At 64.2% G+C, this 54,339-nt stretch carries 64 protein-coding genes (2 of these 64 only partly in view); 30 read left to right on the forward strand and 34 right to left on the reverse strand.

Annotated features, from left to right (window positions below; genetic code table 11):
* Positions 1–102: the 3' portion of a peptide MFS transporter gene (locus IQ25_RS07705; RefSeq protein ID WP_246415704.1), read on the forward strand. The gene continues 1,884 nt to the left of window position 1, outside the view; only the last 102 of its 1,986 coding nucleotides appear in the window; its start codon lies beyond the left edge, outside the window; it ends in the stop codon at positions 100–102.
* A 137-nt stretch (positions 103–239) separates the two neighbouring features.
* Complete coding sequence (locus IQ25_RS07710; RefSeq protein WP_144904471.1) at positions 240–920, forward strand: NnrU family protein; 681 nt, start codon at positions 240–242, stop codon at positions 918–920.
* Between the two features lie 12 nt (positions 921–932).
* Here the strand turns inward: IQ25_RS07710 and IQ25_RS07715 are convergent, their stop codons facing one another.
* From IQ25_RS07715 to IQ25_RS07750, 9 genes are all read right to left on the reverse strand, one after another.
* The gene (locus tag IQ25_RS07715) at positions 933–1,352 is read right to left on the reverse strand and encodes a hypothetical protein (protein WP_144904473.1); all 420 of its coding nucleotides are present in this window, start codon (positions 1,350–1,352) and stop codon (positions 933–935) included.
* A 4-nt stretch (positions 1,353–1,356) separates the two neighbouring features.
* The gene (gene dxs / locus IQ25_RS07720) at positions 1,357–3,294 is read right to left on the reverse strand and encodes a 1-deoxy-D-xylulose-5-phosphate synthase (protein WP_144904475.1); all 1,938 of its coding nucleotides are present in this window, start codon (positions 3,292–3,294) and stop codon (positions 1,357–1,359) included.
* A gap of 42 nt (positions 3,295–3,336) precedes the next feature.
* Complete coding sequence (locus IQ25_RS07725; protein ID WP_144904477.1) at positions 3,337–4,614, reverse strand: MFS transporter; 1,278 nt, start codon at positions 4,612–4,614, stop codon at positions 3,337–3,339.
* A gap of 45 nt (positions 4,615–4,659) precedes the next feature.
* On the reverse strand, positions 4,660–5,133 hold the full coding sequence (locus tag IQ25_RS07730; RefSeq protein WP_144904479.1) for a Fur family transcriptional regulator: 474 nt from the start codon (positions 5,131–5,133) through the stop codon (positions 4,660–4,662).
* A gap of 36 nt (positions 5,134–5,169) precedes the next feature.
* Positions 5,170–5,847, reverse strand: a complete 678-nt coding sequence (gene msrA, locus IQ25_RS07735; RefSeq protein WP_144904481.1) for a peptide-methionine (S)-S-oxide reductase MsrA — start codon at positions 5,845–5,847, stop codon at positions 5,170–5,172.
* 1 nt (position 5,848) lies between these two features.
* Positions 5,849–5,977: a hypothetical protein gene (locus IQ25_RS21340; RefSeq protein ID WP_258536982.1), complete on the reverse strand. Its 129-nt coding sequence runs from the start codon at positions 5,975–5,977 to the stop codon at positions 5,849–5,851.
* A 133-nt stretch (positions 5,978–6,110) separates the two neighbouring features.
* Positions 6,111–6,887, reverse strand: coding sequence for an exodeoxyribonuclease III (xth, locus tag IQ25_RS07740; RefSeq protein ID WP_144904483.1), 777 nt, complete (start codon positions 6,885–6,887; stop codon positions 6,111–6,113).
* Positions 6,884–7,216, reverse strand: coding sequence for a HesB/IscA family protein (locus IQ25_RS07745; protein ID WP_144904485.1), 333 nt, complete (start codon positions 7,214–7,216; stop codon positions 6,884–6,886). The genes xth and IQ25_RS07745 overlap by 4 nt, the downstream gene beginning before the upstream one ends.
* A gap of 45 nt (positions 7,217–7,261) precedes the next feature.
* The gene (locus IQ25_RS07750; RefSeq protein WP_144904486.1) at positions 7,262–7,555 is read right to left on the reverse strand and encodes a hypothetical protein; all 294 of its coding nucleotides are present in this window, start codon (positions 7,553–7,555) and stop codon (positions 7,262–7,264) included.
* A gap of 142 nt (positions 7,556–7,697) precedes the next feature.
* Here IQ25_RS07750 and IQ25_RS07755 point away from each other — a divergent pair, with 142 nt between their 5' ends.
* The 4 genes from IQ25_RS07755 to IQ25_RS07770 all read left to right on the forward strand — a co-directional run bounded on the left by IQ25_RS07755 (position 7,698) and on the right by IQ25_RS07770 (position 12,036).
* On the forward strand, positions 7,698–8,126 hold the full coding sequence (locus IQ25_RS07755; protein WP_144904488.1) for a CBS domain-containing protein: 429 nt from the start codon (positions 7,698–7,700) through the stop codon (positions 8,124–8,126).
* A 163-nt stretch (positions 8,127–8,289) separates the two neighbouring features.
* Entirely contained in the window at positions 8,290–9,618 is a 1,329-nt protein-coding gene (locus tag IQ25_RS07760) for an aminopeptidase P family protein (RefSeq protein ID WP_144904490.1), read from the forward strand.
* 102 nt (positions 9,619–9,720) lie between these two features.
* Positions 9,721–10,335, forward strand: coding sequence for an OB-fold-containig protein (locus tag IQ25_RS07765; RefSeq protein WP_144904492.1), 615 nt, complete (start codon positions 9,721–9,723; stop codon positions 10,333–10,335).
* Positions 10,336–10,371: 36 nt separating this feature from the next.
* A complete protein-coding gene (locus tag IQ25_RS07770) occupies positions 10,372–12,036 on the forward strand; it encodes a flotillin family protein (protein ID WP_144904494.1) in 1,665 nt (554 codons plus the stop codon).
* Between the two features lie 149 nt (positions 12,037–12,185).
* Here IQ25_RS07770 and IQ25_RS07775 read toward each other — a convergent pair whose 3' ends face one another.
* A complete protein-coding gene (locus IQ25_RS07775; RefSeq protein WP_144904496.1) occupies positions 12,186–13,181 on the reverse strand; it encodes an adenosine kinase in 996 nt (331 codons plus the stop codon).
* 152 nt (positions 13,182–13,333) lie between these two features.
* On the opposite strand from IQ25_RS07775, the gene IQ25_RS07780 reads away from it, so the two are divergent.
* Positions 13,334–13,765 (forward strand): hypothetical protein, encoded by a 432-nt coding sequence (locus IQ25_RS07780; protein WP_181447202.1) that lies wholly within the window; start codon positions 13,334–13,336, stop codon positions 13,763–13,765.
* On the opposite strand, the gene IQ25_RS07785 is transcribed toward IQ25_RS07780, so the two are convergent.
* Positions 13,749–14,201, reverse strand: coding sequence for an RrF2 family transcriptional regulator (locus IQ25_RS07785; protein ID WP_144904498.1), 453 nt, complete (start codon positions 14,199–14,201; stop codon positions 13,749–13,751). The genes IQ25_RS07780 and IQ25_RS07785 overlap by 17 nt on opposite strands.
* 80 nt (positions 14,202–14,281) lie before the next feature.
* Between IQ25_RS07785 and IQ25_RS07790 the strand changes: the two genes are divergently transcribed.
* Entirely contained in the window at positions 14,282–14,725 is a 444-nt protein-coding gene (locus IQ25_RS07790; protein ID WP_144904500.1) for a globin domain-containing protein, read from the forward strand.
* An 89-nt stretch (positions 14,726–14,814) separates the two neighbouring features.
* On the opposite strand, the gene IQ25_RS07795 is transcribed toward IQ25_RS07790, so the two are convergent.
* The 5 genes from IQ25_RS07795 to IQ25_RS07815 form a co-directional block, all read right to left on the reverse strand.
* Entirely contained in the window at positions 14,815–15,984 is a 1,170-nt protein-coding gene (locus tag IQ25_RS07795) for a saccharopine dehydrogenase family protein (protein WP_144904502.1), read from the reverse strand.
* A gap of 246 nt (positions 15,985–16,230) precedes the next feature.
* On the reverse strand, positions 16,231–16,785 hold the full coding sequence (gene dcd / locus IQ25_RS07800; protein WP_144904504.1) for a dCTP deaminase: 555 nt from the start codon (positions 16,783–16,785) through the stop codon (positions 16,231–16,233).
* Between the two features lie 20 nt (positions 16,786–16,805).
* Positions 16,806–17,240 (reverse strand): cytidine deaminase, encoded by a 435-nt coding sequence (locus IQ25_RS07805; RefSeq protein WP_144904506.1) that lies wholly within the window; start codon positions 17,238–17,240, stop codon positions 16,806–16,808.
* Complete coding sequence (locus IQ25_RS07810; RefSeq protein ID WP_144904508.1) at positions 17,237–17,947, reverse strand: glycoside hydrolase family 25 protein; 711 nt, start codon at positions 17,945–17,947, stop codon at positions 17,237–17,239. Before IQ25_RS07810 ends, IQ25_RS07805 begins: the two co-directional genes overlap by 4 nt.
* 30 nt (positions 17,948–17,977) lie before the next feature.
* The gene (locus IQ25_RS07815) at positions 17,978–18,460 is read right to left on the reverse strand and encodes a UPF0262 family protein (protein ID WP_144904510.1); all 483 of its coding nucleotides are present in this window, start codon (positions 18,458–18,460) and stop codon (positions 17,978–17,980) included.
* Positions 18,461–18,578: 118 nt separating this feature from the next.
* Between IQ25_RS07815 and IQ25_RS07820 the strand changes: the two genes are divergently transcribed.
* Both IQ25_RS07820 and rpoZ read left to right on the forward strand, forming a co-directional pair.
* A complete protein-coding gene (locus tag IQ25_RS07820) occupies positions 18,579–20,096 on the forward strand; it encodes a replicative DNA helicase (protein ID WP_144904512.1) in 1,518 nt (505 codons plus the stop codon).
* A 92-nt stretch (positions 20,097–20,188) separates the two neighbouring features.
* Positions 20,189–20,533 carry a DNA-directed RNA polymerase subunit omega gene (rpoZ, locus tag IQ25_RS07825; protein ID WP_039333165.1) on the forward strand — a complete coding sequence of 115 codons (345 nt, stop codon included), beginning with the start codon at positions 20,189–20,191 and terminating at the stop codon, positions 20,531–20,533.
* Positions 20,534–20,608: 75 nt separating this feature from the next.
* Here the strand turns inward: rpoZ and IQ25_RS07830 are convergent, their stop codons facing one another.
* Both IQ25_RS07830 and IQ25_RS07835 read right to left on the reverse strand, forming a co-directional pair.
* On the reverse strand, positions 20,609–20,992 hold the full coding sequence (locus IQ25_RS07830) for a nuclear transport factor 2 family protein (protein ID WP_144904514.1): 384 nt from the start codon (positions 20,990–20,992) through the stop codon (positions 20,609–20,611).
* 76 nt (positions 20,993–21,068) lie between these two features.
* Positions 21,069–21,767 carry a dienelactone hydrolase family protein gene (locus tag IQ25_RS07835; RefSeq protein ID WP_144904516.1) on the reverse strand — a complete coding sequence of 233 codons (699 nt, stop codon included), beginning with the start codon at positions 21,765–21,767 and terminating at the stop codon, positions 21,069–21,071.
* Between the two features lie 116 nt (positions 21,768–21,883).
* Here IQ25_RS07835 and IQ25_RS07840 point away from each other — a divergent pair, with 116 nt between their 5' ends.
* From IQ25_RS07840 to IQ25_RS07870, 7 genes are all read left to right on the forward strand, one after another.
* Complete coding sequence (locus IQ25_RS07840; protein WP_144904518.1) at positions 21,884–22,147, forward strand: DUF6489 family protein; 264 nt, start codon at positions 21,884–21,886, stop codon at positions 22,145–22,147.
* Between the two features lie 46 nt (positions 22,148–22,193).
* Entirely contained in the window at positions 22,194–23,492 is a 1,299-nt protein-coding gene (gene mnmE, locus IQ25_RS07845; protein WP_144904520.1) for a tRNA uridine-5-carboxymethylaminomethyl(34) synthesis GTPase MnmE, read from the forward strand.
* 137 nt (positions 23,493–23,629) lie between these two features.
* Complete coding sequence (gene mnmG / locus IQ25_RS07850; protein ID WP_144904522.1) at positions 23,630–25,477, forward strand: tRNA uridine-5-carboxymethylaminomethyl(34) synthesis enzyme MnmG; 1,848 nt, start codon at positions 23,630–23,632, stop codon at positions 25,475–25,477.
* A gap of 2 nt (positions 25,478–25,479) precedes the next feature.
* Entirely contained in the window at positions 25,480–26,151 is a 672-nt protein-coding gene (rsmG, locus tag IQ25_RS07855; protein WP_181447216.1) for a 16S rRNA (guanine(527)-N(7))-methyltransferase RsmG, read from the forward strand.
* Entirely contained in the window at positions 26,148–26,924 is a 777-nt protein-coding gene (locus IQ25_RS07860; RefSeq protein ID WP_144904526.1) for a ParA family protein, read from the forward strand. Before rsmG ends, IQ25_RS07860 begins: the two co-directional genes overlap by 4 nt.
* Positions 26,921–27,862: a ParB/RepB/Spo0J family partition protein gene (locus tag IQ25_RS07865; RefSeq protein WP_144904528.1), complete on the forward strand. Its 942-nt coding sequence runs from the start codon at positions 26,921–26,923 to the stop codon at positions 27,860–27,862. The genes IQ25_RS07860 and IQ25_RS07865 overlap by 4 nt, the downstream gene beginning before the upstream one ends.
* Positions 27,863–28,012: 150 nt before the next feature.
* Positions 28,013–29,167, forward strand: coding sequence for an acyl-CoA dehydrogenase family protein (locus tag IQ25_RS07870; protein ID WP_144904529.1), 1,155 nt, complete (start codon positions 28,013–28,015; stop codon positions 29,165–29,167).
* Positions 29,168–29,286: 119 nt separating this feature from the next.
* Here the strand turns inward: IQ25_RS07870 and IQ25_RS21430 are convergent, their stop codons facing one another.
* Both IQ25_RS21430 and IQ25_RS07880 read right to left on the reverse strand, forming a co-directional pair.
* Positions 29,287–30,018 carry a glycine zipper 2TM domain-containing protein gene (locus IQ25_RS21430; RefSeq protein WP_276509814.1) on the reverse strand — a complete coding sequence of 244 codons (732 nt, stop codon included), beginning with the start codon at positions 30,016–30,018 and terminating at the stop codon, positions 29,287–29,289.
* Positions 30,019–30,128: 110 nt separating this feature from the next.
* A complete protein-coding gene (locus IQ25_RS07880; protein ID WP_144904531.1) occupies positions 30,129–30,611 on the reverse strand; it encodes a GAF domain-containing protein in 483 nt (160 codons plus the stop codon).
* 98 nt (positions 30,612–30,709) lie between these two features.
* Here IQ25_RS07880 and IQ25_RS07885 point away from each other — a divergent pair, with 98 nt between their 5' ends.
* Positions 30,710–32,170, forward strand: coding sequence for a PQQ-dependent sugar dehydrogenase (locus tag IQ25_RS07885; protein ID WP_144904533.1), 1,461 nt, complete (start codon positions 30,710–30,712; stop codon positions 32,168–32,170).
* Between the two features lie 90 nt (positions 32,171–32,260).
* Here the strand turns inward: IQ25_RS07885 and IQ25_RS07890 are convergent, their stop codons facing one another.
* Together IQ25_RS07890 and IQ25_RS07895 are read right to left on the reverse strand one after the other, a co-directional pair.
* The gene (locus tag IQ25_RS07890; protein ID WP_144904535.1) at positions 32,261–33,079 is read right to left on the reverse strand and encodes a DUF815 domain-containing protein; all 819 of its coding nucleotides are present in this window, start codon (positions 33,077–33,079) and stop codon (positions 32,261–32,263) included.
* 11 nt (positions 33,080–33,090) lie between these two features.
* Positions 33,091–34,809, reverse strand: a complete 1,719-nt coding sequence (locus tag IQ25_RS07895) for an acyl-CoA dehydrogenase (protein ID WP_144904537.1) — start codon at positions 34,807–34,809, stop codon at positions 33,091–33,093.
* A gap of 81 nt (positions 34,810–34,890) precedes the next feature.
* Between IQ25_RS07895 and IQ25_RS07900 the strand changes: the two genes are divergently transcribed.
* Positions 34,891–35,838, forward strand: a complete 948-nt coding sequence (locus tag IQ25_RS07900) for an L-threonylcarbamoyladenylate synthase (RefSeq protein WP_144904540.1) — start codon at positions 34,891–34,893, stop codon at positions 35,836–35,838.
* On the opposite strand, the gene IQ25_RS07905 is transcribed toward IQ25_RS07900, so the two are convergent.
* The 8 genes from IQ25_RS07905 to rho all read right to left on the reverse strand — a co-directional run bounded on the left by IQ25_RS07905 (position 35,839) and on the right by rho (position 43,373).
* Positions 35,839–36,186 carry a hypothetical protein gene (locus tag IQ25_RS07905; RefSeq protein ID WP_144904542.1) on the reverse strand — a complete coding sequence of 116 codons (348 nt, stop codon included), beginning with the start codon at positions 36,184–36,186 and terminating at the stop codon, positions 35,839–35,841.
* 92 nt (positions 36,187–36,278) lie between these two features.
* The gene (locus tag IQ25_RS07910; RefSeq protein ID WP_246415723.1) at positions 36,279–37,067 is read right to left on the reverse strand and encodes a head GIN domain-containing protein; all 789 of its coding nucleotides are present in this window, start codon (positions 37,065–37,067) and stop codon (positions 36,279–36,281) included.
* Between the two features lie 118 nt (positions 37,068–37,185).
* Positions 37,186–37,761, reverse strand: a complete 576-nt coding sequence (locus IQ25_RS07915) for a hypothetical protein (RefSeq protein WP_144904544.1) — start codon at positions 37,759–37,761, stop codon at positions 37,186–37,188.
* A 155-nt stretch (positions 37,762–37,916) separates the two neighbouring features.
* Positions 37,917–38,441 carry a CarD family transcriptional regulator gene (locus IQ25_RS07920; RefSeq protein WP_144904546.1) on the reverse strand — a complete coding sequence of 175 codons (525 nt, stop codon included), beginning with the start codon at positions 38,439–38,441 and terminating at the stop codon, positions 37,917–37,919.
* A 357-nt stretch (positions 38,442–38,798) separates the two neighbouring features.
* Entirely contained in the window at positions 38,799–39,137 is a 339-nt protein-coding gene (gene fdxA, locus IQ25_RS07925; protein ID WP_144904548.1) for a ferredoxin FdxA, read from the reverse strand.
* 14 nt (positions 39,138–39,151) lie between these two features.
* A complete protein-coding gene (locus IQ25_RS07930; RefSeq protein ID WP_144904550.1) occupies positions 39,152–39,442 on the reverse strand; it encodes an RNA-binding S4 domain-containing protein in 291 nt (96 codons plus the stop codon).
* A gap of 18 nt (positions 39,443–39,460) precedes the next feature.
* On the reverse strand, positions 39,461–42,007 hold the full coding sequence (locus tag IQ25_RS07935) for a helicase-related protein (RefSeq protein ID WP_181447203.1): 2,547 nt from the start codon (positions 42,005–42,007) through the stop codon (positions 39,461–39,463).
* A gap of 109 nt (positions 42,008–42,116) precedes the next feature.
* The gene (gene rho, locus IQ25_RS07940) at positions 42,117–43,373 is read right to left on the reverse strand and encodes a transcription termination factor Rho (RefSeq protein ID WP_144904554.1); all 1,257 of its coding nucleotides are present in this window, start codon (positions 43,371–43,373) and stop codon (positions 42,117–42,119) included.
* 213 nt (positions 43,374–43,586) lie between these two features.
* Between rho and IQ25_RS20995 the strand changes: the two genes are divergently transcribed.
* Complete coding sequence (locus IQ25_RS20995) at positions 43,587–43,745, forward strand: hypothetical protein (RefSeq protein ID WP_158637709.1); 159 nt, start codon at positions 43,587–43,589, stop codon at positions 43,743–43,745.
* Between the two features lie 40 nt (positions 43,746–43,785).
* Here IQ25_RS20995 and IQ25_RS07945 read toward each other — a convergent pair whose 3' ends face one another.
* Together IQ25_RS07945 and hemE are read right to left on the reverse strand one after the other, a co-directional pair.
* Positions 43,786–44,229, reverse strand: coding sequence for a CopD family protein (locus IQ25_RS07945; protein ID WP_144904555.1), 444 nt, complete (start codon positions 44,227–44,229; stop codon positions 43,786–43,788).
* Positions 44,230–44,323: 94 nt separating this feature from the next.
* Entirely contained in the window at positions 44,324–45,364 is a 1,041-nt protein-coding gene (gene hemE, locus IQ25_RS07950; protein WP_144904557.1) for a uroporphyrinogen decarboxylase, read from the reverse strand.
* Positions 45,365–45,710: 346 nt separating this feature from the next.
* Here hemE and IQ25_RS07955 point away from each other — a divergent pair, with 346 nt between their 5' ends.
* From IQ25_RS07955 to IQ25_RS08000, 10 genes are all read left to right on the forward strand, one after another.
* Entirely contained in the window at positions 45,711–46,550 is an 840-nt protein-coding gene (locus tag IQ25_RS07955) for a pyruvate, water dikinase regulatory protein (RefSeq protein WP_144904559.1), read from the forward strand.
* Complete coding sequence (locus IQ25_RS07960) at positions 46,547–47,134, forward strand: nucleoside triphosphate pyrophosphatase (protein WP_144904561.1); 588 nt, start codon at positions 46,547–46,549, stop codon at positions 47,132–47,134. The genes IQ25_RS07955 and IQ25_RS07960 overlap by 4 nt, the downstream gene beginning before the upstream one ends.
* A complete protein-coding gene (aroE, locus tag IQ25_RS07965) occupies positions 47,131–47,988 on the forward strand; it encodes a shikimate dehydrogenase (RefSeq protein ID WP_144904563.1) in 858 nt (285 codons plus the stop codon). The genes IQ25_RS07960 and aroE overlap by 4 nt, the downstream gene beginning before the upstream one ends.
* A complete protein-coding gene (coaE, locus tag IQ25_RS07970) occupies positions 47,985–48,590 on the forward strand; it encodes a dephospho-CoA kinase (protein ID WP_144904565.1) in 606 nt (201 codons plus the stop codon). The genes aroE and coaE overlap by 4 nt, the downstream gene beginning before the upstream one ends.
* A gap of 48 nt (positions 48,591–48,638) precedes the next feature.
* Complete coding sequence (gene dnaQ / locus IQ25_RS07975; RefSeq protein ID WP_144904567.1) at positions 48,639–49,343, forward strand: DNA polymerase III subunit epsilon; 705 nt, start codon at positions 48,639–48,641, stop codon at positions 49,341–49,343.
* A gap of 58 nt (positions 49,344–49,401) precedes the next feature.
* Positions 49,402–49,986 (forward strand): ribosome hibernation-promoting factor, HPF/YfiA family, encoded by a 585-nt coding sequence (hpf, locus tag IQ25_RS07980; RefSeq protein ID WP_144904569.1) that lies wholly within the window; start codon positions 49,402–49,404, stop codon positions 49,984–49,986.
* A gap of 176 nt (positions 49,987–50,162) precedes the next feature.
* Positions 50,163–50,624, forward strand: a complete 462-nt coding sequence (locus IQ25_RS07985; protein WP_144904571.1) for a PTS sugar transporter subunit IIA — start codon at positions 50,163–50,165, stop codon at positions 50,622–50,624.
* Positions 50,614–51,096, forward strand: coding sequence for a PaaI family thioesterase (locus IQ25_RS07990; protein WP_144904573.1), 483 nt, complete (start codon positions 50,614–50,616; stop codon positions 51,094–51,096). Before IQ25_RS07985 ends, IQ25_RS07990 begins: the two co-directional genes overlap by 11 nt.
* Positions 51,096–51,437, forward strand: coding sequence for a DUF1491 family protein (locus tag IQ25_RS07995; protein ID WP_144904575.1), 342 nt, complete (start codon positions 51,096–51,098; stop codon positions 51,435–51,437). Before IQ25_RS07990 ends, IQ25_RS07995 begins: the two co-directional genes overlap by 1 nt.
* 211 nt (positions 51,438–51,648) lie before the next feature.
* Positions 51,649–52,266 carry a cell wall hydrolase gene (locus tag IQ25_RS08000; RefSeq protein ID WP_144904577.1) on the forward strand — a complete coding sequence of 206 codons (618 nt, stop codon included), beginning with the start codon at positions 51,649–51,651 and terminating at the stop codon, positions 52,264–52,266.
* A gap of 173 nt (positions 52,267–52,439) precedes the next feature.
* Here IQ25_RS08000 and purH read toward each other — a convergent pair whose 3' ends face one another.
* A complete protein-coding gene (purH, locus tag IQ25_RS08005; RefSeq protein WP_144904580.1) occupies positions 52,440–54,029 on the reverse strand; it encodes a bifunctional phosphoribosylaminoimidazolecarboxamide formyltransferase/IMP cyclohydrolase in 1,590 nt (529 codons plus the stop codon).
* 14 nt (positions 54,030–54,043) lie between these two features.
* Positions 54,044–54,339: the 3' portion of a heparinase II/III family protein gene (locus IQ25_RS08010; protein ID WP_181447204.1), read on the reverse strand. Its footprint extends 1,603 nt past the window's final position; the window shows 296 of its 1,899 coding nt (coding positions 1,604–1,899); its start codon lies off the right edge, out of view — the gene reads right to left on this strand; it ends in the stop codon at positions 54,044–54,046.

Here is a 54,339-nt window from a genome sequence, read left to right on the forward strand (position 1 = left end):
GTCGGCGTGTTCACTACCATTGGATGGATTTCGGTCGGTATAGGTGCTGTGCTTCTGGTCACTGCGCTTCCGCTTAAAAAGCTCATGCACGGAGTTACCTGAATACTTTTGGGAACCGCGACCGGTAGTCAAGCGTTTCGGCCGACTGGCAGTAATTTTCATTACAAATTTGTAATAAAGTCTGTTACGATCGCGCTGAAACATGCCGCATCAAGACAGGAAAACGCTTGGGGGGGCTGATGAGCGCAGGACTGATTCACCTTATTCTTGCAACGGTGGCTTTCGTCGTCACGCACTTCCTGATGTCCGGACCGCTAAGGCGTCCGCTTGTCAGAATGCTGGGAGAACAGGGTTTCCTTCTCGCTTATTCGCTGGTCTCTATTTCGACGCTGGCCTGGGTCATCGTCGTGTTTGACCGAACCGATTCCGACTGGGCAGCATGGAACGGCACGGCTCCACTGACTTGGGCGATCGCAAGCTTGCTGACATTGATTGGCCTTGCTCTGCTGATCCCGTCGTTCGTGCACAATCCGGCCCTTCCCGGCAAGAAGACAGCCGGTCTCGGCACCGTCGCCCCCGTGGGCGTGTTCAAGGTGACGCGGCACCCGATGATGTGGGGCATCGCACTGTGGGCATTGGGCCACATGATCGCGGCACCCACCGCCCGCGTCCTGATCCTGATGACCGGCCTGATCGTTCTCGCACTGGTCGGATCGCACTTCCAGGACAAGCGCAAGCTTGCCGGCAACAAGCGTGAAGTCGGACCATGGCAGCGCCGGACGACGTTCTGGCCGAATCTCGGTGAACTGCTGCGCCTGCGCTCGATCCTGCTGCTCGGTCTCCTCGTGTGGTTCATCATCACCTGGGTGCATTACCACCTGTTCGGCATTCCCGCCGGCCTGTGGCTGTGGGTGGCCTGAGCCGCTTCGGCCTTACTCTGTCAGGCGCGACCGCTCCTTCTCCAGCCAGCCGAGCAGATTGCGCGGGGTGACGGCGAGAGCCTCCGGCCACTGTGCCAGGTCGTGCACTTTCAGTCCGTGCAATCGGCAATAGTCCCGCACCCAGTCGTCTGGCTCATCCGGGTCTATCGGTAGATCTCCGGTCAGATCGTCATCAGGGTGTGGTGAAAGACGGGGTCGGTAATAGACCTGCAATTCCTTCCAGAACCACAGCGCAGTCGCGGAACCGACTTCAGGTGCCAGCATCGCGACGAAATCGTCTCGGCTCGGATTCGCGCGGCGGTCGCGCAACAGCGACACCGCGCGCTCCCATTTGCGCTTGCAGATCAGGTAGCTCGCGCCAAACCATGTCACCAGCGCGCCGCCCGCAAGGAGCCACGCGCCGCCGCTCACCGGTTCAGGCCCGCGCCTCGCTTACACCCGCCGAATTGTGCCGCAGCGCTTTCAGCACCGTATCGACGATGTGCGGCGCGTTGAGCCCGGCTGCATCGTACTGCTTGTCCGGCGCGTCGTGGTCCTGGAAAAGGTCGGGCAGGCGCATGGTGCGGATCTTGAGGCCTCCATGTGCGCTATCAGGGTCGGTCAGCCCTTCGTCGCTCGCCATGGTCAGCACATGCGCGCCCAGCCCGCCGATCGCGCCTTCCTCGATCGTCACGACAACCTCGTGGGTCGCCATCAGCTGGCGGATCAGATCGGTGTCCAGCGGCTTGGCAAAGCGCAGGTCGGCAACCGTGGTCGACAGGCCCTTGGCCTCCAGCTGGTCCGCAGCCTTGAGCGCCTCGGCCAGACGCGTGCCGAGCGACAGCAGCGCAACCTTGCTGCCCGAACGCACGATGCGGCCCTTGCCGATCTCCAGCAATTCCGGCTCGTCCGGAAGCGCAACGCCGGTGCCATTGCCGCGCGGGTAGCGGAACGCGATCGGGCCGCTGTCATGCTTTGCAGCGGTATAGGTCATGTGGACCAGTTCCGCCTCGTCGGCGGCTGCCATCACCACCATGTTCGGCAGTGTGGCCAGGTACGTCACGTCGAACGAGCCCGCATGCGTCGCGCCGTCGGCGCCAACCAGCCCGGCACGGTCGATCGCAAAGCGCACCGGCAGGTTCTGGATCGCCACGTCATGCACGACCTGGTCGAACGCGCGCTGCAGGAACGTCGAATAGATCGCGCAGAACGGGCGCATGCCCTCTGCGGCAAGCCCAGCCGCAAAGGTCACCGCGTGCTGCTCGGCAATGCCGACATCGAACGTGCGGTCCGGATGCGCCTTGGCGAACTTGTCGACGCCTGTGCCGCTCGGCATCGCCGCCGTGATCGCGCAGATCGTCGGGTCGCTGTCCGCCAGCTTGGCCAGCGTCTCGCCGAACACGTTCTGGTAGGCGGGCGCTCCGGGCGCGGCCTTGACCTGCTCGCCGGTCACCACATCGAACTTCTGCACGCCGTGGTACTTGTCCGCAGCCTGCTCGGCCGGGCCATAGCCCTTGCCCTTCTGCGTCACCACGTGGACGAGGCACGGCCCTTCGGCTGCATCGCGCACGTTCTCCAGCACCGGGATCAGCTGGTCGATGTTGTGCCCATCGAGCGGCCCGACGTAATAGAAGCCCAGCTCCTCGAACAGGGTGCCGCCCATCGCCATGCCGCGCGCGAACTCGTCGGTCTTGCGCGCGGCGGTATGCAGCGGGCGCGGCAGCTTGCGCGAGAGCTTGCGCGCGATCTCGCGAAGCCCGAGGAACTGGCGCGAGGACACCAGCCGCGCAAGATAGGCTGAAAGCCCGCCCACTGGCGGCGCGATCGACATGTCGTTGTCGTTGAGGATCACCACGAGCCGGTTGCCCGCAGCGCCGGCATTGTTCATCGCCTCGTAGGCCATGCCCGCGCTCATCGCGCCGTCGCCGATCACCGCGATGCCCTTGCCCGGCCGGTCGCTCAGCTTGTTGGCAATGGCAAAGCCCAGTGCGGCCGAGATCGACGTGCTCGAATGCGCGGTGCCGAACGGGTCGTACTCGCTCTCGCTGCGCTTGGTGAATCCCGAAAGCCCCCCGCCCTGTCGCAATGTACGGATACGGTCGCGCCTGCCGGTGATGATCTTGTGCGGATAGGCCTGATGGCCCACGTCCCACACCAGCTTGTCGTCTGGCGTGTTGAACACATAGTGGATCGCCACGGTCAGCTCGACCACGCCAAGCCCCGAGCCAAGATGCCCGCCCGTCGATCCGACGGCGGAAATCATCTCGGAGCGCAGCTCATCGGAAAGCTGGCGAAGCTGCGAAGGCGCGAGCTTGCGAAGATCCTCAGGGGTATCGACCGTGTCTAGCAGCGGCGTTGCCGGTTCTGAACTCATCCCACCGCCCTTACACCGATGCTTGTGTGCTGTCGAACATGATCATGCAAACTGGCCCTTCCCCATGGTCGGTGCCGCGCGACCCCGCGTCAGCAAGGCCGAAACCACAAGCAACAACGCTGCAACCACGAAAGCATATCCCGGCGCGGCAAGATCACCCGTCGCCGCGATATGCCGCGTCAGCATCACCGGCGTGAAGCCGAACGTCAGCGCCACGATCACGCCATAGCCGATTCCGACCAGCCCCGCGCGATGGCGCTTGGGCGTGATCTCAACGAACGAGGCATAGGCCACCGCCGCCGAAACCGTCGCCATCAACAGCAGCAGCGCCGCCGCCGGAGCAAGCTGCGCCAGCGAAGCTTCGGCAATGCCCCAGCGGAACAGCGGCAGGGAAACCAGTGCGGCCAGCACCGCCGTGCCGAGCATGACCTGCCGCCGCCCGATCCGGTCCCCCAGCCAGCCACCCAGCAGCAGGCCGACGATCTGCGTCCCCGCCGCCGCCATCTGCAGCAGGTAACCGTTGGTCACGGGAATCTTCAGGAACGTGGTCGCAAAGACGAACAGGTAATCCCCCACAGCGCCCGCCAGCAGGAATCCGGTCACCCCGATCAGCGCCACCACATAGGCCCGCACGTCGAGCTCGGTCACCACGTTGGGCCCGGTCTCGGGCAGATGCAGGGTCTCGTCCAGCCGCCGCCGCAGCGCGAAGGCGAGCGGCACGATCGCCGCGCCGATGCCGAAGGCAATGCGCCAGCCGAAAGCGTCAAGCTGTTCGGGCGTGAGCAGGCTCGCCAGCACCAGCCCCACCATGCCGCTCGCCAGAACGCCGATGCGCATGGCAACCAGTTGCAGCGCGATCAGCATCCCTCGCTTTTCCGGCGGCGCGCTTTCGGCAAGGAAAGCCGTGGTCGGCCCGACATCACCCCCGGCGGCAAGCCCCTGCAACAGGCGGAAAGCAACCACGCAGATCGGTGCCCACACGCCGATGGTCGCGTAACTCGGCGTCAGCGCTAGTCCGACAGCACTGAGCCCCATCAGGGCAAAGGTTGCCAGCATGGTCGGTCGGCGGCCCAGCTTGTCGCCCAGCAGCCCGAACAGGATCGCACCCAGCGGTCTAGCGCCGAACCCAGCGCCTGCGGTCATCAGCGTCAGCAGCAGGGCACTGCCCGGAACACCTGCCGGAAACATCACCCGCGAAACGTTGACCGCAAAGAAGCTGAAGCTCAGGAAATCGTAGAATTCCAGCGCATTGCCGGAAATGACTGCCGCGAACTGGCGCCTGGTCGGCAGATGGCGCGGCTCGTGTCCTGTCTCGTGCATGCTGCTTCCCCCCAAAAGCCACCAGCGTCTCGTGTCTGCGCTGTTCTACTCTCCGCTGGCGCACTCCGCGCAGTGGCCGCGAATTTCCACCACCGGGCGCACTTCGGCAAAGCCCGCATCCTGCGCCGCCTTGCGCAGCGCTCCGGTAAGGCTGTCATCGTCGATATGCACGGCGGTGCCGCACAAGTCGCAGATCAGGAAGATGCAGTCGTGGCGGCAACCGGGATGGCTGTTGGCCACATAGGCGTTGGCGCTCTCCACCCGGCGCGCAAGATTGGTCCGCACGAACAGGTCGAGGATGCGATAGACCGAATTGGCCGCAACGCGCTTGCCGCGCCGCGTGCCCACGCTTTCGGCAATGTCATAGGCCGATGCCGGCTTCTCGCGCTCGGCCAGCGCCTCGAACACGTCGGCACGCATCTCGGTCCACTGTTCGCCAGATGCGGTGAGTGCATCGCGAGCGGCCGCAACCAGACTGTCGCCTGCAAAGTCGTGATGGTGATGATGGTGCCCGGACATCAGCCCTAGATAGGCATGCCTTGGCCCCGGCGCAAATCAGTTCCGCGTGAACGTCGGCTTGTAGAGATCGGGGAACAGCTTCTTGAGCGCTGCAACCTTTGGCGCATCCCACCGGCGGATATAGCCGTGATCGGGATTCCTCTCGGCAAAGTCCTGATGATAGGCTTCGGCGGGGTAAAACGCCTTGTAGGGCTCAACCGTGGTCACGATCGGCTGCTTCCACAGGCCCGATTTCTTCAGCTGGCCAAGATAGGCGCCCGCCACCCGCGCCTGCTCCTTGTCCATCGGCACCAGCGCGTTACGGTACTGCGTGCCGTGGTCCGGACCCTGATAGTTAAGCTGCGTGGGGTTTGCGCCGACGGCAAAGAACACTCGCAGCAGCTGGTCGTAGCGGATCTTGGCCGGATCGTACGTCACCCGCACGGCCTCGGCGTGTCCGGTATTGCCAGAACCCACGACGTCATAGATCGCGGTCTTCTGCGCCCCGCCGTGATAACCCGAAACGACGCTGCTCACGCCCTTCAGGTGGCTGAACACCGCCTCGATGCCCCAGAAGCAGCCGCCAGCGAACACGGCCACTTTCTTGCCCGCCGCTTCATTGGCTTGCACAGCAGCAGCGGGCGTCGCCACCGCGCCTTCGGCCTGCGCCGGTTGCTGGCACGATGCGGTCAGGACTCCCGCCGCCATGAGTGCGGTCAGGATCGGGCGACGCATCTTAGTGCGACGCCTGTTCGGTATCGGGCGTGGCGAGTGCGGTCGTGCCCGAGGTGATGCCCATGACGGCAGCCCCCATCAGGAACCCGAAGGCAAGGGCACGGAAGAAGTCAGGCTTGAACAGGCCCATGGATTTTGGCTTTCACGATCTTGTCTGGCTTCGGCCTTGCACCGAGTCGCCTGAATGTTCGGTGACGCCCTGCACAGGGTTACACGCAAGCCACGAAAGTTTCTGCGAGACGTTCGGGGCGTGCGACGAACGGTTAGGCCCGAAGCTGCACCCAGATCGGCGCATGGTCGCTGGCCTTCTCGCGGCCGCGATATTCCTTGTCGACACCCGCCGCCGCCAGCCGGTCGGCCAGTTCGGGCGAAAGCAGGGCGTGGTCGATGCGGAAGCCATGGTCGCGCTGCCAGGCACCCGCCTGATAGTCCCAGAACGTCCACACCCCGCCTTGCGGATTTAAGGTGTCGATGGCGTCGGTCCAGCCATCGTTGAGAAGGCGGCGATAGGCATCGCGCGATTCCGGCTGCATCAGCGCGTCGTCAGCCATCGCCTTGACCGAGAAAGTGTCCTTGTCCTCGGGGATCACGTTGTAGTCGCCGATCACCACGGCGGGCACGTCCTCTGCCGTGATCTGGGCCATGCGCGTGCGCAGGCGCTCCATCCAGCGCAGCTTGTAGTCGAACTTCGGCCCCGGCTGCGGATTGCCGTTGGGCAAATAGATGCACACCACGCGGATGCCAAAGACATCGGCTTCGAGATAGCGCGAATGCTCGTCCTCTGGCTCGCCTGCCAGCCCGCGCTGGACTTCCACCGGCGCCTGCCCATCAGCAAGGATCGCCACGCCATTGAAGCCCTTCTGACCGTGCCAGATCGCGTGATAGCCGATCTTCTCGAACTCGGCGGCGGGAAAGCCCTCGTCCTGCGTCTTGATCTCTTGCAGGCAAGCGACGGAAGGCCGCGTCTCTTCCAGCCATTCGAGCAGGCGGGGAAGGCGCGCCTTGATCCCGTTGATGTTGAACGATGCTACCTTGATCATATGGCGAAGCTGGCGCCGCAACCACATCCCGAGGCCGCCTGCGGGTTGCTCACCCGGAAGGCCGCGCCGCCCAGCGATTCGACATATTCGACCACGCTGCCTTCCAGCAGGCCGAGGCTGACTTCGTCGACCACCAGGCGCACGCCGTCAGTCTCGGCAATCAGGTCGCCTTCCTCGGGCGCGTCGGCCAGGCCGAACTTGTACTGGAAGCCCGAACAGCCGCCGCCTTCGACCGAAAGCCGCAGGATCGCGGGCTTGGACTGCTTGGCGGCAATCGCGGCAACGCGCGCGGCAGCGCTTGGGGCGAGGGTGACCTGTGTTTCGCTCATGCCCTCAAGATAGGAGCGCGAAGCCGAAACCTCAACGTCCGATGATCAGCGGTTCCGCTCATCTTCCAGCCGGTCTTCGATCGATTCATCATGACCGGTCCCGCTGGAAAGGAACACCAGCCCCATCAGCGCCGCCATCAGCATGATCGTCAGCCAGACGCCCAGCGCCGAGGCGATGAACAGGTGGATCGAGACAAGGCCGATCTGCAGATAGAGAACATAGAGAACCACGCCGACAACGGCAGTGCTGAACAGCGCCATCCAGCGCATGATCTGCCAATAGCGTGCCCAGGCAAAGCGTGCGTTTTCAGGATCATCGAGCGGGGAATATCCGGCCATGGCTAAGTCCTTTGGCGTTCAAAGATGGTGCGCGCAACGGCTTTGACAATGGCCGCCAAGATGGCATGATCGCTACGGGAGTTAAGGCGGCCCGAAAAGACGCCCGAAGGCGCAAGTCGGCCGCATCACGAAGGAGGATGCCATGACGATTGCGCAAGTCATTCAGGGACGCGGTGAAGTTTGGAGCGTGTCGGCCGACGCGCAAGTCTCGGACGCGATCGACATGCTCGCCCACCACCGCATCGGCGCCCTGCCCGTCAGCGATGGTGACAGCGGCGTGGCTGGCATCTTTTCCGAACGCGACATGATCCGCTGCCTGCACAAGCATGGCGAAGCCGCGCTGCACATGAAGGTGCGCGACATGATGACCGCACCGGTCGTCACCGTCACCCCGCAAACCTCGGTGATGGAAGCCCTCGCACTCATGACCCAGCGCCGCTTCCGCCATCTCCCTGTTGTCGAAGGAAATCGCATGGTCGCCTTTGTCTCGATCGGGGACCTGGTGAAGCACCGCCTCGACAAGATCGAGGCCGAGGCGGACGCGATGCGGGTCTATATCCAGCAGGCCTGAGCCCACTACGCAGCGCATTTCCAACTCTCGGGGGCAGAAGGGCAACTCCCCTGCAACTCTCCCCCAACTCCCCCTGACTCCGCGGCACTTTTGCCCTGCGAAACGGCATCTCGCATTTCACGTGAAACACTCTAGGCTTCCCTCATAACTGGGGAAATCCAACATGCAGCTGACCCGCCGCTCGCTCCTCGCCGGAGCCGCCGTCACGACCGCCTCGCTCTCAATCTCGATCCGCGCGCAGGTCCTTCCGCCCGCAGGGTTCGCCACCCCGTCAGGCACCACACCCTTCCCACCCGAGGTCTATCGTGAACGCCGCGCGAAGCTGATGGCGACGCTCAAGGATGGCGTGGCGGTGATCCATGGCGCCGAGCGTGACCGGACGAGCGGCCCGGTAAGCCCGCCGTTCTATCAGTCAGGCGATTTCGCGTGGTTGACCGGGATCGTCGACGAACCCGGCGCGGTGCTGGTGCTGGCCCCGGCGGAGCGAACCTACCGCGAGTTCCTGCTGCTCCCCTCGCGCGATGTCGAGACCGAGCGGTGGGATGTCGAACGCCTGCCGCTGGGCTCGGTGATCGAGGCACGCACCGGAATACAGCGGGTGCGGCGCACTTCGGGGCTGGACGGCCTCGTCACCCAGCTCGCCGCGCGGAGCCGGACGCTGCATTTCATGGGGCCGATCACCAGCGCCTCGGCCCCGGTGCCGCCCGCGATGGACCTCTATGGCCGGGTGATGGCCCGCGTGCCCGGTTGCACCCTGAAGGACCAGAGCGCCCTTCTCCCCGCCCTGCGCACCGTCAAGGAGCCGCGCGAGCTGGAGCTGATGCGCAAGGCGCTCTCCGCAACACAGATCGGGCACCTCGCCGCGATGAAGGCGGTGCGCCCCGGCATGACCGAACGCCAGTTGACCGCCGTCCTCGAAGACGGATTCCGGCAGGGCGGGGGCGAGGGGCTGTCGTATGATTCCATAGTCGCGACCGGCCGCAACGCCGCCTCGCTGCACTATGCCCACGGCAACGCGGTGATCGGCGCGCAGGATCTGGTGCTGATCGACGCGGCTGCCTCAGTCGGCACTTATGCCTGCGACATCACGCGCACCTTCCCCGCATCGGGCAGGTTCACCGCGCAGCAGCGGGCGGACTACGAACTGGTCATGGCGGCGCAGGATGCTGCGGCCAAGCTCTTGAAACCCGGCGTGATTCACGAGGACATGACCGAGGCGGCCAGCGCCGTGTTCCGCAAGGCAGGGCGGATCGACGAGTTCACCCATGGCCTCGGGCACTTCGTCGGCCTCGATGTCCACGACGCAGGCGATTATGCCAGGCCGATCCCGGCGGGCGCGGTGATCACCATCGAACCGGGGCTCTACAACCAGCAGATGAACCAGGGCATCCGCATCGAGGATCTTTACCTCGTTACCCCCACCGGCTGCGAACGCCTGAGCATTGGCATCCCGCGCACCGTGGCCGACATCGAGGCCTTCATGGCGCGGTAATGCCACCGACCCGGCGCAAAAATCGGACAATCCCATGTCCGATTCCGCTTGCGCCGCCTGCCCCGCTTGCCATGATCTGCGGCCAATAGGGGAGTTCCTGGGATGGGTGGGCTGCTGGCCCCCGAGAATCTGCCGTTCGCCGTCGCGCTGGCCCTGCTGGCGCTGCTGGTTATTGTGCAAGTTACGGGAATATCGGATTTTCTGGGCGATGCCGACGGGCATGACGCAGACCTTGACGCAGGATCTGCGCTAGCCAGCGTAACCGGTTTGGGCGCGCTGCCCTTCGTGGTGTGGCTGTCCTTCTTCCTCGCGACATTCGGGCTCGTCGGCCTGTCGATGCAGGAACTGGTGACTTCGTTCTTCGGAGCGCCATTCGGTCCCGGCGCGGCCACGGCAATGGGGCTGCTTGCGGCATGGCCGGTCAACACCGTCATCACCCGTCTGGTCGGGCGCATCTGGCCGCATGACGAGACGACCGCCGTGCCGGTCGACGCGCTGCTCGGGCGCAAGGGCACGATCCAGATCGGCCGCGCTACCCGTGGCAGCGCAGCGCGGGCGCAAGTGCGCGACGTGCATGGGCAGGTTCACCTCGTGATGGTCGAACCGCATGAGGACAGCGCCGTTCTGGGCGAGGGCTGCGAGGTCCTGCTCGTCCGCCGCGACGGCGAGACCTTCTACGCCGTGCCGATGGACGGCCCGCTGCGCCTTGCCGACTGATTTCCTTGCAAAGTTTCTTCCTCTTCGGAGACTGACATGAACCAGCTTGTTCCCATCGCCATCTATGCAGGCACCGGCCTTGCGCTCCTGCTGGTGATCGCCTTCACGCTGACCCGGCTCTACCGCCGCGCGACCAAGGAAGTGGGCTTCGTGCGAACCGGCTTCGGCGGGGAGAAAGTGGTGATCAACGGCGGCGCGCTGGTGCTGCCGGTGCTGCACGAGACGATGCCTGTGAACATGAACACCGTGCGCCTTGCCGTGGAGCGGAAGAATACCGACGCGCTTATCACGCTCGACCGGTTGCGCATCGACGTGAAGGCCGAGTTCTACGTGCGCGTGCGCCCTGATGCCGGGGCCATCGCCATGGCCGCACAGACGCTGGGCATGCGCACGATGCAGCCCGAGGCGCTGAAGGATCTGGTCGAAGGCAAGTTCGTCGACGCGCTGCGCTCTGTTGCGGCGGGCATGACGATGAACCAGTTGCACGAACAGCGCGCTGACTTCGTGCAGAAGGTGCAGCAGGTATCCTCGAACGATCTGGCCATGAACGGGCTGGAGCTGGAATCGGTCTCGCTGACCGGGCTGGACCAGACCAGCATCGAGCACTTCAACGCCAACAACGCCTTTGACGCCGAGGGCCTGACCAAGCTGACCGAGCAGATCGAGCTGCGCAAGAAGGCGCGCAACGACATCGAGCAGGACACGCGCGTGCAGATCGAGATGAAGAATCTCGAGGCCGAGCAGCAATCCTTGAAGATCAAGCGCGACAACGAGTTTGCCCGGCTTGAACAGGAGCGCGAGATCGAGATGCGCCGCGCCGAGCAGGCGGCCGAAGTGGCGCGTGAACAATCGCTGCGCAGTCAGGAAGCCGAAGCGGCAAAAATCGAAGCGAAGAAGCTGGTCGACAGCCAGCAGATCGAGGCCGACCGTGCGGTGCAGCAGGCCCGCATTGCGCAGCAACAGGCGATCGAGATTGCCCGGCAGGAGCAGCAGATCGCGATCCAGAACAAGAGCCGTGAGGAAAGCCAGGCCAAGGCCGAAGCCGATGAGGCGCGTGCCAAGGCGGTGGCCGCCGAGGAACAGGTCGTCACCTCGCGCGAGACCGAAGTGGCCGAACGCGGCAAGCGCATCGAACTGATCGAAGCGGCCAAGGCGGCAGAACGCGACGCAATCCGGGTGAAGGTGGAAGCCGAAGCCGAGAAGGCCGCCGCTGCCAACCGCGCCGAGGCTGCCCGTCTGGAAGCAGAGGGTGAGGCCGAGGCCGAAAAGCTGCGCGCCGAAGCCGCGCGCGTGCGCTTCGAAGTGGAGGCGGCGGGCCAGCGCGCGATCAATGAGGCAGCGAACCTGCTCTCATCCGACCAGATCTCGCTGCAGACCAAGATGGCGCTGCTTAAGGTCCTGCCCGAACTGGTGCGCGAATCCGCAAAGCCGCTGGAAGCGATCGATTCGATCAAGATCGTGCAGGTCGATGGGCTGACGCGCTCGTCAGGCGGCGCAGGGGAGGGCGGGTCTCCCGCCAATGGCAACCTTGCCAGCGATGCGCTGACGGCCGCGCTGAGCTATCGCGCGCAGGCCCCGATCATCGATGGCCTGATGAAGGAACTGGGGCTGGATGGCAGATCGCTGGAGGGGCTGGTGAAGGCGGCACCGGTCGTGGCTGCGGCTCCCGCCGAAGCGACATCTGATGAGCCGGAACTCTGACAATCCTGCCTGATTTCCGAAGGACAATCGGGGAGTGGGCACGGTGCCTTAGCTGAGGGTGGAGGGGTTAGGATATCTACCCCTCCGTCAGTCCTTCGGACTGCCACCTCCCCATTTGCACTTCGTGAAAATGGGGAGGATCCCAGGGATCACCCCAGCCGCTTGGCGACGAGATCCTGCAGGTTGGCTTCGGGACGCGCGCCGTAGTGTGAGATCACTTCGGCGGCGCAGATGGCGCCGAGCGTCAGGCTGGTCGCCAGCGGCTTGTTCCGGACGTAGCCGTAGAGGAAGCCTGCGGCGAAAAGATCGCCTGCGCCGGTGGTGTCGATGACCTTGGCGATCGGTTCGGCTGGCACATGGGCGTGTTCGCCGTTGCTGATGGCGTGGGCGCCGTTCTCGCTGCGGGTGACAACGACCGTAGGCACCTTGGCGGCGAGCTGTTCGAGGCCCGCGTGGAAGTCCTCGATGCCGGTCAGCGCGGCGAGTTCGTGTTCGTTGGCGAAGAGGATGTCGATCTCTCCCGCTTCGATCAGCTCACGGAAATCATCGCCGTGGCGCGAGATGACGAAAGCGTCGGACAAGGTGAAGGCAACCTTGCGACCGGCGTTGCGCGCGGCGGTGATGGCGCGGCGCATGGCCTTGCGCGGCTCTTCCGGGTCCCACAGGTAGCCTTCGAGATAGAGCACGCTGGCCGACGCGATCTGGGCTTCGTCCAGCGCTTCGGCAGGCAGGAACTGCGAAGCGCCAAGGAACGTGTTCATCGTGCGCTGGCCATCGGGCGTGACGAAAATCAGGCAGCGCGCCGTCGGCGGCTCGTCAGCACGCGACGGCGTTTCGAAGGCGATGCCGCCTGCGCGGATATCGTGCGCGAAGACTTCGCCGAGCTGGTCGTCAGCCACCTGGCCGATGAAGCCGCACTTTGCACCGAGCGCGGCAAGACCAGCAAGCGTGTTGGCCGCCGAACCGCCCGAGATTTCGCGCGCGGGGCCCATGGCGTCGTAGAGTTCCTTGGCGCGGGCGGTGTCGACCAGGGTCATGCCGCCCTTGGCGAGGCCGAGCCGTTCGATGTCCGCATCATCGCAAGGGGCCATCACATCGACTATGGCGTTGCCGATGGCGATGACGTCGTAAAGCGGGTCGGACATTCAGGAAGGCTCCGTGATTTCGGGAATGCCCGGTGGCCTAGCCGCTCGCCTGCGTTGCAGCAAGCGCCCGAACGCGCCGGTTTGAACGTGGACTGCGCCAGTCCGTCGGAGCCACGGTTGACGATACCGCAAGGGCGGGGCATCCCCGCGCGGTGACGTTTCGTGCTGCTGCCATTCTGCTTCTTGCCCTCCTGCTCGCTTCGTGCGGTGGGGGAGGGGCGCCTTCGGGCGGCAAGACCTCCGTCGTTCGTTCCGCGCCCGCAGCACCGGTGCGCACTACCGTTCCGCGCCCTGCGCCGGTGGGCAAGCCAACGGCGCAAGTGCAGATGATCCCGGGGCTGGAAGGCGTGATCGGGTCTGACGCGCTGCAGCTGGGCCGAGCTTTCGGCACGCCGCGTCTCGACGTGATCGAGGACGATGCGCGCAAGATGCAGTGGAGCGGCACCGCCTGCATTCTCGACGTCTATCTCTACCCGCCTGCCAATGGCGGCAAGCCGACCGCGACCTATGTCGATGCGCGGCGCGGTGACGGGCGGGACGTGGATCGCGCGGCCTGCGTGGCAGCGCTCAGGAAGGCTCCGTAACGGCGCAGGTGGGGGCTGGGGGGATCGCCGCCCACGGTGCGAACGCGGCGACGCCTTCGCGTGAAACATCGGCCAGCGTGTAGCGATCGAGCACCGCAAGGAAGGCTTCGAGCGCTTCGGCCAGCACGCTGCTCAGCGCGCAATCCTCGCGCAGCGCACAAGTGGCGCAATCGGCAAGGCGCAGGCCACGCTCCAGCTTGCGCACCACGTCTCCCACGGTGATCTGGTGGGCTGGCAGAGCGAGCGCGATGCCGCCGCTGCGACCGCGCTGCGACATGGCAAATCCTGCCTGCACCAGCGCTTGGGCGACTTTTGCCACATGATGGTAGCTCAGACCCTGCTGCGCCGAGAACGCAGGCAGGCTGATCGGCCCATCCTTGCGCGCGAGCACGATCAGCAGGCGCAGGCCGAAGTCGGTGTGCTGGGTCAACTGCATCCCGGATAGATCGTTTTTCCCCTTGCGAGAATCAAGCAGACAAAATACCGGTATTTGTAATACCTGATTGGAGATCGCTGATGCGCACCGCTTCCGAACATGCAAAGACCATCGTCAAGGCCACCGCTCCGGTGATTGAGAAGCACGGGGTGGAAATCACCACCGCCATGTACAAGCGCTTGTTTGAGAACGAAGATGTGAAGGCGATGTTCGATGCCGCCGCGCAGGAAAGCGGTGAGCAGCCGCGCCGTCTGGCCGCAGCGATCCTTGCCTACTCGAAGAACATCGACAAGCTCGAGAACCTTGGCCCTGCCGTGACGCGAATGGTGCAGCGCCATGTCGAGACGGGCGTGAAGGCCGAGCATTATCCCTATGTCGCCGCGGCCCTGCTGCCGGCGATTCGCGACGTAGTGGGGGCTGACGTTGCCACCGATGAAGTCCTGGCGGCCTGGGACGAGGCATACTGGATGCTCGCCGATATCCTGATCGCCGCCGAAGCGGAAGCCTACGCCGCAGCAGCCTGAACCCCCAATCAATCGGGCTGATGCTGCAACGAGCCCGCCTGTCGCGGATCCCCTCCAAAGCGACAGGCGGGCTTTGTCGTTTTCTGTGCTTACTCCGCAGCGAAGGTGATTTCGGCGTGGGCGCGCAGGCGATCGACCAGGGCATCGCCGAGGATTGCGCCGGGGGTGCCGATCATGCCGGAGGCCTTGCTTGAGAGCAGGGCAATGCCCGTCTCGGCGATCATGCGGCTGGTCGAGCCGTAACCCGGATCGTAGCGGCCTTTCACGCCATAGCGGATGGTTTGGCCGTCCGGCATTTCTCCGACGAACAGCACGTCATAGAAGCCGGTATCGCGCTCCTCCTTCGATGGGCCTTCGCCGGGCTTGGGATCATCGGGGCGGCCGATGATCGGCGTCTTCGCCATGTGCTCGGCAATGGCCTTGCCCTGATCGCCGGGGCCGGTGAGCACCATCTCGTCATAGACGAAATCGGTGCCCCAGACATGGCCGAGCAGGGCGTTGGTGCGGTGGACGTTCTTGGTGTTGATCGCCGCCATGATGAACGGCGTTTCCCATGATCCCAGCGCATCGTCGTGCTGGACTTTGTCACCGGCAGGTTGAGCGGGGCCTTCGAAGCCGGGGGTGAGGCAGAAGCTGCTCTGCATCAGCGGGATCAGCGCGGGGTCTTTGCCAAGCGCGGCGAGCGTGGCCTTGAGGCTGGCCGCGGTGCCGCCCGAGGCGGTGCCCTTCATGCCGCGCACCCGGCCTTTGACGCGCGGGGCAGGGCGGCCGAACTTCGCCACGGCCTCCTCCTGCAGCATCAGCACACCCAGATCGAACGGGATCGAATCGAAACCGCTGGAGAAGCAGATGCGCGCGCCGGTGCGCTTTGCGTCCTCGCCATACTTGTCGATCATCTGGCGCATCCAGACAGGCTCGCCGCAAAGGTCGGCATAGTCGGTCCCCGCCGCGATGCAGGCGGCAAGCAGGGGTTCGCCATAGAGCTGGTAAGGTCCAACGGTGGTGATGACGACCCTGGCCTGTTCGACCATCGCTTCGAGACTGGCGGGATCGGCGGCGTCGGCCACGATCAGCGGGGTGTTCTTGGGCGCGTCAATCAGCGCCCGCACTTCGGCAAGCTTTGCCCCCGAACGCCCCGCCATGGCCCAGCGCGGGCCTTCCTGACCATAATGCCGCGCCAGATATTCCGCGACCAATCGCCCGGTGAACCCCGTCGCCCCATAGACGACGATGTCATAGGGCCTTTGCGACTTCTCCATCAGCCTCTCCGCCTGTTCTCGTTGTGCGGCAAGCTTGGCGAGTTCGGTGGCGAATGCAACCGGATTTAAGCGGGGGGTTAAGTGCTCGCACACTCCGTCGTCCCGGCGCAGGCCGGGACCCATGGCGCTGGTTGGCTAACACGTTGCCGGAAAGGCACGCGTAAGGTTGTCAGGCGTGGTTGTGGCGAGAGCTTGTGGGCCCCGGCCTGCGCCGGGGTGACGGTGAGTTGGTGGGGGCCGGGGTGGCTACAGCCGCGGCAGCGTCACGCCGCGCTGACCCATGTATTTGCCCGCGCGATCCGCGTAGCTTACCTCGCAGGGTTCGTTGCCCTGGAGGAACAGGAACTGGCACGCGCCTTCGTTGGCATAGATCTTGGCGGGCAGGGGGGTGGTGTTCGAGAATTCGAGCGTGACGTGGCCTTCCCAGCCGGGCTCGAGCGGGGTGACGTTCACGATAATGCCGCAGCGGGCATAGGTGCTCTTGCCGAGGCAGATCACCAGCACATCGCGCGGCACCCGGAAGTATTCGACCGTGCGGGCGAGTGCGAAGGAATTGGGCGGGATCACGCAGACGTCGGTCTCGCGGTCGACCAGGCTCGCGCCGTCGAAATTCTTGGGGTCAACCACGGCGGAATCGACGTTGGTGAAGATCTTGAATTCGCGCGCGACGCGGGCGTCATAGCCATAGGACGAAAGGCCGTAGCTGATGCAGCCATCGCGGCGCTGGTTCTCGACGAAAGGCTCGATCATGCCCTCGTTCAGCGCCTTGTCGCGGATCCACTTGTCGGAAAGAATGGCCAAGTCAGGCTCCCAATATGCGTTCAGGCGAGATTGGCGGGGCCGAAGGCGTTGGGCAAGAGCACCGAGAGGCGCATTTCCACGACTTCCTGTGCTCCGACGCAGATCACCAGCGGATCGGTGCCCCCCAATGCCGCCAGTTCGTTGAGCACCTGACGGCAGCGGCCGCAAGGGCTGATCGCAGCCTCGACCGCGCCCCCCATCCCGCCGAGCACCGCCACAGCAAGCAATCCGCCGCGCCGTCCGGCGTGGCTGGCAATGGATGCGGCCACGGTTTCGGCGCAGAGCGAGAGGCCATAGCTGGCGTTCTCGAAGTTCGCGCCGGTAACGATCGCGCCATCATCGAACAGCAGCGCCGCGCCGACGTGGAAGCCCGAATAGGGCGCATAGGCGGTGTCCATCGCGCGGCGAGCGGCGGCGATCAGGTCTTCGCGGGCATCGGCCAGGACGTCGGTCATTGTTGCACCACTACCCAGTGCAGCGGCGCATTGGCTGCATCCAGCCGCAGACGGTCGCTCGCTGTCCACATCACCCAGGGCCTGCCGGCATAGGCGGGCTCGAGGAAATCCTGTTCGACCCAGATGTTGCGGTCGATCCGGGCGGCGAGATGGTACTGCTTTTCGAGCGCGCGGGACACCATCAGGATCACCGGCTTTTCGGCGTGCTTTTCCACCTGGTTGAGGAAGGTGGTCAGCTCGCTCTGCATCTGCGCCTCGCCCGGGACCTGCTGGCAGGTGCGCGAATCGATGTCGAAGCGGATCGCGGGCGGCAGCAGATCCTTGTCGCGCGGGACGATGGTGACGAAGTTTGCCGCCTGCGCATCTGCGGACGCGCAAAGATCATAGACGTGGACCGCACCCACCTGCATGCCGCGCGCACGTGCGGCGATCAGGCCATCGGCGAAGGCGGTATCGCGCGTGGAGATGCCCTCGCTGGCGGTGAGATAGGCAAAATCGGCTCCGGCGGCGCGCAGCAGGCGCCAGTCGACCGGGCCGATGTCATCGCTCAGCCAGACGCCCTGCACGGGATAGTCGCGCCGGTCGGGCATCCAGGTGCGCGCCTTCCACCAGCCGATGCCGATAGCGACGAGCACCACCAGCAGCAGGGCTGCCAGCAGGCGCCTGCGCCCCGTGTGCGGGCGGGCAGTGTTCCGTTTCTTCGGCATGATGAGATTCGCGCGGCCCCGAGTTCTGGTTCAGCCCCTGATATGCAGCACGCAGATCAGGGTAAAGAGGCGTCGGGCGGTGGGGAAGTCGGTCTCGATCTTGCCTTCGAGGCGCTCGAGCAGGGTATCGGCGGCATCGTTGTGGATGCCGCGCCGCGCCATGTCGATCGTCTCGATCTCGGTCGCGGTCGCCTTGCGGATGGCCTGATAGTAGCTGTCGCAGATGGCAAAATATTCGCGGATCGGACGGCGGAAACGACCGAGGCCGAGAATCACGGTCTCCAGCGGGTTGCCGCCATCGTCGGCCACCGCCAGCACCAGCCGCCCATCGTCGACCGAAAGCTTGAGCCGGTATGGCCCCACGTGCCCCGCTTCGAACGCGCGCAGCGGCTTGAAGGTGTTTTCCTCGATCAGATCGAAGATCGCAATGCGCCGCTCCTGCTCGATATCGGCGTTGCGCCAGATGATCGTCGCTTCGTCCAGCTCGATATGCGAGATGCGCGGGTCGGCCATATAGGCTTCCTGTGTTGCAGACGCGTGGGGCTCGGGCAAGGCTTTTGACCCGATGCTCCCCGCTATCCACAGGGGCGATGCATTGCCGGATCGGGCCGGTTCGGGCACTATGCTGCCCATGTCCGCCAGCGAAGCCATTCTCACCCGCGAACCGTCAGAGATTCGTGCACTCCCCTCGAACGTCGAAGCCGAGGCGGCGTTTCTGGGCGCAGTGCTGATCGACAACCGCATCCTTGAAGAACTGCAGACCCCGCTCAAGCCCGAACACTTCTTTGCCGCCGTGCACGGCCGCGTTTTCGAGCGGATCATGGCGCTGATCGACCGCAAGGCGGTGGTCACCCCGGTCACGCTCAAGCCCTATTTCGAAGCGGACGAGGGGCTCAAGGAACTGGGGGGCGTTGCCTACCTCGCGCGATTGACCTCGGACGGGCAGGGCCTGCTCAACCCGCGCGAACTGGCCGAGCAGGTCTATGACCTTGCGCTGCTGCGCGAGCTGATCTCGGTTGGTCGCAACCTTGTCGAGGGCGCGCTTGATACCAGCGACTCAGTCGCCCCGCTGGAGCAGGTGGAGAAGGCCGAAGCCGCGCTCTACGCTGTGGCCGAAGGCGCGCAGACCGGCAGCGAAGCACAGAGCTTTGCGCAAGCCACGCGCGCCTCGCTCGAAATGATCGAGAAGGCGCTGCTCTCGGGCGGCCACATTTCGGGCAAGACCACGGGCCTGACCTCGGTCAACGAGAAGATCGGTGGCCTTCACGATTCCGACCTTATCATTCTCGCCGGACGTCCCGGCATGGGCAAGACCTCGCTCGTCACCAACATCGCGTTCAATGCCGCTGACCGGCTGCGGCGTGATCTGTCGGACGGCATTGCGCTCAAGGATTCGGTCGGGGCAGGGGTCGCCTTCTTCAGCCTGGAAATGAGCGCGGACCAGCTCGCCACGCGTATCCTTGCCGAACAATCGGGCATCAGCTCCGAATCGCTGCGCATGGGCCGCATCAGCCGCGAAGATTTCCAGCAGTTGTCTTTCGCCAGCCAGCGCCTTGCCGAACTGCCACTCTATATCGACGACACCCCGGCGCTGACGATCGGCTCCCTTCGCGCCCGCGCCCGCCGGTTGAAGCGCCGCCACGACATCGGCCTGATCATCGTCGACTACCTGCAGCTGCTGCAAGGATCGGGCCGCAGCGACAACCGCGTCAACGAAATCTCGGAAATTTCGCGCGGACTCAAGACTTTGGCCAAGGAATTGTCGGTCCCGGTGATCGCGCTCTCGCAGCTATCGCGTGCGGTGGAACAGCGCGACGACAAGCGTCCGATGCTGTCGGACCTGCGCGAATCGGGCTCGATCGAGCAGGACGCCGACATGGTCTGGTTCGTGTTCCGCGAGGACTACTACGTCGCCGCCAAGGAACCCAAGGTGCCGCAAGGCAACGACGATTCGAAGATCCAGGAAGCCCACGCCGCATGGCAGGCCGAGATGGAGAGGGTCTATGGCCTTGCCGAACTGATCGTCGCCAAGCAACGCCACGGCTCTACCGGCAAGGTCCGCCTGCGTTTCGAAGCGCGCATCACCCGGTTCTCCGACCTTGCGCCCGACGACATGCGCGCGGCCTATGGCGGTGGGGACGACGAGTAGGGCTTCAGGCTCCTACGCGAATCCTTGACTTTTCCACACCCCCGGCCTAACTGCCGTCCTTTCCGTAATTCTCAAGTGATTGGAGTGCCCTGATGGCGCGCGTTACCGTCGAAGATTGCGTCGACAAGGTTCCCAACCGTTTCGATCTGGTCCTGCTGGCCGCCGAACGCGCCCGCGCGATTTCGGGCGGTGCCGAACTCACCGTCGATCGTGACCGTGACAAGAACCCGGTCGTCGCCCTGCGCGAGATCGCCGAAGAGACTGTGCGCCCTGCCGTTCTCAAGGAAAACGTGATCCAGTCGCTCCAGCGCGTGCTGCCTGACGATGACGATGAAGTCGATGAGATCGGCTCGCTGTCGCAGTCGGCCGAAGCGCTGCGCATCACCGCCGCGGCACCGGTGCGCAACACCTCGCTGGGCGCTGATTACGACGGCTGATTTCGGTTCGAGATCAACAGCTTGCAAAAAGCCCGCGGTGCAAACTGCGGGCTTTTTCTTTGTCTCGCAGTTGGCTCAGGTATTTTCCAGCCTCTCAGCCATCAGCTGCCAGACCTTGTTGATCGCCTTCAGGGGGCGGACCATGACCTTGAAATCGACGATGCGCCCTTCGAGGTCGAAGCGGATCAGGTCGATGCCGTTGACGCGCACGTCGTCCATCTCGCACTCGAATTCGAGGCAGGCTTCGGGGCCGTCAACAAGCTCACGCACGTAGCGGAAGGTGCCGTTGCCGAAGACCTGGCCCGCGGCGGTGAGGTACATCAGCACTTTCTCGCGCCCCGCCTGCGGGGTGTGGACGACGGGGGAGTGGAACACGGCGTCATCGGCGACGAGTTCGTCGAGCAGCGCGATGTCGCCGCTGATCATGTACCGGTGCCATGCTGCAAGGCCGAGTTTCATGCGCTTCTCCCGTTGTTCTCATTGTGGTTAGGGCAGGGACGTTGCGCGGGCATTGATCCCGCGCAACGCCGAAGGCTCAGCCGAGGTGCTGCGCGAAGAAATCGCGCGTGCGGCGGTCGGCAAGCTGCGCGCCTTCCTCATTGCGGCGATCGCCCATCTCGGCGGCAAAGCCGTGATCGAGGCCCTCGTAATCGTAGAGCGTCACTTTCGGGTGCGGGTCGAGGCCATCGTGGATCGCCTTCTGCGCCTCGGGCCCGACGAAGTGGTCGGCCGTGGGAATGTGCAGCATCAGCGGATTGGCGATGGCGTGCGATTCGTTCAGCATCTGATCGATCATCACGCCGTAGTAGCCGACCGAGGCATCGATATCGGTCCGCGCCGCCGCCATGTAGGCCATGCGACCACCGAGGCAGAAGCCGACGAGGCCGACCTTGTCGATCCCTTCATACCCGCGCAGAAAGCGGATCGCGGCTTCGATGTCCTTGACGCCCTTGTCGGCATCGTACTGGCCGAAGTAGCCGAAGGCTTCCTGCAGTTGCTCGGGCACATCGGGATCAAGCTCGACGCCGGGAGCGAAGCGCCAGAAGATGTCAGGCGCGAGCGCCATGTAGCCCTGATCTGCCCAAGCCTCGCACTTGTGACGGATGCCGGGGTTCACCCCGAAGATCTCGGGGATGACGATGATCGCGGCGCGGATCGGGCCGTCGGGCGTTGCCAGATAACCCGGAATATCGCCTTCACCATCGAGTGCTGTAAACGTGATCTTCTCGCCCATGTCGTTCATCCTGCGATTCAATGGAGTTGGTCTGGATCCATGTTGGCCCCGACCATGGACTTTGCCAAGCGTGCATGACAGTCTTTACGCCCAAGCGGATGCCGGAAGGGACGCACATGAAAGTCACCGTCGAAGTCGATTGCACGCCCGAAGAAGCCCGCCGCTTTCTCGGCCTGCCCGATGTGTCGAAAGCAAACGAGGTCTATGTCGAAAGCGTTGCCAAGGCGATGCAGGGCGCAGGCAGTCTCGACCAGTTGCAGACCTTCGCCAAGCAGGTCGCGCCGATGGGCGAGATCGGGTTGAAGCTGTTCCAGAACTTCATGGAGCAAGGCGGGCTAGGCGCAATGACCGGTACGGGTTCGAAGAAATCGAAGGACTGACGCTTCTTTCTTGATCGTGGAGGGCCGTGATCGTTTAAGGGGGCGCGTGACCGATACGATCTTCGCCCTCTCCTCCGGCCCTGCCCCTGCGGGCATTGCCGTTATCCGCATCAGCGGCCCGCAAGCAGGATCCGCTCTTAAGACGCTTGCGGGCAAACTACCGACGCCGCGCCGCGCGACATTGGCGACGCTGGCGGATCCGCGCGACTTGACGCACCTCGACCGGACGATGGTGCTCTGGCTTCCCGGCCCAGGCACGGCGACTGGGGAGGACAGCGCCGAACTCCATCTCCATGGTGGGCGCGCGGTTGTTGCAGCCGTGGAAGCAGCCCTTTCCACGCTGTCCGGATTGCGACGTGCGCAGCCGGGAGAGTTCACCCGTCGCGCTTTTGCCAATGGACGGATCGATCTGGCCGAGGCTGAGGGCTTGGCCGACCTGCTTTCTGCCGAGACCGAGTTGCAACGCCGCGCTGCGCTCGCCATGGCCGAAGGCGCGCTTTCACGTGAAACGGAGCGCTGGCGAAATGCCTTGTTGGGCATCTCGGCGAAGCTAGAAGCGGCTCTCGATTTTTCCGATGAGGACGATGTCGGTGCAGGGCAGGACGCGCTTCCGCCGGGATTTGCCGCGGACTGCGCGGCAATGGCGCACGACCTTGATGCCTGGCTCGTCCGCCCGCGCGCCGAGCCGTTGAAGGAGGGCTTCCGCGTCGTCTTGGCAGGCCCGCCCAATGCGGGGAAGTCGACGCTGTTCAACGCGCTGGTCCAGCAGGAGGCCGCGATCACGGCCGCCGAGCCGGGAACGACACGTGACGTCCTGACCTTCGCCGCCTCGCTCGATGGCGTGCCATTCACCTTCGTCGACACCGCTGGTCTTCGCGATGAAGGTGCAGGCGAGATCGAACGGATCGGCATTGCCCGGGCGCGAGCGGCGGCCGAGAAGGCAGACCTCATCCTGTGGCTGGGGCCTGAAGGTGAGGGACCAGAAGGACGGGCGCTGTGGGAGGTAGCGGCGCGCACGGATGATCCCGATGCTCCGCGCAAATCTGAGACTGCCTTGCGGCTTTCGGCGCGGACAGGCGAGGGGATGGCGCAACTGCGTGAGGCCTTGATCGCGCATGCCCGTCATTCCTTGCCTGGACCGGGAGAGGCCGCACTCAATCAGCGGCAGCATGAGCGGCTCGGGCAGGTCGCGGCTGCGCTTGATCAGGCGCAGCGTGAATGTGATCCTTTGTTGGCGGCGGAGAATCTGCGGCTCGCGCGCATTGCGCTCGACGCGCTGGTTGGACGCACCAGCACAGAGGACATGCTGGATGCATTGTTTGGGCGGTTCTGCATCGGGAAGTAGGTGTTTCACGTGGAACATTGCCCTGCCTCCTGCTCACCCCTTTGCGAGATTTACGAAGTGGGTGAGCGGCTGTTTCACGTGAAACACTCCATCTGAAACTTTGACGCGAATCCTCAACTCGCGTATCGCGCGAAGCCATGCACCAGTTCGATATCATCGTGGTCGGCGGCGGACATGCCGGCGTCGAGGCTGCTGCCGTTGCGGCGCGGATGGGCGCGCGCACGGCGCTGGTTTCGTTTGATCCGGCAACGGTCGGGGCGATGAGCTGCAACCCGGCCATCGGCGGCTTGGGCAAGGGCCATCTGGTTCGAGAGGTCGATGCCTTCGACGGACTGATCGCGCGCGCTGCGGATGCTGGGGCAATTCACTACCGGATGCTCAACCGCTCAAGGGGCAGCGCCGTGCAAGGGCCACGTGTGCAGGCGGATCGCAAGCGTTTCAAGGCAGCGATCCAGCGCATGATTGCCGCGCAGCCGAACCTCATCGTAGTCGGCGGAGAAGCGGCGGCGCTGCATATCGAGCATGGCCAAGTCGCGGGGATCGACCTCGCCGATGGCTCCCGGCTTGAGGGCAGGGCGGTCGTGCTCTGCACCGGCACGTTCTTGGGCGGGCGGCTGTTCCGGGGCGAGGAGCGCATGGATGGCGGACGCATCGGCGAGGATTCGGCACATCGTCTGGCGCAGCAGCTGCGCGCGGCGAACCTGCCGATGGCACGACTCAAGACCGGGACGCCGCCGCGCATCGATGGCCGGACCATCGACTGGGCGCGCTTGCCAGAGCAGCCGAGCGATGCCGATCCCTGGACGATGTCGCCGCTGACCAAGGCGCGTCCACTGCCGCAAGTGTTCTGCGCCATTGCCCGCACCAACGGGCGAACGCACGACATCATCCGCAGTGGGCTCGATCGTTCACCACTGTTCACCGGCGCGATCGGCGCGCAAGGCCCGCGCTACTGCCCGTCGATCGAGGACAAGATCCATCGCTTCGGCGACCGCGACGGGCATCAGGTATTCCTTGAGCCGGAAAGTCTCGACGACAGCACGGTCTATCCCAATGGTGTCTCGACATCGTTGCCGACTGACGTGCAGGTAGCGATGATCCGTTCGATGGAAGGGCTTGAGCAGGCCGAGATCACCGTGCCGGGCTATGCGGTGGAGTACGACCACATCGATCCGCGCGCGCTCAATCGCGGGCTGGAGGTCAAGGCCATTCCCGGGCTTTACTGCGCCGGACAGATCAATGGAACGACCGGGTATGAGGAAGCCGCAGCGCAGGGGCTGGTCGCGGGGATGCACGCCGCCGCTGCCGTACTGGGCCGCGAAACCCCCGAGCTGGACCGTGCCAATTCCTACATGGCGGTGATGATCGACGACCTTACGCTGCACGGGGTGAGTGAGCCTTACCGCATGCTGACCGCCCGCGCCGAATACCGCCTGCGCCTGCGCGCGAACAATGCTTCAACGCGCTTGACGCCGGTCGGGCTGGCGGTGGGCTGCATCGGCGAGGAGCGGCGGCAGTGGTTCGAGGAGCGGCTTGCCCAGCGCGACAGGCTTGGAGACTTGCTCACACAGGATGCGACGCCCACCGAACTGAACCGTGCGGGAATGCCCGTTCGCGCCGATGGATCGCGGCGGACGCTCAAGGAGTGGCTGCGCTTTCCCGAGGTCACCTTGGACACGCTGCAGCCGTGGATTGGGGACGAGCGCGTCGATCCGCTGCTGGCCGAAGAGGTCGAGGAAGACGCGGCTTACGCGCCTTATCTCGCGCGGCAGGATGCCGAACTGCGTGATCTGCGTGCCTCTGATAGCGTGCCTCTTGGCGCAGGATTTCCCTTCGGCGCCGTGCCGGGCCTGTCGCGCGAGATGGTCGAGAGGCTGGAGAAGGCGCAGCCTGATACGCTCGCTGCAGCCGGACGGATCGCGGGCATCACGCCCGCGGCTCTTGCCAGCCTGCTGGTCCATGCGCGGCGGAGGTTGGCTGCGTGAATCTGCTCGTCACTGAAGCCGAAGCCCAGGACTGGCTCCGCAGCGTTCTGCAGGTCGATGACGCCCGGATGGATCGTCTGTCGAACCTCGTCGCTCTGCTGCTGGAAGAGAACGAGCGGCAGAACCTTGTGGCTCGCGGGACGCTGGCGCATGTGTGGGTGCGCCACATCGTAGACTCGGCGCAGCTGCTTCATGTTTCACGTGAAACACTTCCCGAGGGCGAATGGCTTGACCTTGGGACGGGCGCCGGATTTCCTGGTCTGGTGATTGCGGCGCTTCAGCCCGAGCGCCCCGTCACGTTGGTCGATTCGCGCAGATTGCGCACCGAGTGGTTGCAGCGCGCAGCCGATGCGCTTGGCCTGGATCGGGTGAGCGTCGTTCTCTCCCGCGTCGAGGATCTTCCCAGCGGTCCGCACGCCGTGATCTCGGCACGCGCTTTTGCACCGCTGGACAAACTGGTTACGCTTTCCGCCCGCTTTTCCACACCCGACACGGTCTGGCTGTTGCCGAAAGGGGCAGGGGCACCGCATGAATTGCAGGTGCTCCCCGACTCATGGAATCACCTGTTCCACGTGGAACAATCGCTGACCGATGAGAATGCCGGGATCATCGTCGGGCGACTGCTCGGCGGGAGTGCACCGCGAACGACGAAAGCCAAAGGCAAGCGCACATGATCACCGTCGCCGTTGCAAACCAGAAGGGCGGAGTGGGCAAGACCACCACCGCGATCAACATCGCCACGGCGCTGGCCGCGACCGGATGGAAATCGCTGCTGATTGATCTCGATCCGCAGGGCAACTGCTCGACGGGCATCGGCATTTCATCGGGCGAGCGCGAGCGGTCTTCCTATGACCTGCTGATCGATCAGGCTTCGGTCGCCGATTGTCTGATGCCGACGCGCATTCCCGGGCTCGACATCGTTCCTGCCACGGTCGACCTTTCAGGCGCCGAGGTTGAACTGGTGAGTGTGGAGGACCGCACGCACCGTTTGCGCAAGGTGCTGACCGCTGACACCGGGCACGACATCTGCCTGATCGACTGCCCGCCATCGCTCGGTCTGCTGACGCTCAACGCTCTGACTGCGGCGGATTCGATCCTTGTTCCGTTGCAGTGCGAGTTCTTTGCGCTCGAAGGGTTGAGCCAATTGTTGCAAACGGTCGAGCGGGTGCAGGAGCGCTTCAATCCTGACCTCGGCATCCTCGGCATCGTCCTGACCATGTATGACCGGCGCAACCGGTTGACCGACCAAGTGGCCGATGACGTGCGTTCGTGCCTGCGCGACCTGGTGTTCGAAAGCGTGATCCCGCGCAACGTGCGCCTGTCCGAAGCGCCGAGCCATGGGCTCCCCGCGCTGATCTATGACCATGCCTGCCCCGGATCGCAGGCCTACATGAAGCTGGCCCGCGAACTGATCGGCCGGCTGCCCGAACGGAGGATTGCGGCATGAGTGGCGACGAAGCAGTCAAGGCACCGGCACGCAGGACCGGATTGGGTCGCGGACTTGGTGCGCTCATGGGCGAAGTACGCCGCGAGGAGCCGATTGCGCGCATTTCTGTCTCGGGCGAGGAAGGTGCTGCATCGCGCGATGGCGGCCTGGCGCTGCTCATGGTCGCGTCGATCGAGCCGCATCCCGATCAGCCGCGCCGCCACTTCGACGAGGACGCTCTCGAGGAACTGGCACAGTCGATCGCCGCACGCGGCGTGATCCAGCCCGTCGTCGTGCGGCCGATCGCTGGCGGACGCTATCAGCTCGTCGCGGGTGAGCGGCGCTGGCGTGCGGCGCAGAAGGCGCAAGTGCACGAGATCCCGGCCATCGTGCGCAAGCTCGATGATCGCGATGTGGCCGCGCTTGCACTGATCGAGAACCTTCAGCGCGAAGACCTGAACCCCGTGGAAGAGGCGCGTGCCTATCAGCGCCTGGCCGATAGCGAGGGGCTGACGCAGAACGACATCGCCAAGTTCGTCGACAAGTCGCGCAGCCACGTGGCGAACATGATGCGCCTGCTTGGCCTGCCCGATGACGTTCTCGACATGGTCGTGCGCAGCGAACTGTCGATGGGCCATGCGCGCGCGCTGATCAATGCGCCCGATCCGGTTTCCCTGGCACGCGAAGTGATCGCCAAGGACCTTTCGGTGCGCGATACCGAGAAACTGGCGCGCAAGGCGACGCGGCCCGAAGGCCAGCGGCGGCAGGCGCGTGCCGGCAAGGACTCCGTGGGTGCTGCGGATCTCGCCGCGATCGAGCAGCATCTTGAGGATTTCCTCGGGCTCAAGGTCTCGATCCAACCCGACTCCGATCCGACGACCGGTGCCGTGACGATTCGCTACAAGAATCTCGACCAGCTGGACCTGATCTGCGGGCGATTGACCGGGGGCGACTTCTAAGTCGCTGGCAAGAAGGGGACATCCTTGACGTCACGACGTCAGTTGTCCTGCACCAACGTGCATTAATTGGTCGATTAAATATTCGTTGACCGGACTAGGGCTGTGCGCATAGATTGGTGCGATAACAGTTCATGACCGGAGAGATTGGCCATGTCGCTCGACCTGATCCCGCGCACTGCCTACAATGAAGACCACGAAGCCTTCCGTCACAGCGTGCGGCGTTTCCTGCAGGACGAAATCGCGCCTCACGCAGCGGAATGGGGTGAGGCGGGCATCGTGCCCAAGTCCGTCTGGCCCAAGGCCGGCGCCGTCGGCATGCTCTGCCCGACTGTGCCCGAGGAGTACGGCGGTCTTGGCCTCGACTTCGGATACAATGCGATCGTCGATGAAGAGAGCGCCTATTACGGCCGCGTAACCACCGGCTTCTCGCTGCAATCGGACATCGTGGTCAATTATATCGTCTCCTACGGCTCGGAAGAGCAGAAGAAGAAGTGGCTGCCCAAGATGGTCTCGGGTGAGGTGATCACCGCCATCGCCATGACTGAACCCGGCACCGGTTCCGACCTTCAGGGCATGAAGACCACCGCCAAGAAGGACGGCAACCATTACGTGATCAACGGGTCCAAGACCTACATCACCAATGGCCAGAACGCTGACCTGATACTGGTGTGCTGCAAGACCGACACCGACGTGCAGCCGGCATGGAAGGGCGTCTCGATCGTGCTGGTCGAGGCCGATCGCGAAGGTTTCAAGCGCGGCCGCAATCTCGACAAGATCGGGCAGGACGAGGCGGATACATCGGAGCTGTTCTTCGAGGACGTGCGCGTGCCGATCACCAATTGCCTCGGCGAAGAGGGCAAGGGCTTCATCTACCTGATGAGCGAACTGCCGCAGGAGCGCCTGTCGATTGCTGTCAGCGCCCAGGCTTCGGCGCAGAAGGCGTTCGACGATACCGTGGAATTCACGCGCGAGCGCAAGGCCTTCGGCAAGCCGATCCTCGACTTCCAGAACACCCGCTTCACGCTGGCCGATCTCAAGACCAAGCTGCAGGTGGGCTGGGCGCACCTTGATTGGGCGCTTACTCGTCACCTCAAGCGTGAACTGACTGCCGAGGAAGGTGCAGCTGCAAAGCTGTGGCACACCGAACTGCAGTGGGAAGTGATGGACAAGTGCCTCCAGCTCCACGGCGGCGCTGGCTACATGAACGAGTATGCGATCGCCCGTGCATGGCGCGGTGCGCGCGTGACGCGCATCTTCGGCGGCACCAACGAGATCATGAAGGAGCTGATCGGGCGCAAGCTCTGAACGTTCAGCCTTCGCTGCATTCCCACATGCGTGGGAATGACGCTGTTGGATACTGAAACGGCCCGCTCTCCAGACCGGAGGGCGGGCCGTTTCGCTTCAGACTTCAGGAATTGGCCGGTTCAGCCCGTGTAAACGCGCTTTTCCTTGACCCGCTTTTCCTTGATGATCTTCGGGCGCGGGGGGATCACGCGGCTGCGCTTGGCCTCGACCCAGGTTTCGGTGACGACAGTCGTTTCGACGCAGGGCTTCTGCGGTGGAAGCATGACCGGGACCATCACGTAGCCATAAGGCGCGTAGCCGGGGTAGTAGCCGGGGTAGGCGGCACCCGGGTATCCCTGCGGCGGGAGCGAGGCGAAGTAATCGTCGCATTCGCGGCGCAGGCCCTTGTCCTCGGCCTTGTCGATCACATTGCCCGCAACGGCTCCAGCGACTGCACCGACCGCGGTACCAAGAACGCGGTTACCCTTGCCAGCGATGCGATTGCCCGCCACGCCGCCCAGCACACCGCCCAGCAGCGCTCCGCCGACGCCCTTGTCGCCATAGACCTTGGCGCAGCGCTCGTTCATTTCGGCCCAGCGCGGATCGGGTTGCGGATAGTAGCCTTGTTGTGGGGTCGACGGGGTATCGACGAGCGGCTGCGTCATCACGACCGTGGGGTAGGGCGCGCCGATCATCGGCGGGTAGTAGATCGGCCCCGCAGCGCTACCGTAATAGCCGCCTCCATAGGATCCACCCTGGTATCCACCCTGCCAGCTACCGCCGGCCTGACCACTGTGGTGATGATCCCCCGCCATTGCCGGAGACGACGCGGCTCCGAGCGCCAGCGCTGCGAGTGTAAGACGACGAAGCATGCGGTTTGCCCCAGATAAGGTTCGTTAACCGCAAACTTACCATCATGACCCGTACAAAACCAAGGTTTCAGGCGCGGCAGAGTCCCGCCTGTCCCGAATCGGGGCAGGAATCAGATGCGCGAGGCAATCGCCAGCGCGAGTGACTCGATTCCGCGCGCGTCGTCCTCGTCGAACCTTGCCGGGGAAGGGCTGTCGAGATCGATCACGGCGATCACCGCGCCATCGCGAATCACCGGCACGACGAGTTCGGAACGGCTTGCCGCATCACAGGCGATGTGGCCGGGGAAGGCGTGGACATCGGGGACCAACTGGGTCGTCGCCGTGGCCGCTGCGGTTCCGCATACACCGGAGCCGAGCGCAATGCGGATGCAGGCGGGCTTGCCGACGAATGGCCCCAGGACGAGTTCGCCGTCGATCATGCGGTAGAACCCCGCCCAGTTGAGATCGGGCAGGTACTCCCAGATCAGCGCGGCAAGGTTGGCCATGTTGGCGACGCCATCGGGCTCACCATCGGTCAGTGCCGTGGCGGCGGCAAGGAGGTCGGCGTGGAGTTCGGCCTTTGGCTGGCCGTCGGTAGGAGCGAATGTGAACATGGCCTGCGTCCTAGCGCAACCTTGCCCAAAAGTCGCGCCGCGCAACTTCATGCGGTCCGCCATTGCCCTGAGAGGCAGGGGAGCCTAGATTCAGGCACATGAAAGTCATCAAGAAGATCCTGATCGCGCTGCTCGTGATCGTCGTCATCCTCGGAGCCTGGATCGCCTGGTCGATCCGCGGCTCGTCCGCAGAATATACGCTCAACGAGACGTCAGGCCCCAAGCCCAAGCTGGCCATGCCCGACAGCCAGATGATCCCGACGATCAAGACCGCAGATCCGATCGGATGGAAGGACGGAGAAGCGCCGGTGGCCGCGCAGGGCCTGCAGGTCACGCGCTTTGCCGACAAGCTCGATCATCCGCGGACCGTGGTGACCCTGCCGAACGGCGATGTGCTGGTGGCTGAGACCAACTCCCCGCCGCGCAAGGTGGAAGGCATTACCGGCGCTGTGATGAACTACCTGTTCGAAAAGGTCGGCGCGGGTGGCCCTTCGCCGAACAAGATTGTGCTGCTGCGCGATGGCGATGGTGACGGCAAGGCCGAGCAGCGCTTCGTGATGGAGAACCCGGCGCTCAATTCGCCCTTCGGCATGGCGTTCCGTGAAGGCCGCCTGCTGGTGGCTAACCACAACGCGGTGCTCTCGTTCCCCTATGAACTGGGCCAGACCACGCTTGCCGGAAAGCCGGAAAAGCTGATCGACCTGCCGGGCGGCGGCAACCACTGGGCACGCAACCTGCTGCTGTCACCCGATGGCTCGAAGCTTTACGTGACGGTCGGCTCTTCCTCGAACATCGCGGAAAACGGCATCGACGCCGAGTATCGCCGCGCTTCGATCCATCAGTACGATTTCGCCAAGAAGAAGTCGTTCGAGTTCGCTGGCGGCTTGCGCAATCCGAATGGCCTCGACTTCAACCCCTACAGCGAGGAACTGTGGACCGTGGTCAACGAGCGCGACATGCTCGGCTCTGACCTCGTGCCCGATTACCTGACCAGCGTACCGTTCGGCGCAAACTATGGCTGGCCGTGGGTTTACTGGAAGAGGAACATCGACCAGCGCGTGACCGCGCCGATGCCGGAATACCTGCTCGATTACGTGCGCAAGCCGGAATACGGTCTCGGCGCCCATACCGCACCGCTGGGCCTTGCCTTTGCCAAGGGTGGCAACCTGATGGGTGACAAGTTCCAGCAGGGCGCCTTCATTGCGCGGCACGGTTCGTGGAACCGCCGCCCGCTCTCGGGCTATGATGTGGTCTTCGTGAAGTTTGACGCGATGGGCAACGTCCTGCCCAATCCGCCGGTTCCGGTTCTCACCGGGTTCCTTGCCGATGAAAGCACCGCGCATGGCCGTCCGACCTGGGTCGCTTTTGCCAAGGACGGCGCATTGCTGGTCAGCGATGATACCGGCGGCGTGATCTGGCGCGTGACGGCTCCGGGCGCAAAGCCCGCTGCCGTGATCACCCCGCTCCCGACGCGCACGGCTCCGCCACAGCCCAAAGGCACAGGCAAGTTCATCATGAAGCCCAATGCGGATTCGGATCTGATGAAGCCGCAGCAGTAATTTCAGAGATCGCCGTTCCCGCGCAGGCAGGAATCCATTGTGGCGCCATGCTATCTGGATTCCCGCCTTCGCGGGAATGACGAAGTGTCTTCAGAGGCTGCGACCAGCCCGCCCGGCCAGTTCGTTGACATACTGCCACGCCACACGCCCTGACCGCCCGCCGCGTCGCTTGGACCACTCCAGCGCGTCGCCCTCGTCGTATGTCAGGCCGAAATGCGCAGCGTATCCGGCGATGATCGCGAGGTAATCGTCCTGCGTGCAGTTGTGGAAGCCGAGGCTGAGGCCGAAGCGGTCTGCAAGGGCGAGGCGATCGTCCACCACGTCGCGCGGGTTGATGGGATCATCCTGTTCAGACAGGTGCCGTTCGACGATGGCGCGCCGGTTGGAGGTAACGGCAAGACGCACATTGGCCGGTCGCGCCTCGACGCCGCCCTCCAGCCATGAGCGCAGCTTGCGCGCGCCATCGCTGTCCGACGCATCGAAGCCCAGATCGTCTAAGAAGACGAGGAAGCGGCGATCGACCTTGCGCAGCACGCTGAACAAGTCGGCAAGGCCTGCGTCAGGGCTCGCCTGCACCAGCGCGATCGAGCCGGGCAGGGCCTGCTGCGCTGCCAGCGTTGCCGCGCGGAGCAGGGCAGACTTGCCCATGCCGCGCGCGCCCCACAGCAGCATGTCGTGCGCGGCCGCGCCGCGCGACAAGCGCGCAACGTTCTCGACCACGGCGGTCTTCTGCTTGTCGATCCCCTGCATCAGGTCAAGCGCGGGCGCCTCCAGCGGGTCGATCCCGCGCGCCGACTTGCCATCCCAGACATAGGCGGGGAAGGCGAACCAGTCCGCGCTTTCGACACGTGGCGGCGCCAGACGCTCGAGCGCGTCGGCAATGCGGGCAAGCAGGATATCGTCGGCCATGGGGCCGGGGGTTATCCGGCGAGCGCCTCGCTGTCGAGATCATAGAGCAGCGCGGCACCAGCCATGGCCGAGGAGCCGAGCCCGCGCGCTTCGGGCACGATCACGCGGTTGAAGAACTTGGTCACCGCGATCTTGCTGTGCAGATCCGAAGCGCGCGACTGACGGGCAAGCTGCCAACCGGCAACGGCGACCGCACACATGGTCGTGAACGGCACGGAGCCTGCGAGCTTGTCGTCGAGGCTGGCAGTCGTGCTCATCCACTGGCCGATGGCGGCAGCATCCTTGGCGAGGGCAGCGACTTCGGGGACGTCCTCCATCTCTGATGCGATCTCGGCCATCAACGCCTGCAGCACACCACCGTTGTCATAACCCAGCTTGCGGGTCACGAGGTCAGCGGCCTGGATGCCATTGGTGCCTTCGTAGATCGGCGCGATGCGCGAATCGCGCAGATGCTGGGCGGCACCAGTCTCCTCGATGAAGCCCATGCCGCCGTGGACCTGGATGCCGAGGCTGGCGACTTCGCAGCCGATGTCGGTCCCCCAGGCCTTCAGCATCGGCACGAGCAGTTCGGCACGCTTCTGCGCCGCCTCGTTGCCGAGCGCGCCGCGATCGACCTGACCTGCCGTGTAATAAAGCAATGCGCGGCTGCCCTCGGTCAACGCGCGCATGCGCATCAGCATGCGGCGGACGTCGGGGTGTTCGATGATCGCGACGGGAGACTTGTCCGGCGAACCGGCGCGCGCGGACTGCACGCGATCACGCGCATAGCCAAGTGCCTGCTGCAAAGCGCGCTCGGCAATCTGCACGCCCTGGCTGCCGACATTGATGCGGGCAGAGTTCATCATCGTGAACATTGCGCGCAGGCCACCGTTCTCGTGCCCGACCATTTCGCCGACGCATTCGTCATTGTCGCCATAGGACATCACGCAAGTGGGCGAGGCGTGGATGCCGAGCTTGTGCTCGATAGAGACGCAGCGCACGTCATTGCGCGCGCCGATCGACCCGTCCTGTTCCACGTGAAACTTCGGCACGATGAACAGCGAGATACCGCGCGAGCCTTCGGGCGCGCCGGGCGTGCGCGCGAGGACGAGGTGGACCACGTTTTCAGCTGCGTCATGCTCGCCGAAGGTGATGTAGATCTTGGTGCCCTTGATCAGGTACTTGCCCGCGTGCGGACCTTCAGTGACCGGGGTGGCGGTGGTGCGCAACGCACCGACGTCGGACCCGGCCTGCGGCTCGGTCAGGTTCATCGTGCCCGACCATTCGCCCGAGATCAGCTTGGGCAGATAGACGGCCTTCTGTTCCGGATTGCCGTGATGCTCCAGCGCCTCGATTGCCCCGACGGTCAGCATCGGGAGCAGGGTGAAGCCCATGTTGGCTGCGCCCAGCGTTTCAAGCGTGGCTGTCGCGAGGGTGAAAGGAAGGCCCTGGCCGCCGAAATCGGTCGATCCGGCTATGGAGTTCCAGCCCTGCTCGACGAAAGCCTTGTAAGCATCGACGTAGCCCGGCGGCAGCGTCACTTCGCCATCCTTCCACTTCGCCCCGATCTGGTCACCAGCGCGGTGCAGGGGTGCCCATTCTCCCGCGGCAAATGCGCCGATGCCTTCGACGATCGCTTCGACCAGGTCGGGCGTGGCGGCGGCAAAGCGTTCGCTCTGTGCCAGCTCGTCGATTCCGGCGCTCACGCGGATGGCGAGAAGCTGGTCGGCAGTGGGCGGGGTGAAAGTCATCGTCCTCTCCTGTCTCGCGCAGTTCCCGGCACAGGGCTTGTGCGCTTGGCGCGGGGCTTGCCTCTCCCTATAGCGACCCTGATGGAGCCGACAAAGCCTTCCAAGGTGCACCTGCCCGACGATCGGGGACTGGATGAAGCCGCGCGGGTAATCGTGCGGGGCGGAACCGTCGCTGTGCCGACCGAGACGGTCTATGGCCTGGCCGCGCGGGCGGACGACGATGCCGCCGTTGCGGGTATCTATCGCGCCAAGGGACGGCCCGATTTCAACCCCCTGATCGTGCACGTGCCTGACGCTACGGCGGCCGAGGCTCTGGCCGTGTTCGATGACCGGGCGAGGGCACTCGCTGCGGCGTTCTGGCCGGGCGCACTGACAATGGTGTTGCCCTTGCGCGAGGGCGCTGATCTGGCCCCGGCCGTGAGCGCGGGCCTGCCCACTGTCGCGCTGCGCTGCCCCGCCCACCCGGTGATGCAGGCCCTGTTGAAAACCTGTGGATTACCGCTCGCAGCGCCATCCGCAAATCGGTCGGGCGGGGTCAGTCCGACCAGCGCGGCCCATGTCGCGGATTCGCTCGGCGACAAGGTCGACCTGATCCTTGATGGGGGCGAGACGCAGCAAGGGATCGAGTCCACCATCGTCGGCCTGCGCGCCGATGGCACATGGAGCGTGCTACGCCCCGGACCAATTACCGAAGCGCAGATTGCGGGCGTTCTGGGTGGCAAGAGTGCCGCCATGACGTCAGCTAAAATCGAAGCACCGGGGCAGTTGGCAAGCCATTATGCGCCGGGCAAACCCGTCCGGCTCGATGCCGTGCAGGCTGAGGCGGGAGAATTCCTGATCGGTTTCGGCACCGTGGCAGGTGACGTCACGCTTTCGGCATCAGGCGATCTCGCCGAGGCGGCGGCGCGGCTCTATGCCTGCCTGCACTTTGGCGCTGCCGCTGCAGAGCCGCGGATCGCCGTGGCGCCGATTCCGGACCACGGCATTGGCGTGGCGATCAACGACAGGCTTCGTCGCGCTGCTGCCTGATCAGTTTCGCGCCTCGTACGGCACGCCGGCGCGCATCGCGTCCATTTCGGCATAGATGCTGCGCGCATCGTCACAGGCATCGTCATCGCCACGGCTGCAGTCACGCCGCGCCTTGTCATATTCGCGCGATAGCTTGCCGTAGCGCTCCTCGCGTTGGCGCATTTCGCGTCCGCGCTTCTGGTCACGCTCGGAATCGCTCACCGTCACGCGATCGTAGACATCGGCCGTCGTGTTGACGGCGCGAGCTCCGGCGCGGACGGGCATCGTGGCGAGGTCGAAAGCGCTTTTCGCAACGCAGCCCGAAAGCAGGATGCTGGCAATCGGCAGGCTTACGGCAAGCAGGCGCATGGAAGTCTCCCTCGATGGGAAAATCACATCGCGTGGGCACCATGGCAAGCTCTACGTTAGTCGGATCGGTTGGGGCGAATGCGGTCGCGGTCTTATTGCTCTTCGGCTTCTTCGCTGGCGTTGCCCTTATCGCTTTCCGGCGTCACGCCATTCTCGCAGACCAGCTTGCCCGAGCCCATTGCGCTGACCTTGCAGGTGGCGCGGCCGAACACGCGCACTTCGCCCGAGCCCATGATGTTGGCATTGACGTGGCCGTTGGAGGCGAAGCGTGCATTGCCCGATCCGGCAACATCGACCTTGACCTCGTCGACGTTGAGACCGTCCATTTCCGCATCTCCGCTGCCGGCGATGGTCATTTTCAGTTCCCTGGCCTTGCCAGCGGCCTTCAGCTTGCCCGAACCGACCACGTCGATCCCCAGCTTCTGCGCATCGATCGCACGCGCATCGACCACGCCGGATCCGGCAACCGTGATCTTGGCATCGTTGCCGCCCATCTGATCTGTGGTGAGGTTGCCGGAACCGGCAAGCATGACCTCGCTCAGCATCGGCAGGGTTACGTTGACCGTGGCGGCCTGGGTCGATTGCCCAAGCTTCCAGTCGTCGCGGGTAATGCCGAGCTGGCCTTCGGAAAGCGCGAAGCGCAGCTTGTCAGCCCCTTCGCCATCGACAGTGATCGCCAGCTTGTCGCCACGCGTCACGCGGACGTTGTCGGGACCGAGCAGCGCAATGGTGGTGGGGGCAGGGCCGTTCATGTCGAGTTCGGCCAAGGGCACGCCCTTCTTGCCGTTGAACGAAACGTTCGCCCCGTCACACCCGGCAAGCGCGGTGGCGAGACCCATGACTGCAACGCCTGCAAGCGCGCGAACGAGATTCTTGAGCATCACGAAGTCACTCCTAACTGTATTGCCGATATAACACGGTGATACGATCAGGGCCAAGTCGTTCGTGGAGCGGGGCAGGGCGTTTGTCGTTCGAAATGAAGGCGCAGATTCGACCGGATCAACCAGTCGGTGAGATCAAAAGGTCGGTGATGAGGAATTCCCCGGTCGAACACACGACCCGGACGACCGGCGCATTGATCGCTGTTGCGAAGGACTTATCGCTTCCCGCAAAGCTGATCGAGATCGACGTAGCTGTCAGCCGCATGGAGAACGGAAGCGCCTCGCCGACGGGCAGCACGCTGATCGGCTTGCTTTCCATTTCCTTGCCGCTGACATACTCGTCCCACTGCAAAAGCTGAATTAGTACCCCAGGGTCCTTGATAGATTTGTCGACAAGCTTTGCCGGCATCGCGACTATCTTGATTCCGTCAGTGTCTGACGGTGCTTCACCGGGGTTTCCGGCACTTTGCACGAATCCGATCCGCACCATGGGCGCGAACTGCTTGAATTGCGCGAGCTTGCGAACTTGCACCTTGCCTGTGAGGGTGACCGCTCCATCAGGCACAGGTAGCAACAGTTCCGAGAAGTGGTCGCTTGGGGTATCACAGTCATAAGTGATGGCCGAAGCTTTCCCCTGCGCGGGAGCAGCAGCCATCAGAAGGGCAGGGATGCAGATTAGTGCGACAGGTTTCACAGAGGCATCCTCATGTCATGCTGGAGAGCAGCTTCGAATGACAAGATGGTCCTTCAGGACGAAGTGAAAAGCCAGAGCCGATAGCTCCATTACAACGAAAAAGGCCCCCGGTTTCCCGGAGGCCTTTTTGAGAACGCCAGTGCAGCGGAAACGGATCAGGCCGTTTCGTAGTACTTGGGCGCGTGTTCGTTGAGGATCTCGAGGATCTTCTTGAGCGCGGCAGGCTCGTCCGTCTTTTCCATCGCCGCGAGTTCGCGCGCAAGGCGCGAGGAGGCGGCTTCGAAGATCTGACGTTCCGAATAGGACTGCTCGGGCTGATCGTCGGCACGGAACAGGTCGCGCGTCACTTCTGCGATCGACACGAGGTCACCGGAGTTGATTTTCGCTTCGTATTCCTGGGCGCGGCGCGACCACATCGTGCGCTTGACCTTGGGCTTGCCCTTGAGGGTATCGAGCGCTTCGCGCAGTGTCTTGTCCGAAGACAGCTTGCGCATGCCGATCGCTTCGACCTTGTTTACCGGAACGCGCAGCGTCATGCGTTCCTTTTCGAAGCGCAGCACATAGAGCTGCAGCTTCATGCCAGCAATTTCTTCATCCTGAAGTTCGACCACCCGGCCGACACCATGCTTCGGATAAACGACGTAGTCCCCAACATCGAAGGCGAGAGCCTTACCTGCCATTGGTAATCCTTTCGACGCGGGCAGGACCGGCAATGGACAGTGCGAAGCCTTTTGGGGGAAAAGGGCATGAGCCCGCCGGATCGACGGTCATGCAAGGCTTGCGATCCGATTGCTTTTTTCGTCCTGCCGTTTTCGTGGTGAAAAGACGCCGGACAGGCATGAACCCACCGGCGCTTGGCGGCCCATATAACACTTCGGCAATAAAATTACCACCCCTGAACGCACCGCAGCGCAGCAGAAATCGTTTGCTGCCTCCGATGTGGAAGCAACAGGGCGTGTCAGGACGCTCTCAGTTGTGGGTCAGGCAACAAGAGCAGCGGGAGCGTTCGTCTGGCAAACGCCCCCAAGCTGCTGGAATCAGTCGCCTTCGCCGGGCTCTGCCGAGAAGTACTTGTCGAACTTGCCATCTTCGCCCTTGTGCTCGTCAGCATCGGCCGGAGCATCCTTCTTGGCGGTGATGTTCGGCCATTCAGCCGAGAACTTGGCATTGAGTTCGAGCCACTGCTCGAGCCCGGATTCGGTATCGGGCAGAATCGCCTCGGCCGGGCATTCCGGTTCGCACACGCCGCAGTCGATGCATTCGCTGGGGTTGATCACCAGCATGTTCTCGCCTTCGTAGAAGCAATCCACGGGGCAGACTTCGACGCAGTCCATGAACTTGCAGCGGATACAGGCGTCGGTGACGACATAGGTCATGGCGAATTGATCCCTCAGGTATCTGTTTGAGGCCGTGCTAGAGGCGTTGCACCCGGCCCGTCAAGCACCCGATAACACGCCTGTGCCTCAGGGGCAGGTCCGCGGCGGTCAGGAAGGGCCAGAACCTCGACCACCATGACCCTCGTGCGCATCGGCAGGACCAGCACGTCACCCAGCCTGACATCGGCACTGCAGCGTTCGATCCGGCGACCGTTGAGGCGGATATGGCCATCCTCGACCCAGCCTTGCGCCAGGCTCCGGCTGCCTGTGAAACGGGTGAACCAGAGGAACTTGTCGATCCGCAAGCAGCGTTTCTCCCTGTTCTATCGCGCCACCAGTTCGGCCAGTGCGGCAAAGGCGCCGCTGGCGGGACGGGGCGGCATCGGTGCATCGACTTGCGAGGCATTGCGGTTCGGTCGCCAATCCCACAGCGGCGGCTGCGGCGGGCCGAAGGCTTTCTCGGGGAGGACACGGCCCATGTGCACGCGAAAGCCCCCGGCACGCAGCAGTGCGGCATAGGCGGCGGTCGAAAGATTCATCGACCGCGCAATCGCCGGATCGAGAAACACGCGCCGCGCCTTGGTGCCCATCCGCGTGGCGTGGGCATGGTGGAGCAGCTTTTCTGCAAGATCGACGCGCAGGGCCTCGTTGCCGAGGCGGCGGTAACCGGCAGGCGCGATCTTGGTGTGGACCACCGGCTGCATGGTTTCGGGCGGCAGGGGAGCAGGCCTTCCCCAGATGCGGGCAAGGCGGTGCCAGGCCTGCATGGCGCCGGGACGCAAGGCATTGGGCAGGAACAGGTCGAGCGATCCGATCCGCACGCCGAGCTTCTTCAGGCGATGCCGCTGCGCCTGGTCGAGCCGGTCGAGCCCCGAATCCTCACGCGCAAGGGCTCCGCCCGCTTCGACCAGATGGAGCAGGAGTGCCCTCAGCTCCGGACCAGACGCCGGGTCGCGACTGGCCTCGTCGAGCGCAAGCAGCGCGGCGAGGTGGCGCTTGTGCTGTGCGCCGAGCCATCCCTCAAGCGCGGCCACGACCGCCGCCTTGTCATCGGGCGCGAGCCGGTCCAGCGCCTGATCGGGCTTTAGCCGAGGGCTGAGCATCGTGCGCCCGCGTTCGAGCCGCGCGACCACCGTGTCCTGCCAGACGAGCGTGGTGTCCTCGAACTCCAAGGCGCCGGGTTCGGCAGCAGCAGCAACCAGTGCCCTTGCGCGGGCCGAAAGCAGGCCGGGCAGGTGGCGCTCGGCCGCGGCCAGCAGCAGCTTGCGATCCTCGGCGCGGGCGAGGGGATCGACGACGAAGCGGAACCCCTCGATATGGCCAATGGGCTCGTCGTCTACCAGAAGCGCGCCTTCATCGGACAGGCGCACCGGCAGGAGACCTGCGTCGGCTCCGGCCTTGCGCATCAGCACGGTGGTGCGGCGGTTGACGAAGCGCTCGGTAAGACGCGCGTGGAGGGCATCGGACAGCCGCGCCTCGACCGCACGGGCCCGCGCGGACATTTCGTCCTTCGCGAGTACCCAGTCCGGGCGCTGCGCAATATAGGCCCAGGAGCGGATCGCGGAGATGCGGGCCTGCAGCGTATCGATATCGCCCGATGGGTTGTCGAGCTGGGCAATGGCCTGCGCCACATAGTCCGCGCCGAGATAGCCATTGCGCAAATCCTGCCACAACCGGCTGACGAAGCGGCTGTGTGTCTCCTCGCCCTGCGAGCGGAAATCAGGCAGGCGGCAGACATCCCAGAAGCGCTGGACCGAGCGCGCTCCACGAACGCTCGATGCCGTTTCCGGATCTTCCGCCAGTCGCTTCAACACCGCGAGATCGATGGCTTGTGGCGGCGTTGCCAGTTGGGGGAGGGGCGGAAGGCTTTCGAGATCCTCGATCAGCGTCGCGATGCTGTCGAACCTCGGCTCGGCCTCGCGCCAGAACAGGCGCGTCAAAGGCGGGAAGCGGTGCTCTTCGATCGAGTAGATTTCTTCGTCCGTGAACTCCGGATTGGTCCCGCCCGCACCTGCAAGCGTTCCGAAAGTGCCGTCGCGCTGGTGCCGCCCGGCGCGGCCCGCGATCTGCGCCATTTCCGCCGTGGTCAGGCGGCGCTGGCGGTGACCGTCAAACTTGGAAAGCCCGGCGAAGGCAACGTGATGGACGTCAAGGTTGAGCCCCATACCGACCGCATCGGTGGCGACGAGGTAATCTACCTCTCCGGCCTGATACATCGCGACCTGGGCATTGCGGGTTTGCGGGGAGAGCGCACCCATCACGACCGCCGCGCCGCCCCGAAAGCGCCGCAGCATCTCGGCCATGACATAGACCTGCTCGGCACTGAACGCGACGATCGCGCTGCGCGGCGGAATGCGCGAGAGCTTCTTGGCGCCGACATGCGTGAGGGTGGAAAAGCGCGGACGGGTGACCACTTCGGCCTCGGGCACCAGGGCCTTGATCATCGGCTCCAACGTGGAGGAACCGAGCAGCATCGTCTCCTCGCGCCCGCGCGTGTGCAGCAAGCGGTCAGTAAAGACGTGGCCACGTTCAGGATCGGCGGAGAGCTGCGCCTCGTCCAGCGCAACGAAGGCGAGATCGGGGCGCGAAGGCATCGCCTCGACCGTGCAGAGGTGCCAGCGCGCGCCCTTGGGCTCGATCTTCTCCTCGCCGGTGATCAGGGCTACGTTCTCAGCGCCCTTGATCGCGCAGACCCGGTCATAGACTTCGCGCGCCAGCAGCCGCAGCGGAAATCCGATCGCGCCCGAGGAATGAGCGCAGAGCCGCTCGATGGCGAGATGGGTCTTGCCGGTGTTGGTCGGCCCGAGCACTGCCTTGACCACGCCGGTATTCGCCGACTTCCGGGGCTGGGCGGGAATGCGCTGGGCCATGGAGGGGAATGTGGCGGGCATGATCGCTGGAAACAAGCGAGGAGGGGAATTTTATCCCCTGCCCGAAAGACCAAACAAAAAAGGCCCGGATCGCTCCGGGCCTTGTCTTTTACTGGTTCATCGTCGCGAAGAAATCTTCGTTGGTCTTGGAATCCTTGATCTTGTCGAGCAGGAATTCCATCGCGTCGATCGTGCCCATCTGCATGAGGATGCGGCGCAGGACCCACATCTTCGAGAGCTGGTCCTTGGGTACGAGCAGCTCTTCCTTGCGGGTGCCGCTCTTGCCCACGTCGAGCGCAGGGAAGATGCGCTTGTCTGCCACCTTGCGGTCCAGCACGATTTCCGAGTTGCCGGTGCCCTTGAACTCTTCGAAGATCACTTCGTCCATGCGGCTGCCGGTATCGATCAGGGCCGTCGCGATAATCGAGAGCGAGCCGCCTTCCTCGATGTTGCGCGCCGCACCGAAGAAACGCTTGGGGCGCTGCAGGGCGTTGGCGTCGACACCGCCGGTCAGGACCTTGCCCGAGCTTGGCACCACGGTGTTGTAGGCACGGCCGAGACGGGTGATCGAGTCCAGCAGGATCACCACGTCGCGCTTGTGCTCGACCAGGCGCTTGGCCTTTTCGATGACCATTTCGGCAACCTGCACGTGGCGCGTGGCGGGCTCGTCGAAGGTCGAGGAGATGACCTCTCCCTTCACAGAGCGCTGCATGTCGGTGACTTCTTCCGGACGCTCGTCGACCAGAAGCACGATCAGGAAGACTTCCGGATGGTTGTCGGTGATCGCCTTGGCCATGTTCTGCAGCAGCACGGTCTTGCCGGTGCGCGGTGGAGCGACGATCAGCGCGCGCTGGCCCTTGCCCTGCGGGCTGACAAGATCGATCACGCGGGCCGACTTGTCCTTGACCGTGGGGTCAAGCGTGTCGAGGCGCAGGCGCTCGTTCGGGTAGAGCGGGGTGAGGTTGTCGAAGTTGACGCGGTGGCGCACGGCCTCCGGTTCATCGAAGTTCACCTTGATCAGGCGGGTGATCGCGAAATAGCGCTCGCCATCCTTGGGCGCGCGGACTTCACCTTCCACCGTATCGCCGGTGCGCAGGCCCCATTTGCGGACCTGGTTGGGCGAGACGTAAATGTCGTCAGGGCCAGCGAGGTAGTTGGCCTCAGGGCTACGCAGGAAGCCGAAGCCATCGGGCAGGACTTCGATCGTGCCAATGCCAAGGATTTCCTCGCCGTCTTCGGCCATTTCCTTGAGGATCGCGAACATCAGGTCTTGGCGACGCATGGTGCTCGCGCCTTCGACCTCGAGCTCTTCGGCCATCTGGACCAGCTCGGCGGGGGTCTTCTTCTTGAGTTCCTTCAGGTGCATTTCTTGAATTTCCAAAGGGTTGTGTTGATGGCCGGAAGCCTCTGAAGGGCTTGGAGAAAGCGAGAGGGCGGCTGCATCGGCGGCAGCGCATCTGTATTCCGGTTCGTCCGCAGATATGCCTCGGCAGGGCGATAGTCAATTGTCGATGGGCACAGGGGGGTGGTATCCTCGAACCATCGAGCCGGAAAACCGGCCCATGCGAGAGGAACGACCATGATCAGACTACCCCGCCGCGCAGGCGAATTCCCCCGACCCCAAGCCCACGATGCCCCGGCCAACGCCTGGGGCTCGCAATGGAAGCACCTGCCGCGTTCGCCGATGACGCTCGTGCGCACAGCAATGGGCGAAGGCTTGCGGACCTTGCGCGGCTAGCCCCACCCCGGCCCCTCCCGCTGGCGGGAGGGGCAAAGGATCAAAACGGCTTCACGATCACCATGATCACGATCACCGCGGCAGCGATGCCGGGGATCTCGTTGAGCATACGCAGCTTCTTGCCCGAGAGCTTGCGAACGCCTTGGGCGAGTTGTTGCGCATAAGTCGCCAGCCAGAAATGGTAGGCCGTCAGCACCAGTACGAACGCCAGCTTGAGGTGGAACCAGCCTTGGGAAAAGGCGCCGATATCCACCGCCAGCAGCAGGCCAAGCACCCACACCACCACCAGCGCCGGCCACATGATGATCTTCATCAGCTTGGCCTCACGATCCACCCAGATCGCGTTTTCGGGCGATCCTTCGGGCGCTTCCTGGTGATAGACGAAGAAGCGCGGCAGCATGAACAGGCCGGCCATCCAGAAGATCACGAAGATGACATGGCCCGCCTTGAGCCAGAGATAGAGCATCGCCAATACCTGCTGCATGATGTGCGTTTCCGCCTGCCACTGCGCCCCTGCTGTGGGTTATTTCGGCGCGGAAACCGTGGTTTGCAAGTGTCCGAAAAGACTCGGTAACGGATTACCGCGACCAGCCCCGCACGACCTTCAGCAGCGCCTCGACGTTTGCGATCGGGGTGTGCTGGCCGATGCCGTGGCCGAGGTTGAACACGTGCGGGCGGTCGGCGAAGGCTTCGAGCACGCGGATCGTCTGGGTTTCCAGTTCCGGCCCGCCCGAAAGCAGCAGCAGCGGATCGAGATTGCCCTGCACCGGCATCCCTGCGGGCAGTTCGCGCGCGGCCCACAAGGGGTCGATGGTCTCGTCCACACCCACGGCGTTGACGCCGGTTTCGCGGGCATAGGCGGCAAGCTTTTCGCCCGCGCCCTTGGGGAAGCCGATCACCGGAACGTGCGGATAGCGGCGCTGCATTTCGCTTGCGATCTTTGCGTTGGGGGCGATGACCCAGCGTTCGAACTGCGCGGGCGAAAGGCTGCCCGCCCATGAATCGAACAGCTGCAGGCCCTGTGCGCCCGCTTCGACCTGACCTGAGAGATATTCGATGGTGACCTGGCTGATCGCATCGATGATCGCCTGGAACGCGCCCGGATCGCGATAGGCCAGCGCGCGGGTGTCGTGATGATCGCGGCTGCCTTCGCCTGCCACCATGTAGGTGGCGACCGTCCACGGAGAGCCTGCAAAGCCCAGCAGCGTCGTCTCAGGGCTGATCTGCGCCTTCACCTTGGCCACCGTCTCGTAGATCGGCGTCAGGCGCTCAGGCACCGCCACAAGGCTGTCCAGCGCCACGTCGAGCAGGCGGGGCGAAAGGTCGGGGCCTTCACCGACGAGGAACCTGAGGTCCTGCCCCATCGCATAGGGTACGATCAGGATGTCGGAAAACAGGATCGCGCCGTCAAAGCCGAAGCGGCGGATCGGCTGCACGGTCACTTCGGCGGCGGCATCGGTATCGTAGACCAGCGCGAGGAATCCGCCCTTTTCCGCGCGCAACTCGCGATATTCGGGCAGATAGCGGCCCGCCTGGCGCATCAACCAGATCGGCCGATGTGCAAGGTTCTCGCCACGCAGGGTCCGGAGGAGAGGGCCAGCTTCCGGAGTTTCGGACATCGTGCGTCGATCCATTCTACTTAAACTAGATTCTTAGAATCAGGTTGATGGTGTTAGTTGGCCCTGTGGAAACCGGGGATTGCACTCGTCTGCCCGATTTGTGAGTCCCCTTCCACACTTTTCGGTGTTCGCGACTCTGGACAGACCGGCGTCAACGCGAAGTTCTCACCGCTCTCCACAGGCTGGGGAAAACCCTGTCCACTTGTCCACAACTGGCCCTGAAGTGGACTCGCACCGGGTGTGAATCCGAGGTCCAAACTTGTCCCCGGTCCTCTCCCGTGGTTTATCAGGCCACTGTCCACAGGGTCATGCCCACGAGGGTCCACCCGCACCAGAAAGCCCGCAAATGCAGCGCCTGCACCTGCACCTGCTGTCGGATTCCACCGGCGAGACGCTGGAAATGATCGCCAAGGCGGCGCTGGCGCAGTTCGATGGTGCCGATGTCGTGCGCCATTTCTGGCCGATGGTGCGCTCGATGCAGCACCTCGATCGTATCATGGGCGAAATTGCGGCCAATCCCGGCCTCGTGCTTTATACCCTGGTCAATCCCGAGACGCGTGAACGGCTCGAAACGCGCTGTGTTGCGCTGGGCCTGCCCAGCGTCGCGGCGCTCGATACTGTGACCGACGCGCTGCAGCAGCAGCTTGGCGTGCAGGCCAAGGGCCGTCCCGGCCGCCAGCACATGATGGACGAGGCCTATTTTGCCCGCGTCGACGCCATCCAGTTCACCATCGCCCACGATGACGGGGTGAACTGGGAGAACTGGGAAGAGGCCGACATCGTCCTGGCGGGCGTCTCGCGCAGCTCGAAGACTCCGACCTCGATCTACCTCGCCAACCGTGGCTACAAGGTGGCGAACATTCCGATCGTGGTCGAAAGCCCGCCGCCACCGATGCTGTTTTCGCTGCGCCGGCCGCTGGTGGTAGGGCTGACGACAAGCCCCGAACGCCTGATCGCGGTGCGCCGCAACCGCCTGCTCTCGCTGAATCAGGCGCCCGAGACGGCCTACGTCGACAACGATCAGGTTACCCGCGAAGTGCAATACGCGCGGCGCATGTTTGCCGACTACGGCTGGCCGGTGATCGACGTTTCGCGCCGCTCTATCGAGGAAACCGCGGCCGCCGTGATCAATCTTTACAACGAAAGAACCGCTGGAGCGGGCGGTGATGGAGCAAAACCGATATGACACTTGTTCTGGCCAGCCAGAGCTTTTCGCGAAAGATGATGCTGGAGGCCGCAGGCGTGCCGTTTGAGGCGCGTTCGTCCGACGTCGACGAAGGCGCGATCAAGCGCGAACTGATCGGCGTTTCCGGCTGTCAGATTGCCTCCGTGCTGGCCGAGGCCAAGGCGCTCGCCGTCTCGCTCGGCCTGCCCGGCCGACTGGTCCTTGGCGGGGATTCGATGGTCGAAGTCTGCGGCCGCCAGTTCGACAAGCCGACAAGCCGCGAGAATGCCGCCGAGCATCTGGAGTTCTTCTCCGGCAAGGAGATGCACCTCCATTCCGCCGCCGTGCTGATGCGTGATGGCAAGGTGGTGTGGAAAACCTGCGAGACCGCAAAACTGCAGGTCCGCACGCTTTCTCCCGAGTTTATCCAGAGCTATCTCGACAGAGAGTGGCCCGAGGTTTCGGGCTGCGTCGGCGTGTTCCGGATCGAGGCACTGGGTGTGCAGCTGTTTGAGCGTATCGACGGCAGCCACTTCACCGTTCTGGGAATGCCGCTATTGGCGCTGCTCGATGCCTTGCGAGGCCAGGGAGAGCTGCCGTCTTGACTGTTCCTTATGCCGAAGTGATCGGTGATCCGATCGCACAATCGAAATCGCCGGTGATCCACGGCTTCTGGCTTGAAAAGCTAGGGCTCGAAGGCCGCTACGATCGTGCGCATGTGAAGCCAGAAGGGCTGGCCAGTTATCTTGCTGAGCGTCGCGCCGATCCCGACTGGCGCGGCTGCAACGTGACCATGCCGCACAAGCAGGCCGTCATCCCCTTGCTCGACCGGCTCGATCCGCTCGCCGCACGCATCGGCGCGGTGAACACCGTCGTGCCCGAGGACGGAGCGCTGGTTGGCTACAACACAGACGCTCCGGGCTTCCTTGAACCCCTGCGCGATGATCTGGCGAAGACGCACTACTTCCGCATGGCCCGCGTCCTCGGCACCGGGGGCGCTGCTCGTGCCATCATCGCCGCGCTGGCGGACGAGCACGTGGTCCTCGTTCTGGCAGGCCGCAATGTCGACAAGGCTCGCGCGCTGCTCGACGAACTCGATCCGCAGGGCGAGCACCACATCGCCCCGCTCGATCACTTCGCCGATGCCACGGATTTCACCTTCGACGATCGCGAGGGCTGCTACGATCTTGTCGTCAACGCCTCATCACTCGGCATGTCCGGCCAGCCCCCGCTCGCCTTCGACATGACTCACGCCCCGCCCGGCTCTGTGTTCTACGATATTGTCACCAGCCCACTCGAAACCGATTTCCTGAAAGCAGCAAAAGCGGCCGGATTCCGCACCGTCGACGGGCTGTCGATGCTGATCGGTCAGGCAGACCACGCTTTCCGCCGGTTCTTCGGCGCGACCCCGCCGCGTGGGCAGGCCGACATCGAACTGCGCGAGAGAATCCTCGCATGAGCCGGCCTTACGTTGTCGGCCTCACCGGTTCGATCGGCATGGGGAAGTCCGCCGTCGCGCTCATGCTGCGCGAACTGGGCGTGCCGGTGTTCGATGCCGATGCCGCCGTACACCACCTGCAAGGCCCGGGCGGCGAACTGCTGCCTGCCATCGAAGCCGCCTTCCCCGGCACCACCGGCCCCCAAGGCGTCAAGCGCCAGGAACTGGGCGCGCAAGTCTTCGGCGATCCGGAAGCCTTGAAGCGCCTCGAGGCCATCGTCCACCCCGCCGTCGCCCGGATGCGCGAGGCGTTCATGATCGAGCACATGGGCGAACCGCTCGTCGTGTTCGACATTCCGCTGCTCTTCGAAAAGGGCCACGGCAAGGATCTCGATGCGGTCATGGTCGTCTCTGCGCCCGCCAGCGTCCAACGGGAACGCGTCCTTGCCCGCCCCGGCATGACGGCGGAAAAGTTCGCCCACATCCTTTCGCTGCAGGTGCCCGATGCCGAAAAGCGTGCGCGCGCGACCCACGTGATCGACACAGGCGTGACACTGGCCGAGACCGAAGCGCAGGTTGCCGCTCTCGTTGCGGCGATACGGGAAAAAAACCCGCGTCGGTAACCGTTGCGCCCCTTGCCAGCCCCCCTTTGCGGGTCCACATATTCTTCAATGCGTGAGATCGTTTTCGATACCGAGACGACCGGACTTGATCCCAGAAGTGGCGATCGGCTGGTCGAGATCGGCTGCATCGAAATGGTCAACCGGGTGCCCACGGGCGCGGTTTACCATTGCTACTTCAACCCTGAGCGCGACATGCCGGCAGAGGCCGAGGCCGTCCACGGCCTGTCCATCGCGTTCCTATCCGACAAGCCCAAGTTCGCCGAACGGGCGGGCGAGCTGCTGGATTTCATCGCCGATTCGCCGCTGGTCGCCCACAACGCGGGCTTCGACTTCGGCTTCATCAACAACGAGCTGGAAATGTGCGGGCTTGCGCCCGTCAGCCGGGACCGCATGGTCGATACGGTGGCGATCGCCCGACGCAAGCACCCCGGCGCCAAGCTCAGCCTCGATGCCTTGTGCACGCGCTACGGCATAGACCGCAGCCACCGCACCAAGCACGGGGCGCTACTGGATGCGGAACTGCTCGCCCAGCTCTATGTTGAGTTGATGGGCGGCAGGCAGATCGGCCTCGAACTGGCGGCAGACGTCGCCGGGCAGAGTGCCGGGATCGTCGTGACGCAGGAGACCGTTCTGGCCTCCTCGCGCCTGATCCGCCCACCCCGTTCCCCGCGCCCGCATGCCGCGAGCGAGGAGGAGCTGGCCCGCCATGCCCAGTTCATGGCGGGTTTCAGCGAGCCGATCTGGTCGCGCTGACGCCGCAAGGGCGCCGATGCTCCAGATTTGCTTGCCCGAGTGACAGGAGAAGTAGCTTATGGATATTCGCGTTTCGGGACACCAGGTCGATACCGGCGCTGCCTTGCAGACCCATGCGGAAGAGCGCCTCGGCGCCATCGTCGACAAGCACTTTTCCCGAGCGCTTTCCTCGCACGTGACCATGGGCAAGGCTCCGCACGGCGGCTTCCGATGTGACATCGTGACACATGTGACCCAAGGCCTGATCCTCAAGGGCAGCGCCATCGCGCAGGATGCGCACATCGCGCTCGACCAGTCGGCCGAGAAGATCGAGAAGCAGCTGCGCCGCTATCGCCGCCGCATCAAGGATCGCCACGAAGGCGCCGATCACGCCCGCAAGGCGGACGAAGCCAACTTTGTCGTGCAGGAAGCGGCCTATACCGTTTTCGCGCATGACGAAGTCAGCGAGGAAGAGCCCGCCGATGCGCCGCTGGTCATCGCCGAAACCCGGGTCGACGTGCCTACCGCCAGCGTCTCCGACGCGGTGATGATGCTCGACTTGCGCAATACCAATGCGCTGCTGTTCAAGAACGCCGGCACCGGCCTGCACAACATGGTCTATCGCCGCGGCGATGGCTCGATCGGCTGGGTGGAGCCCAAGTAATCAGCTCGCCTTTCATCATTGCGAACCCCGCGCCAGCGGGGTCGCAATGATGAAGGTGCATGGCGAGCAACTCCCATTGCGTTACGAAACGCTTTGCACTTGCCTTCCCTTGCATTCGGGAGCATTGCGCGGCCCAATTCACCGTGCCTTTGCACTCATGTGATACGTTCATCCGTATGTCGGCAATCTTCACCCTTGATCCTCAGGCCGTTCGCGTGGTTTGCGCGGATTCCAAACAGCAGATCCTCACCGATCTCGCGCGCTGCTTCGCGTCGGTCTATGGGCTCGACGAAGGCGTGGTGATCGACGGGATCGAGGATCGCGAGAAGCTCGGAAGCACCGGCTTCGGACGCGGTGTTGCCATTCCCCACGCCCGGATTGACGGGCTGGAACGCCCGGTCGCGGCTTTCTTCCGGCTTGAAAATCCCGTCGAATTTGCCGCCGCCGATGGCATGCCGGTCGATTGCGTGTTCGGCCTGCTCTCGCCCTCGCAGGCAGGGGCTACGCACCTTCAGGCGCTGGCTGCGATTTCACGATTGATGCGCGACGAGCGAATGCACGAACGCCTCGTCTCCGCGCCGGACGCCGAAGCGCTCTACGGCTTGCTGGTCAACGTCATCGATCGCGATGCCGCCTGAACCAGCGGGTGACAGCGCCAGCCTGCATTGGCGCGCGCTCGAAGGCCTCTACGCTTCGGCCCCGGTCAACGCGCTGTTCGAATCGCGTCTCGAGATCGTTGGCGAAGGCCTTTCCCGCATCCATTTCGACGTGACTCCGTCCTGCTTCCACGCTGCCGGGGCGGCGCATGGCACGATCTACTTCAAGATGCTCGACGATGCCGCCTTCTACGCGGCCAATACCCTCGTCACCGACCGCTTCCTGCTGACGACCTCGTTCAACCTGTTCTTCAGCCGTCCGATCAATGGCGGTCGAGTCACTGCCGAAGGGCGCTGGGTTTCGGGTCGCCGCCGTGTGCTCGTTGCAGAGGCTCGCCTGATCGACGAGGAAGGCGAGGAAGTGGGTCGCGGTACCGGCACGTTCCAGCGTTCGCGCATCCCGTTGTCGAGCCTCGACGGGTACAATGCCGGCCTGCGCGAAGCGCTCGGCTAGTGGACATTCGGCTTCCGGCTCATCTCGAAGTCAATGGTCTGGTCCGCGCCGCGCAAGCCGTGGGCGGCTTTGCCATGGTCCTGCAGAAGGGCGAACGCGATGCCGGGACCATCCTGATAGTTTTTCTTGATAATCAGGATCTTGGCACGCTCTATGAACGGATGCCGGACGTCGATGGAACCCGCAAATGGCGCGTGTCCAAGTCACAAGTAATTGACAATAAACAGGAATTTGAGGACTATCTGGATCGTCGCAAGGCGCAGGACAGAGACTTGTGGATAGTCGAACTGACTGTCGCGGATCGCGAACGTTTCGTCCGGGACAACCTGTCTCTTACCTGAACATGGGTTGACTCTCCCGCAGCGCACAATAAAGGCGCGCTACCGATTTTTGCGCAGGCGGTGACGGGAGGCATTGAAGCCAATCGCACTGGCACGCAGACGGGGGGTAACCAACATGGCCCTTCGACATACGGCCGCGATGCGGATTTTCCGCAGATCGAGGCCCTTGTCGCGCCATGGGTGGAAGCTCACCGCCCATTGACGATACAGTATGAGCAACAAGTTCAAGTACGCAGCATCGCTGAGCATCGCTGCGACATTCATCACAACGCTTCTCAGCACGGGCGGATCCCACGCCGCCGCTCAAAGCATAAATGCACCGGCCGCGATCGCCGCGACCTTCATCTCCCAGCCCGTGGTTCAGCCGGTTGCCACTGCAACGCCGGAAGCCGCAAACGAAGCTGATGCCGCCAATGCGGATTCGCTCGTCGAGCTGGTCGAGGAAACCCAGATTCCCGCTACGCTCTCGAAAGAGCTTGAGTGCCTTGCCGGCGCCGTGTTCTTCGAAGCCAAGAGCGAAACCCTTGCAGGTCAGCTGGCCGTGGGCCGCGTGATCGTCGCGCGCGCCAATTCGGGCCGCTTCCCCTCATCCTACTGCGGCGTGGTATACCAGCCCTCGCAGTTCTCGTTCATCCGTGGCCACGCCATGCCTGCGATCAACCGCGACAGCCGCGCCTGGCAGACCGCCGTCCGCATCGCCCGCATCGCCGATGAAGGCCTGTGGAAGAGCCCGGTCGAAGGCGCGATGTTCTTCCACGCCGCGCATGTCTCACCCCGCTGGGGCAAGACGCGCATGGCCCGCGTGGACAGCCACATCTTCTACCGCTGATATTGCTCTAGCCTGGACGGCAGGAAAAAAGGGCCGGTCCCCCCGCGGGGCCGGCCCTTTTTGCTGTCTGTGCTGACCTTCGCCGATTGCGAGCCGGCAGAGCAGGGGAAGCAATCCAGGCTCTGGATTGCTTCCTCGGCTTCGCCTCGTCGCCATGACGAGGCGTTGCTGAATCAGTGCCGGAAGTGGCGCATGCCCGTGAAGACCATGGCAAGGCCCGCCTCGTCGGCCGCCTTGATCACGTCTTCGTCGCGGATCGAGCCGCCTGGCTGGATCACGCAGGTCGCGCCCGCTTCCACCGCAGCCATAAGGCCGTCGGCGAACGGGAAGAACGCGTCGGACGCCACGGCCGAACCCACCGTGCGCACTTCGGTGAAGTTGTGCGTCTCGGCTGCTTCCCTGGCCTTGGCAGCGGCAATGCGCGAGCTGTCGCGGCGGTTCATCTGGCCAGCGCCAATGCCTGCCGTCACGCCCTGCTTGGCATAGACGATGGCGTTCGACTTGACGTGCTTGGCCACGGTCCACGCGAACAGCGCGTCTTCCAGCTCCTGCTCGGTCGGCGCGCGCTTGGTCACGACCTTGAGGTCGGCCTTTTCGATCTTGCCCGCGTCACGATCCTGAACCAGCAGTCCGCCCGCGATCGGCACGGTCACCAGACCCTTGCGGTTGGCGTCGGGCAAGCTGTCGATCAGCAGCAGGCGCAGGTTCTTCTTGCGCTCGAAGGCCTGCCTTGCTGCCTCGTCAGCGCCCGGCGCCACGACGACTTCGGTGAAGATCTCGCAGATTGCGTTCGCGGTCGGCCCGTCGAGCGGCACGTTGGTCGCCACGATCCCGCCGAAAGCCGAGACCGAATCGCACTCCAGCGCATCCTTCCACGCATCGAGCAGCGTGTCCGCCGTCGCTACGCCGCAAGGGTTTGCGTGCTTGACGATGACCACCGTAGGCTTGGCCCCGGCAAACTCTGCCACCAGTTCCAGCGCCGCATTGGCGTCATTGTAGTTGTTGTAGGACAGTTCCTTGCCCTGCACCTGCGTCGCCTGCGGCAGACCGGTGACGGCAGGGTTGCGTGGCACGTAGAGCGCCGCATCCTGATGCGGGTTCTCGCCATAGCGCAGCGTCGTCACGCGCGTGTGCGCGGCCGCCAGAACGGGCGGGAAATGCTCGCCCTGATCCACCGTCGCGAACCACTGCGAGATCGCCGAGTCATAGGCCGCCGTTGCCGCATAGGCCTTCGCTGCCATCTTGCGGCGGAAGGCCAGCGTCGTCGCGCCGCCGGTCTGCTCCAGCTCGCCAAGGAATGTGGCGTAGTCCGCAGCGTCGGTCAGGATCGTCACATAGTCGTGATTCTTGGCGGCAGAGCGCACCATCGAGGGTCCGCCGATGTCGATATTCTCGATCACCTCGTCGCGCTCGGCACCCTTGGCCACGGTCGCCTCGAACGGGTAGAGGTTTACCACGACCAGATCGATCGCGCCGATCTGGTGCTCAGCCATGGCGGCGGCATGTTCAGGATTGTCGCGCACCGCCAGCAGCCCGCCATGGATCGTCGGGTGCAGCGTCTTCACCCGGCCGTCCATCATTTCGGGAAAGCCGGTGTGCTCCGACACGTCCTTCACCGTCAGCCCTGCATCGCGCAGCGCCTTGGCGGTGCCGCCAGTCGAAAGCAGCTCGACGCCGCGCGCCGCCAGCGCCTTGCCAAGATCCACAAGACCGGACTTGTCGGACACCGAAAGCAGCGCCCGCTTGATCGTAACCTCGCTCACGTGGGAATTCCTATCTATCGCATCTTCTTCAGCAGCCAGGAGAAGCTTTCTCCGCTGCGGGGAACCTTGGCCGTCACGACCAATTGCCGCGTGCCGATAGGCCTTCCGAGCCCGTCTGCCCAGAGGCTTTCCTCGATTCCGACCGCATCGCGGCCAGAACGGAACTGCCACAGGCTGCCATCAGGCAGCGAGAGCGTGACGCCCTTGCCATCGGCACTGGCGGCAAGCTCGATGTGCGGGCCGAGGTGGAAGCGCAAGGCAACCCCGATCATGCCGCGCTTGCCCTTGCGCCCGGCGGGCACAAGCAGAT

Origin of the sequence: Novosphingobium taihuense, assembly GCF_007830315.1 — a bacterium.
Classification (GTDB): domain Bacteria; phylum Pseudomonadota; class Alphaproteobacteria; order Sphingomonadales; family Sphingomonadaceae; genus Novosphingobium; species Novosphingobium taihuense.

Coding starts and splice junctions, on each gene's coding strand:
- IQ25_RS07710 (WP_144904471.1), top strand. CDS start 240: ATGAGCGCAGGACTGATTCACCTTATTCTTGCAACGGTGGCTTTCGTC.
- dxs (WP_144904475.1), bottom strand. CDS start 3,294: ATGAGTTCAGAACCGGCAACGCCGCTGCTAGACACGGTCGATACCCCT.
- IQ25_RS07725 (WP_144904477.1), bottom strand. CDS start 4,614: ATGCACGAGACAGGACACGAGCCGCGCCATCTGCCGACCAGGCGCCAG.
- IQ25_RS07730 (WP_144904479.1), bottom strand. CDS start 5,133: ATGTCCGGGCACCATCATCACCATCACGACTTTGCAGGCGACAGTCTG.
- msrA (WP_144904481.1), bottom strand. CDS start 5,847: ATGCGTCGCCCGATCCTGACCGCACTCATGGCGGCGGGAGTCCTGACC.
- IQ25_RS21340 (WP_258536982.1), bottom strand. CDS start 5,977: ATGGGCCTGTTCAAGCCTGACTTCTTCCGTGCCCTTGCCTTCGGGTTC.
- xth (WP_144904483.1), bottom strand. CDS start 6,887: ATGATCAAGGTAGCATCGTTCAACATCAACGGGATCAAGGCGCGCCTT.
- IQ25_RS07745 (WP_144904485.1), bottom strand. CDS start 7,216: ATGAGCGAAACACAGGTCACCCTCGCCCCAAGCGCTGCCGCGCGCGTT.
- IQ25_RS07750 (WP_144904486.1), bottom strand. CDS start 7,555: ATGGCCGGATATTCCCCGCTCGATGATCCTGAAAACGCACGCTTTGCC.
- IQ25_RS07755 (WP_144904488.1), top strand. CDS start 7,698: ATGACGATTGCGCAAGTCATTCAGGGACGCGGTGAAGTTTGGAGCGTG.
- IQ25_RS07760 (WP_144904490.1), top strand. CDS start 8,290: ATGCAGCTGACCCGCCGCTCGCTCCTCGCCGGAGCCGCCGTCACGACC.
- IQ25_RS07765 (WP_144904492.1), top strand. CDS start 9,721: ATGGGTGGGCTGCTGGCCCCCGAGAATCTGCCGTTCGCCGTCGCGCTG.
- IQ25_RS07770 (WP_144904494.1), top strand. CDS start 10,372: ATGAACCAGCTTGTTCCCATCGCCATCTATGCAGGCACCGGCCTTGCG.
- IQ25_RS07775 (WP_144904496.1), bottom strand. CDS start 13,181: ATGTCCGACCCGCTTTACGACGTCATCGCCATCGGCAACGCCATAGTC.
- IQ25_RS07785 (WP_144904498.1), bottom strand. CDS start 14,201: ATGCAGTTGACCCAGCACACCGACTTCGGCCTGCGCCTGCTGATCGTG.
- IQ25_RS07790 (WP_144904500.1), top strand. CDS start 14,282: ATGCGCACCGCTTCCGAACATGCAAAGACCATCGTCAAGGCCACCGCT.
- IQ25_RS07795 (WP_144904502.1), bottom strand. CDS start 15,984: ATGGAGAAGTCGCAAAGGCCCTATGACATCGTCGTCTATGGGGCGACG.
- IQ25_RS07805 (WP_144904506.1), bottom strand. CDS start 17,240: ATGACCGACGTCCTGGCCGATGCCCGCGAAGACCTGATCGCCGCCGCT.
- IQ25_RS07810 (WP_144904508.1), bottom strand. CDS start 17,947: ATGCCGAAGAAACGGAACACTGCCCGCCCGCACACGGGGCGCAGGCGC.
- IQ25_RS07815 (WP_144904510.1), bottom strand. CDS start 18,460: ATGGCCGACCCGCGCATCTCGCATATCGAGCTGGACGAAGCGACGATC.
- IQ25_RS07820 (WP_144904512.1), top strand. CDS start 18,579: ATGTCCGCCAGCGAAGCCATTCTCACCCGCGAACCGTCAGAGATTCGT.
- rpoZ (WP_039333165.1), top strand. CDS start 20,189: ATGGCGCGCGTTACCGTCGAAGATTGCGTCGACAAGGTTCCCAACCGT.
- IQ25_RS07830 (WP_144904514.1), bottom strand. CDS start 20,992: ATGAAACTCGGCCTTGCAGCATGGCACCGGTACATGATCAGCGGCGAC.
- IQ25_RS07835 (WP_144904516.1), bottom strand. CDS start 21,767: ATGGGCGAGAAGATCACGTTTACAGCACTCGATGGTGAAGGCGATATT.
- IQ25_RS07840 (WP_144904518.1), top strand. CDS start 21,884: ATGAAAGTCACCGTCGAAGTCGATTGCACGCCCGAAGAAGCCCGCCGC.
- mnmG (WP_144904522.1), top strand. CDS start 23,630: ATGCACCAGTTCGATATCATCGTGGTCGGCGGCGGACATGCCGGCGTC.
- IQ25_RS07860 (WP_144904526.1), top strand. CDS start 26,148: ATGATCACCGTCGCCGTTGCAAACCAGAAGGGCGGAGTGGGCAAGACC.
- IQ25_RS07865 (WP_144904528.1), top strand. CDS start 26,921: ATGAGTGGCGACGAAGCAGTCAAGGCACCGGCACGCAGGACCGGATTG.
- IQ25_RS07870 (WP_144904529.1), top strand. CDS start 28,013: ATGTCGCTCGACCTGATCCCGCGCACTGCCTACAATGAAGACCACGAA.
- IQ25_RS21430 (WP_276509814.1), bottom strand. CDS start 30,018: ATGCTTCGTCGTCTTACACTCGCAGCGCTGGCGCTCGGAGCCGCGTCG.
- IQ25_RS07880 (WP_144904531.1), bottom strand. CDS start 30,611: ATGTTCACATTCGCTCCTACCGACGGCCAGCCAAAGGCCGAACTCCAC.
- IQ25_RS07885 (WP_144904533.1), top strand. CDS start 30,710: ATGAAAGTCATCAAGAAGATCCTGATCGCGCTGCTCGTGATCGTCGTC.
- IQ25_RS07890 (WP_144904535.1), bottom strand. CDS start 33,079: ATGGCCGACGATATCCTGCTTGCCCGCATTGCCGACGCGCTCGAGCGT.
- IQ25_RS07895 (WP_144904537.1), bottom strand. CDS start 34,809: ATGACTTTCACCCCGCCCACTGCCGACCAGCTTCTCGCCATCCGCGTG.
- IQ25_RS07900 (WP_144904540.1), top strand. CDS start 34,891: ATGGAGCCGACAAAGCCTTCCAAGGTGCACCTGCCCGACGATCGGGGA.
- IQ25_RS07905 (WP_144904542.1), bottom strand. CDS start 36,186: ATGCGCCTGCTTGCCGTAAGCCTGCCGATTGCCAGCATCCTGCTTTCG.
- IQ25_RS07910 (WP_246415723.1), bottom strand. CDS start 37,067: ATGCTCAAGAATCTCGTTCGCGCGCTTGCAGGCGTTGCAGTCATGGGT.
- IQ25_RS07920 (WP_144904546.1), bottom strand. CDS start 38,441: ATGGCAGGTAAGGCTCTCGCCTTCGATGTTGGGGACTACGTCGTTTAT.
- fdxA (WP_144904548.1), bottom strand. CDS start 39,137: ATGACCTATGTCGTCACCGACGCCTGTATCCGCTGCAAGTTCATGGAC.
- IQ25_RS07935 (WP_181447203.1), bottom strand. CDS start 42,007: ATGGCCCAGCGCATTCCCGCCCAGCCCCGGAAGTCGGCGAATACCGGC.
- rho (WP_144904554.1), bottom strand. CDS start 43,373: ATGCACCTGAAGGAACTCAAGAAGAAGACCCCCGCCGAGCTGGTCCAG.
- IQ25_RS20995 (WP_158637709.1), top strand. CDS start 43,587: ATGATCAGACTACCCCGCCGCGCAGGCGAATTCCCCCGACCCCAAGCC.
- IQ25_RS07945 (WP_144904555.1), bottom strand. CDS start 44,229: ATGCAGCAGGTATTGGCGATGCTCTATCTCTGGCTCAAGGCGGGCCAT.
- hemE (WP_144904557.1), bottom strand. CDS start 45,364: ATGTCCGAAACTCCGGAAGCTGGCCCTCTCCTCCGGACCCTGCGTGGC.
- IQ25_RS07955 (WP_144904559.1), top strand. CDS start 45,711: ATGCAGCGCCTGCACCTGCACCTGCTGTCGGATTCCACCGGCGAGACG.
- IQ25_RS07960 (WP_144904561.1), top strand. CDS start 46,547: ATGACACTTGTTCTGGCCAGCCAGAGCTTTTCGCGAAAGATGATGCTG.
- coaE (WP_144904565.1), top strand. CDS start 47,985: ATGAGCCGGCCTTACGTTGTCGGCCTCACCGGTTCGATCGGCATGGGG.
- dnaQ (WP_144904567.1), top strand. CDS start 48,639: ATGCGTGAGATCGTTTTCGATACCGAGACGACCGGACTTGATCCCAGA.
- hpf (WP_144904569.1), top strand. CDS start 49,402: ATGGATATTCGCGTTTCGGGACACCAGGTCGATACCGGCGCTGCCTTG.
- IQ25_RS07985 (WP_144904571.1), top strand. CDS start 50,163: ATGTCGGCAATCTTCACCCTTGATCCTCAGGCCGTTCGCGTGGTTTGC.
- IQ25_RS07990 (WP_144904573.1), top strand. CDS start 50,614: ATGCCGCCTGAACCAGCGGGTGACAGCGCCAGCCTGCATTGGCGCGCG.
- IQ25_RS08000 (WP_144904577.1), top strand. CDS start 51,649: ATGAGCAACAAGTTCAAGTACGCAGCATCGCTGAGCATCGCTGCGACA.